Source organism: Pseudonocardia oceanicola, from assembly GCF_047200735.1.
In the GTDB taxonomy this organism is placed as follows: Bacteria; Actinomycetota; Actinomycetes; order Mycobacteriales; family Pseudonocardiaceae; genus Pseudonocardia.
Genome location: NZ_JBJZON010000016.1, coordinates 1 through 55,657 on the forward strand (window position 1 = coordinate 1; position 55,657 = coordinate 55,657).

60 protein-coding genes and 1 tRNA gene (1 of these 61 cut by a window edge) are annotated in these 55,657 nt (G+C 73.1%); 32 read left to right on the plus strand and 29 right to left on the minus strand.

Annotated elements, in window-relative coordinates; all coding sequences use genetic code 11:
• Both ACL02T_RS21360 and ACL02T_RS21365 read left to right on the plus strand, forming a co-directional pair.
• Positions 1-385, plus strand: a 385-nt coding sequence (locus tag ACL02T_RS21360; RefSeq protein WP_412832505.1) for a hypothetical protein, incomplete at its 5' end; no start/stop codon positions are given.
• A 482-nt stretch (positions 386-867) separates the two neighbouring features.
• On the plus strand, positions 868-1,299 hold the full coding sequence (locus ACL02T_RS21365) for a DUF4145 domain-containing protein (RefSeq protein WP_412832664.1): 432 nt from the start codon (positions 868-870) through the stop codon (positions 1,297-1,299).
• Positions 1,300-1,454: 155 nt separating this feature from the next.
• On the opposite strand, the gene ACL02T_RS21370 is transcribed toward ACL02T_RS21365, so the two are convergent.
• Together ACL02T_RS21370 and ACL02T_RS21375 are read right to left on the minus strand one after the other, a co-directional pair.
• Positions 1,455-2,123, minus strand: a complete 669-nt coding sequence (locus ACL02T_RS21370; RefSeq protein WP_412832506.1) for a YdcF family protein — start codon at positions 2,121-2,123, stop codon at positions 1,455-1,457.
• 3 nt (positions 2,124-2,126) lie between these two features.
• A complete protein-coding gene (locus ACL02T_RS21375) occupies positions 2,127-2,891 on the minus strand; it encodes a GntR family transcriptional regulator (protein WP_412832507.1) in 765 nt (254 codons plus the stop codon).
• A gap of 191 nt (positions 2,892-3,082) precedes the next feature.
• Here ACL02T_RS21375 and ACL02T_RS21380 point away from each other — a divergent pair, with 191 nt between their 5' ends.
• The 9 genes from ACL02T_RS21380 to ACL02T_RS21420 all read left to right on the plus strand — a co-directional run bounded on the left by ACL02T_RS21380 (position 3,083) and on the right by ACL02T_RS21420 (position 10,079).
• Entirely contained in the window at positions 3,083-3,463 is a 381-nt protein-coding gene (locus tag ACL02T_RS21380) for a hypothetical protein (protein ID WP_412832508.1), read from the plus strand.
• A gap of 352 nt (positions 3,464-3,815) precedes the next feature.
• On the plus strand, positions 3,816-4,019 hold the full coding sequence (locus ACL02T_RS21385; protein ID WP_412832509.1) for a hypothetical protein: 204 nt from the start codon (positions 3,816-3,818) through the stop codon (positions 4,017-4,019).
• 2 nt (positions 4,020-4,021) lie between these two features.
• Positions 4,022-5,443 (plus strand): FtsK/SpoIIIE domain-containing protein, encoded by a 1,422-nt coding sequence (locus ACL02T_RS21390; protein ID WP_412832510.1) that lies wholly within the window; start codon positions 4,022-4,024, stop codon positions 5,441-5,443.
• Complete coding sequence (locus ACL02T_RS21395; protein ID WP_412832511.1) at positions 5,444-5,659, plus strand: hypothetical protein; 216 nt, start codon at positions 5,444-5,446, stop codon at positions 5,657-5,659.
• Positions 5,656-6,225: a hypothetical protein gene (locus ACL02T_RS21400; protein WP_412832512.1), complete on the plus strand. Its 570-nt coding sequence runs from the start codon at positions 5,656-5,658 to the stop codon at positions 6,223-6,225. Before ACL02T_RS21395 ends, ACL02T_RS21400 begins: the two co-directional genes overlap by 4 nt.
• Positions 6,222-7,550, plus strand: a complete 1,329-nt coding sequence (locus ACL02T_RS21405) for a replication initiator (RefSeq protein ID WP_412832513.1) — start codon at positions 6,222-6,224, stop codon at positions 7,548-7,550. Before ACL02T_RS21400 ends, ACL02T_RS21405 begins: the two co-directional genes overlap by 4 nt.
• The gene (locus ACL02T_RS21410) at positions 7,547-7,729 is read left to right on the plus strand and encodes a helix-turn-helix transcriptional regulator (RefSeq protein WP_093086392.1); all 183 of its coding nucleotides are present in this window, start codon (positions 7,547-7,549) and stop codon (positions 7,727-7,729) included. Before ACL02T_RS21405 ends, ACL02T_RS21410 begins: the two co-directional genes overlap by 4 nt.
• Positions 7,729-8,895 carry a site-specific integrase gene (locus ACL02T_RS21415; protein ID WP_412832514.1) on the plus strand — a complete coding sequence of 389 codons (1,167 nt, stop codon included), beginning with the start codon at positions 7,729-7,731 and terminating at the stop codon, positions 8,893-8,895. The genes ACL02T_RS21410 and ACL02T_RS21415 overlap by 1 nt, the downstream gene beginning before the upstream one ends.
• A gap of 50 nt (positions 8,896-8,945) precedes the next feature.
• Positions 8,946-10,079 (plus strand): LAGLIDADG family homing endonuclease, encoded by a 1,134-nt coding sequence (locus tag ACL02T_RS21420; RefSeq protein WP_412832515.1) that lies wholly within the window; start codon positions 8,946-8,948, stop codon positions 10,077-10,079.
• A 12-nt stretch (positions 10,080-10,091) separates the two neighbouring features.
• Here ACL02T_RS21420 and ACL02T_RS21425 read toward each other — a convergent pair.
• A tRNA-Lys gene (locus tag ACL02T_RS21425) sits at positions 10,092-10,164 on the minus strand.
• Positions 10,165-10,369: 205 nt separating this feature from the next.
• Between ACL02T_RS21425 and dusB the strand changes: the two genes are divergently transcribed.
• The 6 genes from dusB (at position 10,370) to phoU (ACL02T_RS21455) (ending at position 17,203) form a co-directional block, all read left to right on the plus strand.
• Positions 10,370-11,530 carry a tRNA dihydrouridine synthase DusB gene (gene dusB / locus ACL02T_RS21430; RefSeq protein ID WP_412832516.1) on the plus strand — a complete coding sequence of 387 codons (1,161 nt, stop codon included), beginning with the start codon at positions 10,370-10,372 and terminating at the stop codon, positions 11,528-11,530.
• A 165-nt stretch (positions 11,531-11,695) separates the two neighbouring features.
• On the plus strand, positions 11,696-12,499 hold the full coding sequence (locus ACL02T_RS21435; protein WP_412832665.1) for a GGDEF domain-containing protein: 804 nt from the start codon (positions 11,696-11,698) through the stop codon (positions 12,497-12,499).
• A gap of 1,296 nt (positions 12,500-13,795) precedes the next feature.
• Positions 13,796-15,466 (plus strand): LCP family protein, encoded by a 1,671-nt coding sequence (locus ACL02T_RS21440; RefSeq protein ID WP_412832517.1) that lies wholly within the window; start codon positions 13,796-13,798, stop codon positions 15,464-15,466.
• A gap of 74 nt (positions 15,467-15,540) precedes the next feature.
• Positions 15,541-16,197 (plus strand): phosphate signaling complex protein PhoU, encoded by a 657-nt coding sequence (gene phoU, locus ACL02T_RS21445; protein WP_412832518.1) that lies wholly within the window; start codon positions 15,541-15,543, stop codon positions 16,195-16,197.
• A gap of 49 nt (positions 16,198-16,246) precedes the next feature.
• On the plus strand, positions 16,247-16,456 hold the full coding sequence (locus ACL02T_RS21450) for a dodecin (protein WP_412832519.1): 210 nt from the start codon (positions 16,247-16,249) through the stop codon (positions 16,454-16,456).
• Between the two features lie 87 nt (positions 16,457-16,543).
• Positions 16,544-17,203: a phosphate signaling complex protein PhoU gene (phoU, locus tag ACL02T_RS21455; RefSeq protein ID WP_412832520.1), complete on the plus strand. Its 660-nt coding sequence runs from the start codon at positions 16,544-16,546 to the stop codon at positions 17,201-17,203.
• Between the two features lie 76 nt (positions 17,204-17,279).
• Here phoU (ACL02T_RS21455) and pstB read toward each other — a convergent pair whose 3' ends face one another.
• The 6 genes from pstB to ACL02T_RS21485 all read right to left on the minus strand — a co-directional run bounded on the left by pstB (position 17,280) and on the right by ACL02T_RS21485 (position 23,343).
• Complete coding sequence (pstB, locus tag ACL02T_RS21460) at positions 17,280-18,059, minus strand: phosphate ABC transporter ATP-binding protein PstB (protein ID WP_412832521.1); 780 nt, start codon at positions 18,057-18,059, stop codon at positions 17,280-17,282.
• Positions 18,060-18,067: 8 nt separating this feature from the next.
• Positions 18,068-19,171, minus strand: a complete 1,104-nt coding sequence (pstA, locus tag ACL02T_RS21465) for a phosphate ABC transporter permease PstA (protein ID WP_412832522.1) — start codon at positions 19,169-19,171, stop codon at positions 18,068-18,070.
• Positions 19,171-20,124, minus strand: a complete 954-nt coding sequence (gene pstC, locus ACL02T_RS21470; RefSeq protein ID WP_412832523.1) for a phosphate ABC transporter permease subunit PstC — start codon at positions 20,122-20,124, stop codon at positions 19,171-19,173. Before pstC ends, pstA begins: the two co-directional genes overlap by 1 nt.
• A 104-nt stretch (positions 20,125-20,228) precedes the next feature.
• Positions 20,229-21,335 carry a phosphate ABC transporter substrate-binding protein PstS gene (gene pstS / locus ACL02T_RS21475; protein WP_412832666.1) on the minus strand — a complete coding sequence of 369 codons (1,107 nt, stop codon included), beginning with the start codon at positions 21,333-21,335 and terminating at the stop codon, positions 20,229-20,231.
• A 250-nt stretch (positions 21,336-21,585) separates the two neighbouring features.
• Positions 21,586-22,509: a mycothiol synthase gene (gene mshD, locus ACL02T_RS21480; RefSeq protein WP_412832524.1), complete on the minus strand. Its 924-nt coding sequence runs from the start codon at positions 22,507-22,509 to the stop codon at positions 21,586-21,588.
• Positions 22,510-22,572: 63 nt separating this feature from the next.
• Entirely contained in the window at positions 22,573-23,343 is a 771-nt protein-coding gene (locus ACL02T_RS21485) for a winged helix-turn-helix transcriptional regulator (protein ID WP_412832525.1), read from the minus strand.
• A 377-nt stretch (positions 23,344-23,720) separates the two neighbouring features.
• Here ACL02T_RS21485 and ACL02T_RS21490 point away from each other — a divergent pair, with 377 nt between their 5' ends.
• The 5 genes from ACL02T_RS21490 (at position 23,721) to ACL02T_RS21510 (ending at position 26,333) form a co-directional block, all read left to right on the plus strand.
• Complete coding sequence (locus tag ACL02T_RS21490; RefSeq protein WP_412832526.1) at positions 23,721-24,509, plus strand: LmeA family phospholipid-binding protein; 789 nt, start codon at positions 23,721-23,723, stop codon at positions 24,507-24,509.
• Between the two features lie 104 nt (positions 24,510-24,613).
• Positions 24,614-24,763 carry a hypothetical protein gene (locus ACL02T_RS21495; RefSeq protein ID WP_412832527.1) on the plus strand — a complete coding sequence of 50 codons (150 nt, stop codon included), beginning with the start codon at positions 24,614-24,616 and terminating at the stop codon, positions 24,761-24,763.
• 62 nt (positions 24,764-24,825) lie between these two features.
• Entirely contained in the window at positions 24,826-24,900 is a 75-nt protein-coding gene (locus tag ACL02T_RS21500; protein ID WP_412832667.1) for an Ms5788A family Cys-rich leader peptide, read from the plus strand.
• A 293-nt stretch (positions 24,901-25,193) separates the two neighbouring features.
• Positions 25,194-26,030 carry a sulfurtransferase gene (locus ACL02T_RS21505; protein WP_412832528.1) on the plus strand — a complete coding sequence of 279 codons (837 nt, stop codon included), beginning with the start codon at positions 25,194-25,196 and terminating at the stop codon, positions 26,028-26,030.
• Positions 26,031-26,033: 3 nt separating this feature from the next.
• Positions 26,034-26,333, plus strand: a complete 300-nt coding sequence (locus tag ACL02T_RS21510; protein WP_412832529.1) for a DUF1416 domain-containing protein — start codon at positions 26,034-26,036, stop codon at positions 26,331-26,333.
• A gap of 137 nt (positions 26,334-26,470) precedes the next feature.
• Here the strand turns inward: ACL02T_RS21510 and ACL02T_RS21515 are convergent, their stop codons facing one another.
• Positions 26,471-27,811, minus strand: a complete 1,341-nt coding sequence (locus ACL02T_RS21515) for a chloride channel protein (RefSeq protein ID WP_412832530.1) — start codon at positions 27,809-27,811, stop codon at positions 26,471-26,473.
• A gap of 78 nt (positions 27,812-27,889) precedes the next feature.
• On the minus strand, positions 27,890-28,342 hold the full coding sequence (locus tag ACL02T_RS21520; RefSeq protein WP_412832531.1) for a DUF1622 domain-containing protein: 453 nt from the start codon (positions 28,340-28,342) through the stop codon (positions 27,890-27,892).
• Between the two features lie 96 nt (positions 28,343-28,438).
• On the opposite strand from ACL02T_RS21520, the gene ACL02T_RS21525 reads away from it, so the two are divergent.
• Together ACL02T_RS21525 and ACL02T_RS21530 are read left to right on the plus strand one after the other, a co-directional pair.
• Positions 28,439-28,597: a hypothetical protein gene (locus ACL02T_RS21525; protein ID WP_412832532.1), complete on the plus strand. Its 159-nt coding sequence runs from the start codon at positions 28,439-28,441 to the stop codon at positions 28,595-28,597.
• Between the two features lie 29 nt (positions 28,598-28,626).
• Positions 28,627-29,223 carry a heme-binding beta-barrel domain-containing protein gene (locus ACL02T_RS21530; protein WP_412832668.1) on the plus strand — a complete coding sequence of 199 codons (597 nt, stop codon included), beginning with the start codon at positions 28,627-28,629 and terminating at the stop codon, positions 29,221-29,223.
• 122 nt (positions 29,224-29,345) lie between these two features.
• On the opposite strand, the gene ACL02T_RS21535 is transcribed toward ACL02T_RS21530, so the two are convergent.
• Complete coding sequence (locus tag ACL02T_RS21535; RefSeq protein WP_412832533.1) at positions 29,346-31,010, minus strand: hypothetical protein; 1,665 nt, start codon at positions 31,008-31,010, stop codon at positions 29,346-29,348.
• Positions 31,011-31,558: 548 nt separating this feature from the next.
• The gene (locus ACL02T_RS21540; RefSeq protein ID WP_412832534.1) at positions 31,559-32,908 is read right to left on the minus strand and encodes a hypothetical protein; all 1,350 of its coding nucleotides are present in this window, start codon (positions 32,906-32,908) and stop codon (positions 31,559-31,561) included.
• A 188-nt stretch (positions 32,909-33,096) separates the two neighbouring features.
• On the opposite strand from ACL02T_RS21540, the gene ACL02T_RS21545 reads away from it, so the two are divergent.
• Positions 33,097-33,549: a Fur family transcriptional regulator gene (locus ACL02T_RS21545; RefSeq protein WP_503129099.1), complete on the plus strand. Its 453-nt coding sequence runs from the start codon at positions 33,097-33,099 to the stop codon at positions 33,547-33,549.
• Entirely contained in the window at positions 33,546-34,631 is a 1,086-nt protein-coding gene (gene ygfZ / locus ACL02T_RS21550; RefSeq protein ID WP_412832535.1) for a CAF17-like 4Fe-4S cluster assembly/insertion protein YgfZ, read from the plus strand. The genes ACL02T_RS21545 and ygfZ overlap by 4 nt, the downstream gene beginning before the upstream one ends.
• Here the strand turns inward: ygfZ and ACL02T_RS21555 are convergent.
• Complete coding sequence (locus ACL02T_RS21555) at positions 34,628-35,464, minus strand: DUF8083 family protein (protein WP_412832536.1); 837 nt, start codon at positions 35,462-35,464, stop codon at positions 34,628-34,630. The two genes, ygfZ and ACL02T_RS21555, sit on opposite strands and share 4 nt — an antisense overlap.
• Positions 35,465-35,697: 233 nt before the next feature.
• Between ACL02T_RS21555 and ACL02T_RS21560 the strand changes: the two genes are divergently transcribed.
• On the plus strand, positions 35,698-35,895 hold the full coding sequence (locus tag ACL02T_RS21560) for a DUF3073 domain-containing protein (protein WP_412832537.1): 198 nt from the start codon (positions 35,698-35,700) through the stop codon (positions 35,893-35,895).
• A gap of 330 nt (positions 35,896-36,225) precedes the next feature.
• The gene (locus ACL02T_RS21565) at positions 36,226-36,924 is read left to right on the plus strand and encodes an NUDIX hydrolase (protein ID WP_412832538.1); all 699 of its coding nucleotides are present in this window, start codon (positions 36,226-36,228) and stop codon (positions 36,922-36,924) included.
• Positions 36,925-37,118: 194 nt separating this feature from the next.
• Here ACL02T_RS21565 and purM read toward each other — a convergent pair whose 3' ends face one another.
• The 5 genes from purM to purL form a co-directional block, all read right to left on the minus strand.
• Positions 37,119-38,222, minus strand: coding sequence for a phosphoribosylformylglycinamidine cyclo-ligase (gene purM, locus ACL02T_RS21570; RefSeq protein WP_412832539.1), 1,104 nt, complete (start codon positions 38,220-38,222; stop codon positions 37,119-37,121).
• A gap of 122 nt (positions 38,223-38,344) precedes the next feature.
• The gene (purF, locus tag ACL02T_RS21575) at positions 38,345-39,940 is read right to left on the minus strand and encodes an amidophosphoribosyltransferase (RefSeq protein WP_412832540.1); all 1,596 of its coding nucleotides are present in this window, start codon (positions 39,938-39,940) and stop codon (positions 38,345-38,347) included.
• Between the two features lie 33 nt (positions 39,941-39,973).
• Complete coding sequence (locus ACL02T_RS21580) at positions 39,974-42,184, minus strand: putative bifunctional diguanylate cyclase/phosphodiesterase (RefSeq protein ID WP_412832541.1); 2,211 nt, start codon at positions 42,182-42,184, stop codon at positions 39,974-39,976.
• A 142-nt stretch (positions 42,185-42,326) separates the two neighbouring features.
• A complete protein-coding gene (locus ACL02T_RS21585) occupies positions 42,327-42,665 on the minus strand; it encodes a sterol carrier family protein (protein WP_412832542.1) in 339 nt (112 codons plus the stop codon).
• Between the two features lie 8 nt (positions 42,666-42,673).
• Positions 42,674-45,016, minus strand: coding sequence for a phosphoribosylformylglycinamidine synthase subunit PurL (gene purL, locus ACL02T_RS21590; protein ID WP_412832543.1), 2,343 nt, complete (start codon positions 45,014-45,016; stop codon positions 42,674-42,676).
• 191 nt (positions 45,017-45,207) lie between these two features.
• On the opposite strand from purL, the gene ACL02T_RS21595 reads away from it, so the two are divergent.
• Positions 45,208-45,585, plus strand: coding sequence for a hypothetical protein (locus ACL02T_RS21595; protein WP_412832544.1), 378 nt, complete (start codon positions 45,208-45,210; stop codon positions 45,583-45,585).
• A gap of 16 nt (positions 45,586-45,601) precedes the next feature.
• On the opposite strand, the gene ACL02T_RS21600 is transcribed toward ACL02T_RS21595, so the two are convergent.
• The 6 genes from ACL02T_RS21600 to purS form a co-directional block, all read right to left on the minus strand.
• A complete protein-coding gene (locus ACL02T_RS21600) occupies positions 45,602-45,820 on the minus strand; it encodes a hypothetical protein (RefSeq protein ID WP_412832545.1) in 219 nt (72 codons plus the stop codon).
• Between the two features lie 69 nt (positions 45,821-45,889).
• On the minus strand, positions 45,890-46,339 hold the full coding sequence (locus ACL02T_RS21605) for a response regulator (RefSeq protein ID WP_412832546.1): 450 nt from the start codon (positions 46,337-46,339) through the stop codon (positions 45,890-45,892).
• The gene (locus ACL02T_RS21610; protein WP_412832547.1) at positions 46,336-47,988 is read right to left on the minus strand and encodes a sensor histidine kinase; all 1,653 of its coding nucleotides are present in this window, start codon (positions 47,986-47,988) and stop codon (positions 46,336-46,338) included. Before ACL02T_RS21610 ends, ACL02T_RS21605 begins: the two co-directional genes overlap by 4 nt.
• On the minus strand, positions 47,985-49,166 hold the full coding sequence (locus tag ACL02T_RS21615) for a PP2C family protein-serine/threonine phosphatase (protein ID WP_412832548.1): 1,182 nt from the start codon (positions 49,164-49,166) through the stop codon (positions 47,985-47,987). The genes ACL02T_RS21610 and ACL02T_RS21615 overlap by 4 nt, the downstream gene beginning before the upstream one ends.
• Positions 49,167-49,221: 55 nt before the next feature.
• Positions 49,222-49,905: a phosphoribosylformylglycinamidine synthase subunit PurQ gene (gene purQ / locus ACL02T_RS21620; protein ID WP_412832549.1), complete on the minus strand. Its 684-nt coding sequence runs from the start codon at positions 49,903-49,905 to the stop codon at positions 49,222-49,224.
• A complete protein-coding gene (gene purS, locus ACL02T_RS21625; RefSeq protein ID WP_037049488.1) occupies positions 49,902-50,132 on the minus strand; it encodes a phosphoribosylformylglycinamidine synthase subunit PurS in 231 nt (76 codons plus the stop codon). The genes purQ and purS overlap by 4 nt, the downstream gene beginning before the upstream one ends.
• A gap of 183 nt (positions 50,133-50,315) precedes the next feature.
• Between purS and ACL02T_RS21630 the strand changes: the two genes are divergently transcribed.
• The 3 genes from ACL02T_RS21630 (at position 50,316) to ACL02T_RS21640 (ending at position 52,063) form a co-directional block, all read left to right on the plus strand.
• Positions 50,316-50,954, plus strand: coding sequence for an MBL fold metallo-hydrolase (locus ACL02T_RS21630; RefSeq protein WP_412832550.1), 639 nt, complete (start codon positions 50,316-50,318; stop codon positions 50,952-50,954).
• A 34-nt stretch (positions 50,955-50,988) separates the two neighbouring features.
• The gene (locus tag ACL02T_RS21635; RefSeq protein ID WP_412832551.1) at positions 50,989-51,450 is read left to right on the plus strand and encodes a VOC family protein; all 462 of its coding nucleotides are present in this window, start codon (positions 50,989-50,991) and stop codon (positions 51,448-51,450) included.
• Positions 51,451-51,520: 70 nt separating this feature from the next.
• A complete protein-coding gene (locus ACL02T_RS21640; protein ID WP_412832552.1) occupies positions 51,521-52,063 on the plus strand; it encodes a hypothetical protein in 543 nt (180 codons plus the stop codon).
• Here the strand turns inward: ACL02T_RS21640 and ACL02T_RS21645 are convergent.
• The 4 genes from ACL02T_RS21645 to ACL02T_RS21660 all read right to left on the minus strand — a co-directional run.
• Entirely contained in the window at positions 52,018-52,767 is a 750-nt protein-coding gene (locus ACL02T_RS21645; protein ID WP_412832553.1) for a DUF2334 domain-containing protein, read from the minus strand. The two genes, ACL02T_RS21640 and ACL02T_RS21645, sit on opposite strands and share 46 nt — an antisense overlap.
• A gap of 213 nt (positions 52,768-52,980) precedes the next feature.
• A complete protein-coding gene (locus ACL02T_RS21650; protein WP_412832554.1) occupies positions 52,981-53,817 on the minus strand; it encodes a phosphoribosylaminoimidazolesuccinocarboxamide synthase in 837 nt (278 codons plus the stop codon).
• Positions 53,814-55,232, minus strand: coding sequence for an adenylosuccinate lyase (gene purB / locus ACL02T_RS21655; protein WP_412832555.1), 1,419 nt, complete (start codon positions 55,230-55,232; stop codon positions 53,814-53,816). Before purB ends, ACL02T_RS21650 begins: the two co-directional genes overlap by 4 nt.
• 19 nt (positions 55,233-55,251) lie before the next feature.
• Positions 55,252-55,657, minus strand: the 3' portion of a protein-coding gene (locus tag ACL02T_RS21660; RefSeq protein WP_412832556.1) for a TetR/AcrR family transcriptional regulator. 152 nt of this gene lie beyond the right edge of the window; 406 of the gene's 558 nt are visible here — the last part of the coding sequence; the start codon falls outside the window, past its right edge; its stop codon occupies positions 55,252-55,254.

Sequence of the window (55,657 nt, forward strand, 5' to 3'; positions counted from 1 at the left end):
GTCTGAGATGGTCGCGCTCCTTGCCGGTGGTCCTTCCGGCAGCACTGTCCCTGAGGTATTTGAAATCGAGCCCGATATCGACGACGCGCCTCGCTTCATCGTCATCCTCAAGCCCACTGCCTATGTTGAGGGCTACACGGGAGATGACATAACTGGCGAACTAAATGCATTTGGCCTCATTGAACGCGTTATCCGACCTGGCGCAACCTACTCCCTCGAGAAGCACCTGCTTCCAGGTGTTGGGCGGGCACTACGTCGGCAAATGATGAGTGGCGTCGCTAACAATATGCCGCCCAGCCTGACAACTGGTGAACGAATTGATGTAGATGACCTCCAGATCCGCGGTCCGGCCGTAATCATTGATGTTGCGTCGATTTTTACGTAGGTCGCGTTGAGTCAGGGCCGTCGCGTCTAGGCACGGCAGTGTCCGCCAGCCGACTCCGCCAGGGGTTGCGCCATGCCATTGTCATTATTCCCGAGGGCACACCCCGACCTGGCGCAGGTCTACCGCGCAGCACCTAAGCCAGTCCCCCGCTACTGGCCCCCGACGTCACCGTCTCGCGTGCCGGTATATTCGTCTCTGTGGCTGATGAAACCTGGGACGGCAGGAAGACAAGCATCCCGCCCGTGCTAAATGGTTCGAGCTTTACCTGTCCAAATTGTCAGACTATTGCGCACCAGCTTTGGGGCGAGGTCCTAGTTTCGATTCCGGGACGCGCCGTGGTCTCGATCGAGAAGAAGGCGGACCAAGCTACTCCGTCGAGGTGGCGAGGTGCGAAATGCCAACACTGCAGCCAGGGCTCAATCTGGCTGGAGGATAGCCTCATTTGGCCTCGCCAGGGGATCGTGATTAGTCCGCATCCAGACATGCCGCCTGACGTCGCAGAGCTGTTCAAAGAGGCTGCGGAAGTAGGCGCTGTATCCAGAAGAGCGAGTGCTGCACTAGCTCGCGCAACTCTGGAGCGCCTCGTTAAGCATCTCGACACAGGCGAAAGAGGAACACTAAACGACAGAATCGGCCGATTGGAGGGTCGCGTGAGTTCTGGCCTGTTCCAGATGCTTGATGTGGTTCGCTACACCGGAAACGAGGTCCTGCATGAACAGGAAGCCGGCGATCTCGCTGCGATTGCACTTGATGACAGCGACGGCCCAGCGCTCATCGAAGCTTTTCTCGACTGCGCCAACCGTCTAGTAGATGAGCTGATCACTCGACCGGCCCAAGACCAGCAGCTGTGGACAATGTTGCCGCCATCCATTGCCGAGAGCATCAGGAAACGAAGCGGACGTAACGGGAACTGAATTCGATACTCCTTCCGTACGGCCGCGCGGCGGTTGGGGACCGGCCGTAGGCCGCACGCCCCGGCCGCCGGGAAGCGGCGCGGCGGCGGGGCCGCCGCCTTGACCAAGTAGAGAAAGTCTGAACCCCGCGGCCTGGCGGCGCGCCTGACCAGCGGTTAGAGAAGGCGGTCTGTGTACCCGCGGGCGGCGAGCAGGGTCATGGCGTCCCGGATCTCGGCAGGCATGGGCTCGGGTGCTGCGTGGCCCCGGGCGGCATAGACTTCGATGCGCTGGGTGTCGCCGACGAGCATGGAGATCACGCGCTGCTCGTCGCCGATGTTGGCGACGTAGTCGCGCAGGCTCACCTGGGCGCCCGCGGTGACGGGCTCGACCTCGGGCCAGAGTTTGCGGCAGGTGGCTCGGGCTCGGCGCTGTTGGTAGGGCCGGCTGATGAGGGTCACCGTGTGCACCTGGTGGCCGGTGGCGGCGAGCAGGTCGCGAGTGAAGGTGATGTTCTCGCCGGTGTTGGTCGCTCGGTCCTCGACGAGGATGGCGTAGGAGGGGACGCCCAGCTCGATGGCGTGTTCGCGGTAGTGCACGGCCTCGCCGCGAGGGAACCGGTCGACGGTCGTCGGGGCGTTGGCGCCCGTGAACACGATCAGCGGGAACAGGCCACGGTGGTAGAGCTCGGCGGTGGTGGTGGCGACGGAAAGGTCGTGGCTGCCGAGTCCAATGCCGACGTCAGTCCGGGTGTCGGTGCCGTTGTCCAGCCGGTGGTAGTTCCACAGGGCCTCGACGGCGTGGGCGATCTCGGGATCGTCGAGGGCGGAGCGGGTGTGCGGCATGGCTCAGTCGGGGATCTGGAAGGTGTAGGTCCAGGCGAACCGGCTGGCGGCGTGGACTCCGCGGGCGAACTCGACGCAGCGGCCGTCGGCAGTGAAGGTCTGGCGTTCCAGGATCATCACCGGCTCCCCCGCGGGCAGTTCGAGGGTCTCGATCTCATCGGGGGTGGGCATGCGGGAGTGGATGGTCTCGGTCATCCGCTCGGGCTCCATGCCGTTCGAGGTGAGCACGCCGAACCCGCCGCCGCCAGGGATGGGACCGGGCGTGGGGTCGACGATCGGGGTGCCCTCGACGTCCTCGGGCCGGTAGTAGCTGGCGAGGGTGTGGGTGGGCTGCCCATCGTCTTTGACCAGGCGGGCGCGTTCGTAGACCTCGGCGCCGGGCTCGACGTCGAGGGCTTTGGCGATGGCGTCGTCGGCGTGGACCTTGGCGACGGTCTGAGTCTGGTCGCCGGGCTTCCACGGCATCCCGGACGCCTCACGGTCGGCCGAGAAGCCGATGATTCCGGCCTTCCAACGGCTCTTGGCGTAGCGCTCGGTCCCGAGCCGGCGCATCGGCGGCCGCGCCCGCACCACGGTGCCGCGACGGCGGATCGGGGTCACCAGGCCTTCGGCTTCGAGCTGAGCGACGGCCTTGCGCACGGTGTGGATGTTGACCTCGTGGCGCGCGGCGATCTCGTCCTGCTTGGGCAGGGTCGAGCCCGGCGGGTACTCCCCCGCCTCGATCGCCGCCCGCAGAGCGTCGGCGACGTCCCGGTAGCCGCTTGCCATGTCACCTCCATCTCGCGTGCCCGCTGACCGGCGGAAACCATTGGCGCTCGCCAAAAGCCTGCCTGTCGCTTGTCAAGGCTATCTCTATGCCATCCGGGCGATAGAGCTATCTCTGTTTGACAGGCACCGCCGCGCGTGCTCCACTGGGTGAGCCCGTTAGAGATAGCTCAATCTGACTCGGAGGTCCACCCATGCGAGACATTCCCGTCAACCTCGGCGGCTACAAGCTGACCGTGGTTGAGCCACCTGCCCCGAAGATGCGTGAGGACGCCAACGGCGCCCACGTCCCGGTGACCGATCGGGACGGGGCCACGCAGTTCACGGTGTCGTTGTTCGCGAAGCTGCGGGTCAAGCCCGGGGAGAAGGCACCGAAGGGCGAGGAGATCAAGGTGACGCTGGGGACCGATCCCGGCCCCGACTTCGGGGAGGACGCCCGGGTGGAGCTGATCGACGCCCGGGTCACCCCATACCAGATGGAGACCGCGGGCCGGGTGAACGCCGGGCTGGCCTGGCGGGCGATGGGCCTCAAGCACGCCCCCGCCCCCGCGCCGCGTCCGCAGGGCGACAAGTAGCACCACCCCGGGCCATCAGGCCTGGCATCCCGACGGGCCTGACCGGCCGGTTTCGGGCACGGGGCAGCCGACCCCTTCTCTCGGCGAAACCAGCAGCAATTCCGCAGTGGCTGCCCCCTGCCCGAAAACAGCCCGCCCACCACCAGGAGAACCACGTGAGCACCACGAACTTCTGCCCGGACTGCACCGGATCTGGGGCCTGTGACACCTGCGACGGCTACGGCACCACCCCCGACACCCACCCCGCCGCGGACGACAGCCGCGACTGTCCGGCCTGCCCTGGTGACGGTGTCTGCCCCGGCTGTCACGGCACCGGGATCCCCTGCACCGCAACCACTCTCACGGAGACGTCATGCCACTGACCAGCACCGGCCCTCGCGCTCAGCACGGCCGCCGCCCCACCCACGGCGTCGGGCGACTCGTGCGCCGCCTCGAACGCGAACGCAGCCGGTTCCTGCACCCCACGACCGCCGAGATCCCCACCGAGCAGGCGTGGCGGGCCGGGGTCGCCGAAGGACTGCGCCTGGCGCAGCTCGCCATCCGGAAGGGAGTCTGACCATGCACCGCCCCAGCAACCGCCCGTCCCTGCGCCACCGTCACCGCCAGGGTGTGCGGCACTCGTCCCGGCCCGTGGGTGGGGAGTTCCGCGGCCTGGCCTGGCTGGTCCGGCACCCACTGTTCGCGCTCGTACCCACCGCCCTGATCGCCGTATCGGTGATGATCGGGGCGATGCCCACCGCGGCCGCGCTCGGGCTCCTCGCATTCACCGCGGTGGTGTGGGGGCGGCTGCACCCGCCCTCCTTCGACCGGTGGGCCGCACCGACCCTGCGGGCGTTCTGGCGGCGCTGGACCACCTACCGAGGACGGCGCTGGGCGTCGGTTCTGGCCGACTGCGGGCTCGCGCGGGAGAACCCGCACACCGGGCGGATCGACGCCCCCCGGATCCTGCGGGTCCGGTCGGTCACCCGCTCGATCGACACCCTGCGCGTGCGCCTGACCCGCGGCCAGGACCTCACCTTGTGGGCCGGGCGAACCGAGACCCTCGCCGACGCCCTGCGCGCCCATCGGGTTGCCGTGACCCGCCACCGCCCCGGGGTGCTCACGGTCGTGGTCGAGCGGCAGATGCCGTTCACCCTTCCGATCCCCGCCCCGTCCATCCCCGCCGACCCCGACGCGGTCGACCTCGCCGCGCTCCCGGTCGGGCAGGACGAGTACGGCCACCCCTTCCACCTCGCAGTCCCGGGCCGTCACGTCCTGGTCGCCGGCGCCACCGGCTCCGGGAAAGGCTCGCTGATCTGGGCGCCCCTGCGCGCCATGGGACCCGCGATCCGCGACCGGCTCGTGCGCGTGCACGTCATCGACCTCAAAGGCGGCGCCGAGACCCAACGCGGCGCCCGGCTGTTCCACCGCCACGCCACCACCCCAGCCGAGGCCATCGCCCTACTCGGCGAGGTACGCGACGAGATGAAGCGGCGCCAGGCCCACATGGCCGAGCACGGCCTGCGCCGCCTCGACCTGACCTCGGACACCCCGCTCGACCTCGTGATGATCGACGAACTGGCGATGCTCACCGCCTACGGCGAACGCGCCGACGTCCGCGACGCCCTGCGCCTGCTCGCCGAAATCCTCACCCAAGGCCGCGCCTGCCTCACCAGCGTCATGGGCTACGTGCAGGAGCCCTCGAAAGACGTGGTGGACGTCCGGGAGCTGTTCCCCACCCGGATCTGCCTCGGGGTCACCGCCTCCTCGCACGTGGACATGGTGCTCGGCGACGGGGCCCGGGAACGGGGTGCGCTGGCAGACGAGATCCCCGGCGATCTCACCCACGCCGGGATCGGCTACGTCATCGACCAGGCCTCCCGGCTCCCGATCCGCTTCCGCGCCGCCCTGGTGACGGACGACGAGATCGACGAGCTCGTGCAGCGCTGCGCTCCGCCCGCCCCGCCGACGCTGCGTGCGGTGGATGGGGAGGTGGCCTGAATGTGGGCCGTCACCGGATGGGCCGCCGCGACCTGGCTACGCGTCACCCTCACCCTCGCCGCCCTGCTCGGAGCGCTCTGGCTCGTGCTCGGCACTGGCTCAGGCTGGTTCTGGGCCGCCGTCGTCGGCGCGGTCCTGGTCGAGTACCGGGCGACGAGAGCCCTGGCCGCTGAGTGGGGCGCTGAGGCCCGCTACTGGTGGTGGTGGACCCGATGAGCCGCCTCCCCAAGCAGCGGCGCGAGGTCGACGGCCAAGCCCTGCTCTTCGACGACGACACCACCGACCGCGTCCTGCGCGACGCCCACGACCCCGGCTACCTCCTCCTCGGAGTGTCGGAGGCGGTGCACACCCGCCACATCGGCACCCGGGCCGCCGAGCACGCCATCCCCGTCCGACCCGACGTCGCCACCACCGTCCACCAGCTGATCGCGGCCGGGCGGCTCGTGCACGGGTCGCGGATCTCGGTGACCGTCGACGGCCGGCCAGAGCCCGAACCCGCGGTCACCGTCGATGTCGCCCGCAGCGCCGCGGGACAGCAGCCCGGGGAGTCGGTGCGGGTGTTCGTCGATGTCGTCCGCCCCGGGCACGGCCTGGTCACCGCTGACGCCTTCTCCGGGCAGATCGTCCGCGACGGCGGCGCCTACCTGGTCGAGACCGACACCGGCCAGGTCATCGGCCGGGCCCGTTCCTTCCGCGCCGGTGCCGAGCGGCTGGCCCGCCACCACGGCCTGCGGGCGGACTCGGTCGAGATCGACCACGAACACAGGGACTACGCACGATGAGTGACCTCGACCTGTCCACCCGGCTGCGCAGCATCGACTACCCGGCCTGGCGGGCCCGCATGGAAGCCACCGGCGGGTGCGCCCACCCCGTACGGCTGCGCGGCTCCTCGACCATCACCACGAGCGGTGGCGAGGTGCTGGCGCGGCGGTCCGGGGAGGTGTGGGCCCCGTGCGGGAACCGACGCGAGACCGTCTGCCTGGCGTGCTCGGACCGCTACGCCGCCGACGCCTTCCACCTCATCCGCGCCGGACTCGCCGGACAAGAACGCGGCATCCCCGCCTCCGTGACCGACCGGCCTCGGGCGTTCCTCACCCTCACCGCACCCTCGTTCGGTCCGGTCCACACTCGACGGCTCACCACCCGCGGCAAGGTCATTCCCTGCGCGTGCGGGGACTACCACCGCGAGCCTGACCCGCGCCTCGGGGGCGCGATCGATCACGACACCTACGACTACACCGGCGCCGTCCTGTGGCAGGCCCACGCGGGCAAGCTCTGGCACCGCTTCGCCATCGCCCTCCGTCGGGCCCTGGCCGGGCGGCTCGGGGTCTCCGGACGGCGCTTCGGGAAGGTCGCCCGCCTGTCCTACGCCAAGGTCGCCGAGTACCAACGCCGCGGACTCGTGCACTTCCACGCCGCCATCCGCATCGACGGCCCCGACGGTCCCGCTGATCCGCCACCGGCCGGGCTGACCGCCGAGGCCCTGCACGACGCCGTCCGGGAGGCAGCGGCCGCGACTGTCCTGGACGTCGCCCGGCCCGACGGGACCACGCTCACGCTGGGCTGGGGCGCCCAGCTCGACCTACGCGAGATCACCCCCACCGCCCACGACGCCGTCACCGACGAACACGGCGAGATCACCGACTCCCGCCTCGCCGGCTACATCGCCAAGTACGCCACCAAGGGCACCGGCAAGACCGACGGGCATCCCGACCGACCGATCCGCTCGCTGGCCCACCTCGAGCAACTGGACCTGGCCGAGCACCACCGCCGGCTCATCGAGACCGCCTGGCACCTCGGCGGCCTCGACGGCTACCGGGAGCTGAACCTGCGCAAGTGGGCGCACATGCTCGGGTTCCGCGGCCACTTCCTCACCAAGAGCCGCGCCTACTCCACGACCTTCCGCGTCATCCGCGGCGAACGGCGGGCGTGGCGGCTGACCGAACAGCTCGCCGAGCTGGGCCACCCCGTCGACGATCCCGTGATCATCGTCAACAACTGGGTCCTGGTCGGGATCGGCCACCACACCGACGCCGATCGCGAACTCGCCATTGCCCACGCCGAACGCATCCGAGACGACCGACGCGCCACCAGGAGGACGACATGAACGAGCGGCTGTGGGGCGTCAAGGACGTCGCGGAGTACCTCGGCATCCCGGTCCAGACGATCTACCAGTGGCGGACCAAGAACTACGGCCCGCCCGGCCGTCGGATGGGCAAGCACGTGCGCTTCGTGCCCGAGGAGGTCCGCGCTTGGGTCGCGAGCCTGAGCCGAGAGGTCGCCTGATGAGTCGGCCGCCTCTCCCGCTCGGGACGCACGGTCGCATCCGGATCTACAAGCTCGGGCCCAAGCGGTACCGGGCCCGCACCCAGATCCGGGACTACGACGGCGTCGTGCGGGACGTCGAGCGCACCGGACAGAGTGGTGCGGCGGCCGAGATCGCGTTGAAGGCGGCGCTGCGGGACCGGGGACGAGCCGCCCGCGATGGTGAGATCAACAGTGAGTCGACCGTCCGGCAGCTCGGCGAGCTGTGGCTGGCCGAGATCGACCGGGCCGTCCGCCTCGGCAAGCGCTCGCCGTCGACGGCTCAGGCGTACCACTACCGCTTCGGGCGCCACATCCGCGACGGCATCGGGGCCCTGCGGCTGCGGGAGCTGTCGGTGTCCCGCCTCGACCGGCTCGTGATCGAGGTGCACGACCGCTTCGGCACGTCGGCGGCCAAGACGACCCGCACCGTCCTCAGCGGAATGATCGGCCTGGCCGTCCGGCACGACGTGCTCGATCGCAACCTCGTCCGTGACGTCGGCCGGATCGAGAGCGACACCTCCTCGGCCCGCGCCCTCACCGTCGACGAGGCGCGTGACCTGCGGGCGAAGCTGCACGCCGATCAGCGCTGCCGGGACTGGGACCTGGTCGACTTCACCGACTTCATGCTCGCGACGGGTCTGCGGATCGGCGAGGCGTCCGCGATGACGTGGGCTGCGCTCGACCTCGACGCGGGCACGGCGGAGGTGCGGGGCACGGTCGTCCGGATCACCGGTGAGGGCCTGGTCATCAAGCGGCGTCCGAAGAGCAAGAGCGGCTTCCGGAAGCTGGAGCTGCCGACGTGGGCGGTGGGGATGCTCCTCCGCCGCCGTGCTGCCGTCGCTCCGAACCAGTGGGACGTCGTCTTCACCTCGCCGAACGGCGGGCTCCGCGACCCGTCGAACACCCAGGCCGATCTCCGGAAGGTCTTCACGGCCGCCGGCTACGACTGGGTGACCTCACACGTCTACCGCAAGACCGTCGCGACGCTGATGGACCAAGCCGGCCTCACCGCCCGCCAGGCGGCCGACCAGCTCGGCCACTCCAAGGTGTCGATGACGCAGGACAACTACTTCGGCAGACGAGTTGCTGCGACTGGTGCCGCCGCAGTGCTCGAAGCTCTGAAGGACACGCGGCTCGACAGATGAGGCTTTCCTGGTTGCGAATAGACAGTCGACAATCTGGCTAAGATCAGCGGGTGACCATCGGCCCCTCAGGCTCATTCGACTCCGCCACACCTGTGCCAACGCCGCACGGCTGGACCCCTCACGGTGAACTGACCGTCGGCTCTGAGGTCTACGCCCGCGATGGCTCGATTACTACAATCACCGCGACGCTCCCTGGTCGCGTCGAACCTTTGTTTGAAGTAGAGTTCCGTAACGGCGAGACCATCAGCTGCACCAGCGATCAGAGATGGCCGATGGGCGAATTCAGAGGCATCGGCCGTGTCTCGCGAATCTCCACCATCGCCGAGATGCTCAAGGTTGGACTTATTTATGAGCGGCGCCTAACGTCCGGCCGGACCAAAGCGACTCGAGGAGGGGTCGCCAGATGGAGAGGCGAACCGAGTCCCGCGGTGTTCGGCCATCATGTGGACGCCGGGCTGCCTCCGTACGTGCTTGGGTACTGGCTGGGAGACGGCGACAGGGACGGCCCCCGGATCACGGCTCACCAAGCTGACCTGCCCTCCCTGCGCTATCAGTTCGCCGTAGAGGGAGTCCCGCTCGGAGAGCCCAAGAGAACCCACGGCGAAACGATCAGGGTTCGCTTCGGCTCGCGGGGGATTGCAATGAAGGCGTTGCGTGATGGGAACCTGTACATGAACAAGCACGTCCCATCCGAGATGCTTAGAGCTTCACTTCCTCAGCGATGGGACCTACTTCAAGGTCTCGTAGATTCAGACGGTTCAGTAGGTCAGAATGGTGTCGTTGAGGTGAGTCTGAGCGATCCAGGACTCGCAGGGGGCGTGATCGAGTTAGCGAAGAGCCTTGGATTAATGCCAACCGCAAGCGTAAACAGGTCTTACCTGAATGGCGAAGAGTACCGCATGCGGACGCGTATAAAGTTCACGCCTAGATTGGACGAAGCAGTATGCAGGCTCCCGCGGAAGCTTGAGAGGACCCGACGACCCCGTCGTCACACGAACCCATTCTCGCGTTCACGCACTGTCGTAGCGGTTGAACCTGTCGGACCGTCGTCCACCAGCTCGGTGGTCGTGGAGGACGGGTCGCACCAGTACCTCGTTGGCCGTGACTTCTTGGTCGCTTGCGATGCGAATCCTGGGGGTATTCCGGGGGCCGATCATGGTCGAGAGTCGGGGCCGACGTCCTGACCTGCTGCTGAGTGGGCCCCCAGGGGATCGAACCCTGAACCCGCGGATTAAAAGTCCGCTGCTCTGCCGATTGAGCTAGAGGCCCCGGCCGTGGCCGGGCGGGGTGCCCGGGTCCGACCGTGGCCGAGCCTACTGGACCGTGGAGCCCCGTCGGCCGGGCCACACAGCGGCGCCGACCCGCCGGCCGGGCGGTGGCCCACGACCGGGGCGCCCGGTCGCGGAGCGGGCGAGGTCCCGCAATCGCACACCGTCCCGGCACGCCGCCGCACGCGCATGGACAATGGGGTCCCGTGACACTGCTGGACGCCCCCGAGAGCACCGCGCGCCCGGTGCTGCCGCCGCTGCGCATCGGCCGCCACGAGGTCGCGACGCCGGTCGTGCTGGCGCCCATGGCGGGCATCACGAACCCGGGGTTCCGGCGACTGTGCCGCGAGCAGGGGGCGGGCTTCTACGTCTGCGAGATGATCACTTCGCGCGGGCTGGTGGAGAAGAACCCGCTGACCTTCCGCATGATCGCGTTCGACCCCGACGAGCAGCCGCGGTCCATGCAGCTCTACGGCGTGGACCCAGCGGCGATGGGCCAGGCCGTACGGATGATCGTCCAGCGGGACCTCGCCGATCACATCGACATGAACTTCGGCTGTCCCGTCCCGAAGGTGACGCGCCGGGGCGGCGGTGCCGCGCTGCCGTTCAAGCGGCGACTGTTCGAGCGGATCGTGCAGGCGGCCGTCGACAACGCCGGGGACCTGCCGGTCACGGTCAAGATGCGGATCGGCATCGACGACGGGCACCACACCTTTCTCGAAGCGGGCCGGATCGCGGCCGACTCGGGGGTCGCCGCGGTGGCACTGCACGCGCGGACGGCGGCGCAGCGGTACTCGGGTCAGGCCGACTGGTCCGCGATCGCCCGGCTGCGCGACCATCTGCCCGCCGCGCTCCCGGTGCTGGGCAACGGCGACATCTTCAGCGCCGCCGACGCGCTCGCCATGGTCCGCGAGACGGGGTGCGACGGCGTCGTCGTCGGGCGGGGGTGCCTGGGCCGGCCGTGGCTGTTCGGCGACCTCGAGGCCGCCTTCGCCGGCCGCCCGCAGCCGACCCCGCCGAACCTACGGCAGGTGGCGGCCACGCTGCGCCGCCACGCCGTGCTCCTGTGCGAGCACATGGGCGACCACAAGGGCATCCGCGACGTCCGCAAGCACATCGCCTGGTACCTCAAGGGCTTCGCGGTCGGCGGCGACCTCCGGCGCAGCCTCGGCATGGTCGAGAGCATCGACCAGCTCGACGAGCTCCTCGCCCGGCTCGACCTCGACCAGGAGTTCCCCGCCGACGCCGAGGGCCCGCGCGGGCGGCAGGGCTCGCCGGGCAAGGTCGTCCTCCCGGAGCGTTGGCTCGACGACCCCGACGACCCCGCCGTGCCGTTCGGTGCCGAGGTCGAGCACTCCGGCGGGTGAAGCCGGGACCGACGGCCCGTGGATTCCCGCTCGCTCGGTCGGGTGGAGTAGGACGCGAACGGGTAGGAACGTCCCGTCCGCCTCAAGAACCACACGCGTCACGACGACGATAGGGGCAGCAGGGGGGTGATCGCGATGGACGTCAGGGCTACGGTACGGACCTTGGTGCACGACGTGCCCACGGTCACGGACACCCCGCCGGCCTCCCCGCGCAACCGCGCCGCCCTGCACACCGCCGCGGCCGAGCGCCTGGCCGCCGAGGGCTGCTGGGAGCAGGCCTACGGCCACCTCCACGCGGCGCTGCGCCTGCTGCACGGCGAGGAGCCCCTGCGCGACGCGCACGACGAGCTCGACCGCCTCCGCCGCGAACACGCGGAGGCCCGCGAGCAGAGCCGCCGGGACAGCCTCACCGCCAGCTACAACCGTCGGTACCTCGACGAGCGGCTCGCCGCCCTGCTGGCCGATCTCGACGGCACCCCCTTCCGGACCACCGGACTGTGCCTGGCGCTGGTCGACATCGACCATTTCAAGCTGGTCAACGACACCTACGGGCACCTGTTCGGCGACCGGGTCCTGCAACGCATGGTGACCGAGCTCGACGCCGCGCTGCCGGAGGGCGGGTTCTGCGCGCGCTACGGCGGCGAGGAGTTCGCGCTTGTCCTTCCCGGTCGCGACCTGGCGCAGGCCGTCGAGATCAGCGAGCAGGCGCGGGACCGGATCGCCCGGCACGACTGGTCCGACCTGCACTCCGACCTGCGGGTCACCGTGAGCATCGGAGTGGCCCACGCGGCGGGTCGGATCGCCGAGGTCGAGCGTCTGATCGGCGAGGCGGACCTGCTGCTCTACACGGCCAAGGAGGCCGGCCGCAACGCCGTGGCCTACCGGGCCGCGCGCGGGGGCCGGGTGCGCCTCGCCGGGCCGGCCGGCGCACGCCGGTCGATCCCTCAGCCGGTTCGCACGACCGGCTGACCCTCCGCCGGACGGAGCATTGCCGCTCCGTAAACTCGACGGCGGGGCGGACACGGCCGGTGACGGCTTCTCCGCCCTTCCCGCTGTCGGTGGGCCGGAGGTGACGTGCAGGACGAGGACGACCGGCGGTCGCGGGGTTCCCGCGCGGGCCGGCGGGCCCGGGGGGACGGGCCTCCCCCCGCGGACGACGTCCTCGCCCGTCTCGGCATCCGTGCGGCCGAGCACGGCCCCGGCTCCGGGGTGGAGCAGGAGCGCCCCGCGGGGCGCGAGCGACGGAACCCTGGCGGCGCGGCCGCCCCCGCCGTGACGGGACTCGACGGGCACGGCACCACACCGGCGCCGAACGGCCGCGCGACCCCCGACCCTCGGACGGCGGGCGCCCCGATCCCGGGCAGCGTCCCGCCCCGTTCCGCCGCGCCGCCCGCCCCGTCCGGCCACACGGGCGGGAGCCGTGGCGACCGGCGCTCGCCGTCCTCGGGCCGGCGTGAGCAGTCGGGTTGGCGACGGTCGCCGGCGCGCGGACACGACTGGTCCGACGCTGCGGCGACGACGGGCCTCCGGTCGAACGCAGCCCGCCCGCCGCAGGGCCCGTCCGCCCGCGCGACGCGCACGGTCGGCCTCCCGACCGGCGGCACGGACGCGGCGACCCGCAACGGCGGGACGGCCGGACGGTTCCGCCCCGATCCGCCGGCCGACAGCCCCGCCCGCCCATCCGCTCCCGGCCCCGCCGCCCCGAACGGCTCGTCCGGCTCGTCCGGCTCCGCCGCCCAGAACGGCTCGCTCGGTTCCCTGAACGGCGCACCCCACGACGGCAGCCGAATCCCGGACGCACTCCGCGACAGCGGCCGCCCCGCCGCAGCGCCACCCGACAGCGGCCGCCCCGCCGCAGCGCGGCACGACAGCGGCCGCCCCGCCGCAGCGCGGCACGACAGCGACCGCCCCGCCGCAGCGCGGCACGACAGCGACCGGCTGCCGGCCCCGCCCTCCGAGCGCAGCCGGCCGACCGCTCCGCCTCGCGACAGCAGCCGTCGAGCCGCGGCGCCATCCGACGGCGGTCGACACGCGACGCCGGCCCACGGCGGTCCACGTCCCGGCCACCCGACCGACGGCCACCGACCGTCGGTTGCGCCCTCCGACGCCGTCCGACCACCCTCCGACGCCGGTCGCCCGCCCGCCACACCCCGCGGGTCGGGCCCGGGACAGCCGACTCCCCATGACGCCGGCCCGAGCGTCCGGACCGGAGAAGGCCGGACCGGAGCGGGTCGGGCCGGAGCGGGTCGGGCCGAGGCGGACCCCGTGACCGCCTCCTCCACCACCCGGCTGCGCGCACGCCCGGGTGCGCCGGACATCGCCGGCTACCCCGTGCGCACTCCCCGTGGGGAGGACACCGCCCTGGTCACGCCCGTCGTCGACGAGCCCGACGGGAGCGACGCGCTCGCCGACCGCACCCGCGCGATCGACGCGAGCCTCACCCGGTTGACCGCCGCGCACGCCGGGGTCGCGCTCGGCCACGACGGGGGCGGGGACGACGGCAGCGACGGCACCGATCCCGACGGAGCCGACGGACCCCGAGCACGCCGCGCCGACCGCCGAGCGGCGCCGCCCACCCGCCTGGCCGTGGCCGGCCGGGTCATCGCGGCAGCCCTGGCGGTACTGATCTTCCTCGGCGTCGCGCTCAGCTGGGGCGCCACCCGCTGGATGGACTCGACGATCCGCACGGTGGCCGCGCTCGACCCCGAGGTCGGGGTGATCGACGCCGAGGGCCAGGCCGGCGACGAGAACGTGCTGGTGCTGGGCACCGCTTCCGGCAGCTCGGGCACCCCGGCGACGACCGGCGAACGGACGGACTCGCTGATGCTGGCGCACGTCGCGGCGGGCGGGGAACGGGTCGTGGGCGTCTCCCTCCCGATGGGCCTGGAGATCAACCGGCCGCCGTGCCCGCGCTGGGACGCCGCGGCCGCGACCTACCTCGACGAGACCGTCCCGGCCGAGACCCGGACCGCGCTGTCCTCGGCCTACGCGGTGGGCGGGCCGCGGTGCCTCGTCCGCACGGTGCAGCAGCTGACCGGGATGTCCGTGACCCGGTTCGTCGCGCTGGACCTGCCCGGCATCGCCGGCATGGTCGACGCGGTCGGCGGCGTCGACGTCTGCGTCGTGCAGCCCGTCGAGGACCGCACCCTGGGCCCGGTCGTCGCGCAGGCGGGCACCTCCCGGCTCGACGGCGCCCGGGCCGTCCGCTTCGCCGAGGCGGCGGCCGTGCCGTCGGATCCGTCGCCCGCGCTGGGCCGGCTGCAACGCCAGCAGCAGTTGCTCGCGGCCACCTTCCGCGAGGCCCTCTCCGCCTCGACCCTGCTCTCCCCCACCACGACCCGGGACTTCGCCGCCGCACTGGGCCGGAGCATGCTGTCCGACGAGGTCGGGGTGCACGAGATGGTCCGGCTGACCTCGACCCTCGACCGGACGGGAACCGGGGGCGCCACCTTCCTGGCGCTGCCCGCCTCCGCCGTGCCGAACACCCGTGGCAATCTCGAGCTGCGCGACACCGAGGCCTCCCGGCTGTTCTCCGCGCTGCGCAAGGACCAGCCCCTGCCCACCGCCACGACGCCGGTGGCGTCCGCGACCGGCCCCGAGCCCGGCAGCGTCACGGTCGGCGTGGTCAACGGCGCCGGGCGGGACGGGCTCGGCCGTCAGGTCGGCGACTCGTTGCGCGCGCTCGGCTTCGGCGTCGGCGAGGTCGACAACGCACCGCAGCCCTCCGCCGAGACCCTGCTGCGCTTCTCCCCCGACCGCGCCGACGCCGCGGAGCTGCTCGGCGAGGTCGTTCCCCGTGCGCGCCTGGTCCAGGACCTGGGCAGCACCGGCACCCTGCAGCTGGTGCTCGGGAACTCCTTCGACGGCACCATCCGGGCACCGGTGACGGAGGCGCCGACCCCTGCCGCACAGGTCCCGCCCGGCACCTGCGGCTGACCACCGACCGAGCGTTCATCGCCGGTTCACGTCCTGCTGCTGTACGGCCGATCGACCCCCTCTACCCTCGGACCATGCGTGACGCCTACACCGAACAGCTCGACGAGCTCGCCGACGCCCTGGCGGGAATGTGCGACGGCGTCGCACTGGCCATGGAGAAGGCGACGCGCGCACTCCTCGACGCCGACCTCCGGCTCGCCGAGCAGGTCATCGACGAGGACGTCCGGATCGACGAGATCCGGCACTCGGCCGAGGAGAAAGCGTTCGCCCTCCTGGTGCTGCAGGCCCCGGTGGCGACCGACCTGCGGATCGTGGTCTCCGCGATCCACGGCGCCGGCGACATCGAGCGGATGGGCGATCTGGCCCTGCACGTCGCACAGGCGGCGCGGCGTCGGCACCCGCAGCCCGTGCTGCCCGAGCAGATCGCGCCGTACTTCGCGGAGATGGGGCGGGTGGGCGTCGCGCTGGCGCGGAAGGCCGGTGCGGTCATCCGCAGCCGCGACCTCGCCGCCGCCGCCGAGCTCGAGACGGACGACGACGCGATGGACGACCTGCACAAGCACATGTTCACGGTGCTCATGGACCGCAACTGGACCCACGGCGTCGAGGCGGCCGTGGACGTCACGCTCCTCGCGCGGTTCTACGAGCGCTACGCCGATCATGCCGTGGCCGTCGCGCGGCGGATCGTCTACGTGGTCACCGGGCAGATGCCGGGGCCGCTCGCGGTATGAGATCCGCTCCGGCGTTTGGCCGGCCCCGTGTTCGGGGCACTAACGCTGCATGTCCAACCATGTGTACCGGGTCACCGAGATCGTCGGCACCTCTCCTGACAGCGTCGACGACGCCATCCGCAACGGCGTGAGCCGCGCCAACGAGACGCTCCGCCAGCTGGACTGGTTCGAGGTCACCGAGATCCGTGGCCACCTGCAGGAGGGCACGGTCGAGTACTTCCAGGTCGGGCTCAAGGTGGGCTTCCGGCTCGAGCCCTGACCCCGGACGGCTGACGACGACCGCCGTTCATCGATCGTTCACACCGCTCGCGCGGTGGGAGATCGTCCGGTTTCCTAGGCTGATCCCGTGCGCAGGGAGACGTTCGACGAGAACGCCGTGCGGCTGCAGACGCTGCTCGGCGAGATGGGCGAGGTCGTCGTCGCCGCCGTGCGCGCCGCGTCCGCCGCTCTGTTGGAGCGGCATCCGCGGCTCGCCGAGCGGGTCATCGAGGGCGACCCGGCGATCGACGACCGACGCGCGCGGATCGAGGCCCTCGCGACCGAGACGATCACGATCTTCGCGCCCGTCGGCCCCGACATGCGCGCGGTCGTCTCGGCGATCCAGTCGGCGCACGAGCTCGAGCGGGTCGGCGATCTCGCCCAGCACATCGCCGAGGCGGCCCACCGACGGCACCCGGACCCGTGCGTGCCCGAGCAGGCCCGCGAGATCCTCCTGGAACTCAGTACCCAGGTCGGCGCCATGATGAGCAAGACGGTCACGGTGCTGCGGACCCGCAACGTCATCCTCGCCCTCGAACTGGAGAGCGACGACGACCGGGTGGACGCCCTGCACCGCGACCTGTTCGCCCTGATGTTCGGGGACACCTGGACCTGCGGCATCCCGGCCGCCGTCGACCTGACCCTGCTCGCCCGCTTCTACGAGCGCATCGCCGACCACGCCGTGGCCCTGGCCGAGCGGACCGTCTACGTGGTGACCGGCCGGCACCCCGAGGCCCTGCAGCTCTGATCCGACGGTGCCGGGAACGGCAGACGCCGGCGGTGTCGTGCACCGCCGGCGTCCGTCCGCAGGTCCCCGGCTCGCCTCAGCCGAACCGGCCGGAGACGTAGTCCTCGGTCGCCTTCTGCTTCGGCTGGGAGAAGATCGTCTTGGTGTCGTCCATCTCGACGAGCTTGCCGGGCTTGCCGGTGCCCTCGATGTTGAAGAAGCCCGTGAAGTCGCTGACCCGCGCCGCCTGCTGCATGTTGTGGGTCACGATGACGATCGTGTAGTCCGTCTTCAGCTCGTTGATCAGGTCCTCGATCGCGAGCGTCGAGATCGGGTCGAGCGCCGAGCACGGCTCGTCCATGAGCAGCACGTCGGGCTGCACCGCGATCGCGCGGGCGATGCAGAGCCGCTGCTGCTGGCCGCCGGACAGGCCGGAGCCGGGCTTCTCGAGCCGGTCCTTGACCTCGTTCCACAGGTTGGCACCGCGCAGCGAGCGCTCCACGGTGTCGTCCAGGTCCGCCTTCCTGGACTTCTTGTTGTTCAGCTTCATGCCCGCGATCACGTTGTCGTAGATCGACATCGTGGGGAACGGGTTGGGTCGCTGGAAGACCATGCCGATCTGCCGCCGCACGCCCACGGGGTCGATGCCCGGGCCGTAGAGGTCCTGGCCGTCGAGCTCGAGCCTGCCCTCGACGTGGGCGCCCGGGATGACCTCGTGCATCCGATTGATCGAGCGGAGGAACGTCGACTTGCCGCAGCCGGACGGCCCGATCAGGGCGGTGACCGTCTGCTTCTTGATCTTCATGTCGACGCCCTCGACGGCGAGGAACGACCCGTAGTAGATGTTCAGGCTCTTGGCCTCGATGTTCTTGCTCATGGCGTGTCCTATCGGGTCTTCGGGGCGAACGCGCGGGAGATGATCCGGGCGACGATGTTGAGCACCATGACGATCACCATCAGCACGAGGGCGGCCGTCCAGGCCCGGTCGATGAACGGCTCGCGCGGGATGCCCGGCGCCACGTACGAGTAGTACGAGAAGACCGGGAGCGTGGCCATCCGGTTGTCGAACGGGTTGAGGTTCACGCCCGTCGTGATGCCGACGGCCACCAGCAGGGGCGCCGTCTCGCCGATGACGCGGGCGATGGCCAGCGTGATGCCGGTGGCGATGCCGCCCGCCGTCGTCGGGATGACGACCTTGAGGATCGTGCGCCACTTCGGCACGCCCAGGGCGTACGCGGCCTCGCGCAGCTCGTTCGGGACGATCTTGAGCATCTCCTCGGTGGAGCGCACCACGATCGGGATCATCAGCACGGTCAGCGCGACGGCACCGGCGAAGCCCATCCGCACGCCCGGGCCGAACACCAGGGCGAACAGGGCGTACGCGAAGAGACCGGCGACGATCGACGGGATGCCCGTCATGACGTCGACGAAGAAGGTGATGGCCCGCGACAGCCGCCCGTGTCCGTACTCGACCAGGTAGACCGCCGTCATCACGCCGATCGGGATCGACATGACCGCGGCGAGCCCGGTGATGATCAGCGTGCCGATGATGGCGTGGTAGGCGCCGCCGCCCTCGCCGATGACCCCGCGCATGGAGTTGGTGAAGAAGGCCGGGTCGAAGCGGGCGATGCCGTTGCCGACCACGGTGACGATCACCGAGGCCAGCGGGACCATCGCGAGCAGGAAGGCCGCGGACACGATCACGGTGACGAGCCGGTCGGCCGCCCGCCGCGCTCCCTCCACGAAGCGGGAGGTGGCGTAGGTGGCGACGGCGTACAGCACGGCCGTGAGGAAGACCCAGAGGCCGACGCTGAAGCCGGTGACGGCGAGGAGCGCGCCCACGACGACGGCCGCCCCCACCAGGATCCCCCACGGCGCCCACCGCGGGAGCGTGCCCTGCACGCGGGGGACGTCGGACGGGGTGATGGCGGGGGCGTCGAGCCCGCGCTCCGCCGTGTCGAGGTCGTTGCGCTCGGTTCCGGTGGACATCAGTTCGCTCCGGAGAACTCGCGGCGGCGGTTGACGATGTAGCGGGCCAGCATGTTCACCGCCAGGGTGACGACGAACAGCACCAGGCCCGAGGCGATCAGCGTGTTGACCGCGAGCCCGGAGGACTCGGGGAACTGCAGCGCGATGTTGGCCGCGATGGTCGACGGGTTGGTCGAGCTGATCAGGTTGAACGTGATGACACCCGACACCGACAGCACGATCGCGACCGCCATGGTCTCGCCGAGCGCGCGGCCGAGGCCCAGCATCGCACCCGAGATGACGCCGGAGCGGCCGAACGGGATCACGGCCATTCTGATCATCTCCCAGCGGGTGGCCCCGAGCGCGAGCGCCGCCTCCTCGTGCAGCTTCGGGGTCTGCAGGAAGACCTCGCGGGCGACGGCGGTGATGATCGGCAGGATCATGACCGCGAGGACGAGGCCGGCCACCAGCATGGTGCGGCCGGTGGTCGAGACGGGGCCGGCGAACAGCGGGATCCAGCCCAGGTAGTCGTCGAACCAGGTGGCGAGCCCGACGGACGCGGGCGCGAGCGTCCACGCGCCCCAGAGCCCGTAGACGATCGACGGCACCGCGGCGAGCAGGTCGACGAGATAGCCCAGCCCCTGCGCCAGCCGGCGCGGCGCGTAGTGGCTGATGAACAGGGCGACGCAGACGGCCAGCGGCGTGGCCACCAGCAACGCGAGGAACGCGCTGAGCAGCGTGCCGAACAGCAGCGGCCAGACGTAGACGAGCAGGTTCTGCTCGCCCGGGAGCTCCTCGGCCGGCGCGACGAGGGCCGGGAAGGCCTCGATCAGCAGGAACGCGGCGACCCCGGCCAGCACGACGAGGATCAAGATCCCGGCGCCCTTCGCCGATCCGGCGAAGATCCGGTCACCCAGCTGGCTGACCGGCTTGGCGGTCTTCGGCGGCGTGGGCGTGACTTCCGTTGTGGTCACGGCATTCCCTCAGCAGACGAGGTGGTGGGACGAGGGCGCGGCCGAGGGCCCCGGCCCGCACGATGGCACGGACCGGGACCCTCGACCGTCGGCAGGCACCGGACTCAGCCGGCGGCCGAGATGGAGTCGATCACCGGGGTGATCTGGTTGCGCAGGGTGTCCGTCATCGGTGCCGAGCCCGCCGCCTGGGCCGCGGCCTGCTGCCCCTCCGGGCTGACGATGTAGGAGAAGAAGGCCTTGACCAGGTTCGCCGTGTTGGCGTCCTGGTACTGCGGACAGCCGATCAGGTAGGAGACCAACACGATCGGGTAGGTGCCCGAGGCAGTGGTGTCGCGTTTGAGGTCGAAGGCGAAGGAGGTGTCGCCCTGGCCCTCCACGCGCTGCGAGTCCTCGAGGATCTTGGCCGCCGCCTCGGGCGTCGGGCTGACGTACTCGTTGCCCACCTTGACCTGGGCGACCTTGAGGTCACCGGCCTGGCTGGCGTCGGCGTAGCCGATGGTGCCGTTGCCCGCCTTCACCGCGCCGATCACACCGGAGGTGCCCTGGGCGGCCTCGCCGCCCTGGACCGGCCAGTTCCCGTCCGCCTCGTTCGTCCACACGTCCGGGGCGGCCGCGTGCAGGTACTCGGTGAAGTTCTCGGTCGTGCCCGACTCGTCGGAGCGGTGCACCGGGGCGATCCGCTGGTCCGGCAGGGTCACGCCGGGGTTGTCCGCAGCGATCTCCGGCGCGTTCCAGGTCGTGATCGAGCCGTTGAAGATGCCCGCGACCGTCGCCGGGGACAACTTCAGCTGGTCGACGCCCTCCAGGTTGTAGACCAGCGCGATCGGGGAGATGTAGTCCGGGATCTCGATGACCGAGCCGCCGCAGCGGCTGCGGGCCTGCTCGAGCTGGTCGCCCTCGAGGTAGGCGTCCGACCCGGCGAAGGCCGTGCCCCCCTCGACGAACTGGGTGCGGCCGCCGCCCGAGCCGACCGGGTCGTAGTTCACCGTGGCGTCGGGGTTGGCCCCGGTGAAGTTGGCGATCCAGGCCTGCATCGCGGCCTGCTGCGCGCTGGAGCCCGCACCGGCGATCGTGCCGGACACGTTCGACGACGGGGCGCTCGACTCGCCACCGGCCGAGGAGCCTTCGTTGGCCGCACCGCAGCCGGCGAGCACGATGGCGCCGCCGGCCGCCAGGCCGACGGCGGCGATCCGCGCGCGCTTCGGGCGCATGGTCTTCACTGCTGGTTCCTCCGTGTGTCGGGGAGCCGGTCGGAACCGGCCGCACACGCGGCCCGTTCCGAGCCGCTCGGCCACGAACGCTAAGTGCGCTCGGTGGACGCTCGACCCACTACGGATGAACGAAGGGTGAACAGGTAGCCCGAACGGCACGGGATTCATCACCCGCCCGACGGCGCGTGATCGGCCCGTGACCTCGGACGTGGGCCGCGACACGGAGCGGTGACGGGCGGCCCGTGGAGTCTCACGTGGAGTACATGACGTCCGTGGCGTGGACCGCGAAGCCGAGCTTCTCGTAGACGCGCACCGCCGGCGCGTTGTCCGCCTCGACGTAGAGGAGCACGGTGTCGAGGCCCCGCGCGGCCAGGTGGTGCAGACCGGCGAGGGTGAGCACGCGGCCCAGCCCGCGCCCGTGCGCCGCCGGGTCCACCCCGAGGACGTACACCTCACCCATCGCGGGCTCGGCCGCCGTCGGCGAGTGCACCTTGGTCCAGTGGTAGCCGAGCAGGGTGCCGTCGGCGTCCACGGCCAGCAGGAAGCCCTCGGGATCGAACCAGTCCTCGGCCTCGCGTTCCCGGACCTGCTCGAGGGCCCAGCCACCCTGCTCGGGGTGCCAGTGGAAGGCGGCGTTGTTGACGCGGAGGAAGTCGGCCTCGTCCTCGCCCACGACGAAGGGCCGGATCGTGACGCCGTCGGGCACGGTCGGGGCGGGCAGCGCACCGGCCTCCGGGGTGCGGCGCATCTGCCACAGCACGCGGGCGCGCTCCAGTCCGCGGGACGCGGCGAGGGCCGCCGCGGCCGGCAGGTCACCGTGGGCCCAGACGTCGAGCTCCGGGGCGCGGGCGGTCAGCTCGGCGAGCAGCGCGCCACCGATCCCGCGGCGGCGGTGGTCGGGGTGGACGGCCAGCTCGGCCGAGGTGCCGTCCAGCTGCGCGTAGCCGGCGAGCGCGTCCCCGGCCCCCACGAGCCCGCCGCCGGTCCGGTCCGCGGCCTCGGCGGTACCGACGACGAGGTGCGTGACGCCCGCCCGTGCGCCGCCGCGGAGGTTGATCAGGAACTGCTCGGAGAAGGGTTCCCGCCCGTCCGCGCGTCCGGCCGCCACGGCCAGGTCGCGGACCGCCGCCGTGGTGGCGGGGTCGAGCTCGGACAGGACCCGGACGGCACTCACCGGGACGACCCTACCCGCGGGCCGTCCCGGCGCGCCGGGATCGTACTGTCGCCGCCTCCGGGATCAGCGCATCGTGTGCAGACCGCGGAGGGTGGCTCGGTCGCCGTCGTCGTCCGTGTCGGCGTCGTTGTCCTCCGGGACGCCCCCGGCCGGCACGCCCAGCCCGGCGCGGCCGGGGCGCACGAACTTGTAGCCGACGTTGCGCACCGTCCCGATCATCTGCTCGTGCTCGGGGCCGAGCTTCGCGCGCAGCCGCCGGACGTGCACGTCGACGGTGCGCGTGCCCCCGAAGAAGTCGTAGCCCCAGACCTCCTGCAGCAGCTGGGCACGGGTGAACACCCGACCGGCGTGTTGCGCGAGGTACTTGAGCAGCTCGAACTCCTTGTAGGTCAGCTCCAGCAGACGCCCGCGCAGCCGCGCCGCGTAGGTCGCCTCGTCGATCACCAGCTCGCCCAGTACCAGGGCGCCGCCCGCACTCGCGGAGTCCGCGCCGGGGCGGGACTTGAGCAGCCGCAGCCGCGCGTCGACCTCCGCGGGACCCGCGGACGGCAGCAGGATCTCGTCGACCACCCACTCACCGGAGACGGCCACGAGTCCGCCTTCGTTGAGCACGGCGATGACGGGCACGTCCGTCCCGGTGCTGCCGAGCAGCCGGCACAGGCTCCGGGCGGCGACCAGGTCGGACCGGGCATCGACGAGGACCGCGTCGTGGGGACCGGCGTCGAGCAGCGCGGCCACCTCCGGCGCCGCGGTCCGGACGCCGTGCGGGAGCAGGGTCAGCGCGGGGAGCACCGAACCGGGATCCGTGTCCGCTGTCAGCAGTAGCAGTTCCACCGCTGCCTCCTCTCCACCGGGGAATCGACGGCGGACGCCACGCCCGGCGTCCGCCGTTCCGGTCACGGTGGGCGACGCCGACCTCCGTTCCACACCGCGTGACCCGGCGGGTCCGTCACGCGGATCGGTCAAGAATAGACAAGCGGTCGCCACGGACACGAGTTCCGCGAGCCAGCTCACCCCGTTCGACGAGCCCGTGCGCTGCAGGAATGCCCGTGCGCGACGATTTCCCTCGCCCGGAGCCCGCTGTGGTTTCGCGCGAGTTACGCGCCCGTGAGGGCACTGTGACAAGTGACGGGCGCCGGGGCCGCCGCACGGGTCGGCGTCGGGGGTCTCTAGGTTGGGCCCGCGCGACGTGTGGGAGCCGGAGGTCGAGAGTGAAACGCCTGATCGTCGCGGTGCTGGTGCTCGCCGGGGTACTGGTCGCCGCGGACTATGCCGCCGCCGCGGCCGCCGAGTCGGTGGTGTCCCGCGAGCTGCGGGACCGCCTCGGTCTGGCGGACGACCCGTCGGTGCGGATCAACGGCTTCCCGTTCCTCACCCAGGCGGTCGCGGGCGAGTACGGCTCGGTGGAGCTGCGGGCGGACCGGATCCGGGTCGGCGACCTGCACAACGTCCAGCTGCGCGCCGACCTGCGCGACGTCGAGGCGCCGCTCTCCGGCCTGCTCGGCTCCGGCACTCCCTCGCTGCGCGTCACCACGGCCGAGGGCGCGGCCCGGGTCGGGGCCGACGACCTGCAGCGGATGCTGCCGGGCGTCGAGCGCTTCAGCATCGGCAACGTCGACGCCAACGCCATCGCCGCCGTCGTGGACGAGGGCGGCGACCCGACGATGCGCCGGCTCGACCCGGACTCCGTCGCGCGGATCTCCGGCACCGTGACCGTCGCCGGGCAGGAGTACCAGCCGGTCGTGCTCGCCGAGCTGCAGGTGGCGGACGGGGTGATGCGGGTGGTCCCGCGGGACGTCCGCAACAGTGACGGCGATCCCCTGCCGGCCCCGATCACCGATCTCGTGCGGCAGGCCTTCGCGCTGCGCATCGACCCGGGCGGCCTGCCCTTCGGAGTCGTGCCCACGAAGCTCCAGGCGCGCGACGGGACACTGGAGATCTCCGGCGAGGCGCACGACGTCGTCATCGGGGCCGCCCCCGAGTCCGACACCGCCGGCTGAGCGCGGAACATCGCCGCGGCCCGCCGGGTTTCGTCGGGACGTGCGCAGCACGGGTCTCGTCGTCCTGCTCGCGGCACTGGTACTCGGCGACCGCGCGGTGTCTGGTGCTGGCCCGGGCGCTGTCGGTGCTGCGGACGCCGACCACGGTCGGCTCCGACCGCACGGGCCGCGGGCTGCTGCGCGTCCCCGGCGTGCTCCGCCGGGCCGAGCTGGATACGCCCCTCGCTCCCGAGCTGCGCGGACATCCGGCGTGACGGGCATCCATCTTCCGGGTCGCCGCTCCCGCCGACCGGGCGTTTCGGTTACCCTCGCTGCCGTGAACTGGCCGCTGACCCGACGCCGCGCAGTGGACCTGTGCCGTCTTGCCGGCTGCCTCTGTCGGTCCTCCTGATCCGACCTTCTCTCGTCGAGCACCTCAGGAGTTCCCCCATGCCCGCACCGGACGGGTCCGGCGCGCCCGCGCGCACGGCCGCGCCGTGGGCGGGACCGTGCTCGGGCTCGTCGCGACGGCGTTCGCGCTGGTGGCGGCCTTCCTCACCGCGCCTTCCTCACCGCGCCTTCCTCACCGCGGCCTTCGGCTTCTGCCTGGGCGGCGAGGCGTACGGCCTGCTCGCCCGGGCGCGCACCGCGCGCGCCCGACCCCATCGTTTCACCACGACACCGACACACAGGAGTGACATCAGCATGAGTCGCGAGGACGTCCTGGTCGACGCCGACTGGGCGGAGAAGAACCTGGGCACCGAGGGCGTCGTGTTCCTCGAGGTCGACGAGGACACCACCGCCTACGACGGCGGCCACCTCCCGGGGGCCGTGAAGATCAACTGGACGACCGAGCTGCAGGACCCGGTCCGCCGCGACATCGTGTCGCAGGAGCAGTTCGGCGAGCTGCTCTCACGCAAGGGCGTCTCGAACGACGACCTGGTGATCCTCTACGGCGGCAACAACAACTGGTTCGCGGCGTACGCGTACTGGGAGTTCAAGCTCTACGGGCACGACAAGGTCAAGCTGCTCGACGGCGGCCGCAAGAAGTGGGAGCTCGACGGCCGCACGCTGACCACGGACGTCCCCGAGCGGGCCGCCACCAGCTACACCGCCAAGCCGGCGGACGGCTCGATCCGCGCGCTGCGCGACGAGGTCGTCGACGCCATCGGGACCAAGAACCTGGTCGACGTCCGCTCGCCCGACGAGTTCTCCGGCAAGATCCTGGCCCCGGCCCACCTGCCGCAGGAGCAGTCGCAGCGGCCGGGCCACATCCCGTCGGCCATCAACATCCCGTGGTCCAAGGCGGCCAACGAGGACGGCACCTTCAAGTCCGACGACGACCTCACCGCCCTCTACGGCGAGGCGGGCTTCGACGCGGGCAAGCCGACCATCGCCTACTGCCGCATCGGCGAGCGCTCCAGCCACACCTGGTTCGTGCTGCGCGAGCTGCTGGGGCACTCGGACGTGAAGAACTACGACGGCAGCTGGACCGAGTACGGCTCGCTCATCGGCGTGCCGATCGAGCTGGGGAGCAAGTAGGACATGTGTGGAGCACCTGACCAGGCGGCGCTGCTGCCCGCCGGGACCGACCTGACCAAGGAGACCGTGCTGGCCGGCCGTGTCGTGGCCGACGGCAAGCCGGTCGGCGGCGCGTTCGTCCGGCTGCTCGACGGCACCGGCGAGTTCACGGCCGAGGTCGTGTCGTCGGCGTCCGGCGACTTCCGGTTCTTCGCCGCCCCGGGCACCTGGACCGTGCGGGCCCTGTCCCGCAGCGGCAACGGCGAGGCCACGCTCTCGCCGGACGCGCCGGGCCTGCACCGTACGGAGATCGCCGTCGCCTGAGGGCCGCGGAGCCCGCACCGCCCCGGTCACCCTCGTGGCGGCCGGAGCGGTGCGCTGTCCGCGAGTCGCGCCCTGAGCCCCCGCGAGTCGGGCCCTGAGCCCCCGCGAGTCGCGCCCTGGGCCCCCGCGAGTCGGGGTCAGACCGTCGCGGGCGCCGGGGCCAGGCGTGCGGCCGTCACGTGGGCGACGACGACGGCGACGATGACGAGCGGCATCACGGCCAGACCGTCGGTGCCGAGCAGCAAGGTCGCCAGCAGCACCGAGGTGAGGGGCAGGCGCAGCATCACCACGGACATCGCGCCGAGCCCGATCGCGGCCCCGGCCACGAGTGGCAGCCCGGGCAGGTGCGAGAGCAGGATGCCCCCCGCCGCGCCCACGAACAGGGCCGGGAAGATCGGGCCGCCGCGGAAGGCGGCGAGGCACAGCGCATAGGCCAGCACCTTGGCGACGAGCACGATCGTCAGCGCCGGAACGGTCCAGGAGGCGCTGCCGAGCAGCAGCGGCCCGACGGAGTCCTGGCCGGAGAACAACACGAACGAGACGTCGCGCCCGGTCAGGACCGCCGCGAGCACGGCCAGCCCGGCCACGACCACCCCGATCACGGGCCCGGCCACCATGATGCGGCTCTCGGCGTGCCGCCGCACGACGCCCGTGAGCGTGCGGATGACGAGGCCGACGAGCGCCGCGAGCAGACCCGCGAGCACCGCCCACCCGAACTGGACGACGTCGGTCCGGCCGAAGGGGGGGAGCCCGGGCAAGGTCAGCGACGCCGTGCCGAACCCGGTGAGCGAGTCGAGCCCGAGGAACACCAGTGAGCCGATCCCGGCCGCGAGCAGGCCGGGCAGCAGCACTACGCCGAGCGCCGCCCCCGCGGCCAGCGAGGCCTCCATCAGCAGGAACGCGCCCAAAATCGGCGAGCCCAGCAGGGCACTGATCGCGGCGAAGCTGCCGGTCGCGGCCAGCACCGCCGCCGTCCGGCCGTCGGCGCCCCGGCGGACGGCGTGCAGGGCCAGGACGCCGAGCCCGCCGCCCAGGGCGATCAGCGGGGCCTCCGGTCCCAGAACGACCCCGAGCCCCAGGCCGGCGAGCGCGGCCAGCAGGATCCCGGGCAGCTCGTTCGGGACGGGCACCTGGCCGGCGTGGAAGCCGTCGGCCGGCGAATGCCCCCCGTGCCCGGGCAGGTAACGGATGACGGCGGCCACCGCCAGACCGCCCACGGCGAGGACGGGTAGCGGCCACCACACCGGCGCGACGGCGAAGCCCAGCGCACGCGGGAGATCGGTGTAGGTCCAGTCCTGGAGCCCCGCGACCAACTGCAGGAAGAAGTACGCGGCCGCCGAGATCGGGGCGCCCACGAGAGCCGCGAGGACCAACAGCCGGGCGTAGCCGCCGGAGCGGAGGATGTCCTCGGGGGTCGGTGGAGCCGCCGGCGTCGTGCCCGCCGCACCGGCCCTCGCGGCCTCGTCCGCCTGCGCCATCACCGCTCTCCCGTCCGTCGCGCCGGTGCTCCACCCTCGCGGCCGGGCGCTCCCCAGGCACCGCCCGGAGTGGGTGACTCAGCGGCCGGCGCCCGTCACCTCGGCCCGGTCACGGGCCCGGACCGCCGCGGCGGCCACGCGCTCCGGCCCGCTCGTCATCGCCCTCCGCCAGGGCGGGACCCCCTCGATCTCGATCTCCAGCGAGAAGCTGAGGAAGGTGCGGATCACGACGATCAGTCCGAGGATCGCGATGTTCTGCAGGGTCGGCTCGACCGCGATCGTGCGGAGCAGGTCCGCGGCGACCAGGACCTCGATCGCCAGCAGCAACGTGCCGCCGAACGTCTCGCGGAGGGTCTGGTAGCCGTCGCGGCCGCGCCGGGTCGATCGCCAGACCCGCGCCGAGAGCACCACCGACCAGAGGATGCCGACCACGAGCACCGCTGCGCCGAGCACCTCGAAGATCACGGCGGCGCCCTCCATGAGCCGGAAGACCGTCGTCGACGGCTCCTCCGCGGCGCTCAACACGTCCATCCCGGGCCTCCCGCCGGGAGCCTGCTCCGTACGGGGGCGCGCCGTCCTCACCCGGGTCGGGCGACCGGGGGTGGGGCGGGACTATGCTCGCCCGCCGTGCACTGGTTCTTCACCGTGCTGCTGATCGCGGCGAGCGCCGGGACGGTCGCCTTCACCGGCTTCCTGCTGCGGCGGCTGTTCACGACGGCACCCGACGCCACCGCCGCGCTCGCGGCCCGGCCGACCGAGGAAGTCCCGGAGGAGCCCTCCGTATGACGCAGCCCGACGGCAACGACGTCCCCACCATGATCACCGGCCCCGCCAACGCCGCGCCGGACTCGCCGCAGCGCAACCGGCCGCAGTGGGACGACCTGCCGGTCCCGGACGACACCGCCAACCTCAGGCAAGGCCCGGACCTGCACGAGCAGTGCCTCGGCCTGCTCCCGTTGATCGGCGTGTGGCGCGGCACCGGCGAGGTCGTCTACCCGACGATCGACGGGCCCTTCCACTTCGGCCAGCAGCTCGTCTTCGCGCACGACGGCCGCCCGTTCGTCTCGTACGAGGCGCGGGCGTGGCTGCTCGACGAGGACGGAAAGGTCATCCGGCCGGCCGCCCGGGAGACCGGGTTCTGGCGCCCGCAACCCGACGGCTCGCTCGAGGTCCTCATCGCCCATGCCACCGGCATCATCGAGGTCTGGTTCGGCGAGAAGGGGGACCTGCGCTCCTGGCAGATCGAGACCGACGCCGTGATGCGCACCCCGTCGGCGAAGGAGGTCGTCGGGGCGAAGCGGCTGTACGGCCTGGTCAACCAGGGCGACCTCGCCTACGTCGACGAGCGGGCGATGCAGGGGCAGCCGATGCAGCCGCACATGTCGGCACTGTTGCAGCGGGTGGCGGGCTGAGCGGCGACCCGCTCGGTCACCCGTGCCGTCCTGATCCTTCCGGAAGGCGCAGCTGGGCTGCCGCCGATCTCTCGCGCTGACGGGCGAACGAACGCAGTGGACCGCGTCGGCGGGGGAGCGCGTCAGGGACGACGGTTCTGGCCCAGCATGCGGTCGACCTCGGCACGGTCGAGGCCCGCGAGCTCGGCGACCTGGTTCGGACCGAGACCTGCGTCGGCCAGTTTCCGGACGACGCCGCCGAGCTCGTCCCGCCGGGTGCGCATCTCCTCCGCCAGCCTGCTCAGCTCCTCCTGCTGGCTCTGCAGCTCGACCGTCGCGCCGACCGCGCGCACCGGGTCGTCCAGGAGCACCGCGAGGAGCCGGTCCCGGGCGTCGCCGCGACGCGGGTCCACCAGGGCGTTCGACGGCTGCGCGGCGCGGGCGCGTGCGGCCAGGGCCTGCCGGACGGCCGCGGCGACGGTGCGGCTCGACCCCGCCTCCCCCGGCCCCGGCTGCTCGACCGCAGCCTGGTCGCCGCCCGCCTGCTCGGCTGCCGACTGCTCGGCTGCCGGCTGCTCGAGCTCCGGCTGCTGGAAGCCCGAGTGTTCACGGCCCGTCTGTTCGGGCCCAGGCTGCTCGAGGCCCGAGTCTTCACGGTCCCTCTGCTCGGGCCCGGGCTGCTCGAGCCCCGAAGTGGACCCCGTACCTCCCGCAGCGACAGGTACGCCGCGCGAGGTGGTGTCGGCCGGACGGGCACCAGTCGGGCCGGCCGCGTCCGGTTCGACCGTCGGGCCGCCGGCGCCGGCAGCACCCCCGGCCGGGTCGGAGGGGTCACCCTCGCTCCGCGTCTGCCGGCCGAGGGCCGCGGCGAGCCCCACCGCCCCGAGGGCCGAGAGCTGGGCCGCGCTGGGCCGCTCGTCGGCGGGAGCCACGGCATCGGCGGCGGTGGGACGGTCCGCGCGGTCGGTCACGTCGGAGGAGACGGGCGCCTCCGCGCGAGGCACCGCGGCGGCGGGAGCGGCGGCGCCGGGCGAGGTCCTGGCGTCGGCCGGTCCGGTCGAGGCTGCAGCGGGCGCAGCGGCGCTCTCCCGTCCCTTCCCCTGCTCCGCTGCACGGACCCGGGCGTACGGGGTCGGGGCGCCCTGGGCCGCGGCCATCAGCCGGGCCGCGCGGGCCGCCGGGGTCAGCTCGGATGGTTCGCCCGGCGGGGCCGCCCCGCCCCGGAGGGGGGTGTCTTCCGCGGAGCCGTCGGCCAGGGAGTCGGCCTCGACCTTCGCCGTGCTCCGGTCCGCGGGCGAGCCGGTCGCAGCCGGCGCGGGCTGCGCAGCGGGGGCCCCGCGGCTGCCCGCGTGTGCCGCGCCGTCCGCGACGTCCGTGTCGGGTGCGCCCGCCGCGACCTCCGTGTCCGCCCCGTCGGCCGCGACCTCGCCGTCCAATCCGCCGGCAGCCCCCTCGGTGTCCGGTCGGCCGGCCGCGACCTCGGGGGCCGGTCCGCCGGCAGCCACCTCGGGGGCCGGCCCGCCGGCAGCCCCCTCGGGGGCCGGCCCGCCGGCAGCCACCTCCGTGTCCTGCCGGTCGGCCGCGGCCTCCGTGTCCTGCCGGTCGGCCGCGGCCTCGGGGGCCGGCGCGCCGGAGCGGGACTCCTCCTGCGTCACGGAGTCACCCGTCGCAGCGCGGCGGGCCTCGGCCTGGATCGCAGCGGCCTGCTCGGCGGCCGCGCGATGAGCACGGGCGCGGGCGAGGAGCACGTCGGACTGCACGGGCAACGGCGCGGTGTCCGCCTCGCGGACCGCCACGGCCTCGGCCACGGTCCGCGGGCGCGCCTGCGTTGACCCGGCAGACCCCACCGCCGCGGCAATGGCCCGTGCGCCGCCGGCCCCGTCGCCGCCGGCCCCCTCACCGGTAGCCCCAGCGCCTCCGGTCCCACCGCTTCTCGTCCGTGCGCTGCTCACACCCTCACCGGCGCCGCCGGCATCGGCACCGGCAGTGCCTGCGGCTCCAGCGCTTCCGGTCCCACCGCTTCCGGACGCGCCCGCCGCGGAACCTCCGGCACGTCCGGCGTCAGCGCCACCCGCCTCAACACCACCGCCCGCCGCAGCCGCGGCGACACCCGCCGGCTCGGGCTCGGGCCGGGGGGACGGCATCTCGCCGACGGACTCGCCGGTCCAGTCCGCATGCGTCGGCTCGGCGCCGGGCTGTGTCCTCGCCCTGCCGCGCACCGCGCGCACGACGACGATCACGACCGCGATCACCAGTGCCGCGGCCCCGACCCCGAGCGGCACGAGGACGTCGGCCGAGAACGCCTGCTCCATGGACGCGCACGGTACGCCGATCTACGTCACGGTGCGCAACGGTTCTATCCGGAGCGTGACCCCGAGGTCGATCGGTTCGAACGGGTGGCGTCCTTGCCCCCGGACGGCCGCCCGGCGCCGGCCGACGACCCTTCCGACCCGTTGCACTCACCGCTCGACTGACCACCCCGCGGCTCGTCGGACGTTTCTGACCTGCCGTTACGCGGCTTCACCGCGTCGCGGCCCGGTGCGGGCTTCGGCCGGACCGCGCCGACCTTGACCGTCTCGGACACCTCGTCGGGCGCGGCCGTCGCGTCCGGCTCGACCTTCTCCGCAGGCGTGTCGTCCGGCGCGTCCGACGCGGACGAGGCCGCGGCGGCGGCCGACTTTTCAGCCGATCCGGTGTCGCCGGATCGCTTCACCGGGGACAGCGCGGAGACCGCAGACACCGCAACCGTGCGGTCCGGTTCCACTGGCCGCGCAGGTGTCCCGGGCTTCTCGACGTCCTCATCGGACTTCGCCACGGGCACCATCGCGGTGGCGGGCTCGGCCTCCTCGCGGCTCGCCCCGCGGTCCTCACCCCGGGCCTCGGAGGCGGGCCGGAACAGGTCGCCCGCCGAGCCGGGCCCACCGGAGTCCGGCCGGCGGACCGCCGTGGTCTCCTCCACCTCCGCCGCGGGCGACGCCGACGGTCGGGCCGACGACGGTGAGGACGGCCGGGACGGCGCGGCCCCCGGCAGCGGCTGGGCGGCGGCCGACGCGGCCGGCCCGTCGGCCGGCGCCGGCTTGGGCCGGGGGCTCGGCCGCACGGGCCGCTCGGTCCGCGACTCCTCCTTGTCCGGCGACGCCGTGGGCGGGGTGACGGCGAAGCGGGCGGTCGGGGCGCCGAGCAGGCCCTCGAGCTGGCCCCGGAGCCGGGTCAGCTCGGCCACGACGGCGTCGCGCTGCCGGCTCAGCTCGGCGAGCTCGGCCCGCGCACCCTCCTGCTCCTTGCGCACCGACTCGCTCTCCGCCTTGGCCTCGCGACGGGCGGCGGCGCGGATCTCCTCGGCCTCCTCCTCCGCGGCCTGCAGGATGCTCTGCATGCGGTCGGTGAAGGAGCCGATCATGTCCGGCGACTCGGGCCCGCCCGGGCGCGGCCGTGGCGTGGGACGCGGGCGGGCGCCGGGCGGCGGCCCGGGCGGCGGCCCCATCGGCCCCACGGGTCCCATCGGGCGCTGCCCCGGCCCCATGCCCGGCGGCGGCCCCACGGCCGGGAAGGGCTGGCTGCGCGCGGCGTCGAGGTCCGCGCGCATGCGGGCCAGGACCCGCTGCAGGCGCGCCACGTGCTCGTCGACCTGCCTGCGGTCGTAGCCGCGGAGCACGACGTCGAACCGCGGGGCACCGGGCGAGCGCTCACCCCCGTCAGCCGTCATGTCCCGACCCTTTCCGTCGCCGCCCCACCACTCACTTCGCCGAGGGTAGGGAGATCCGTACTCGCGTTCAGAAGCGTTCACCCTAACGGAGCACGACTCCACCCGGCCAGTCGACTTGCGACAGCAGCCCGTGGAGCACTCACCCTGGCCACGGTCCCACGCCTGCCGACGCGCCTACCATCGGGGCCGTGGACACCTCGCTCAAGTCGACGCTGCACCGGCGCGGCCTGCGGATGACGCCCCAGCGCCAACTGGTCCTCGACGCGGTCCGCGAGCTGGGCCACGCCACCCCCGAGCAGATCTGCACCCAGGTGCAGCGCGCGGCGCCGGCGGTGAACATCACGACCGTCTACCGCACGCTCGACCTGCTCGAGGAGCTGCGGCTCGTCCGGCACACCCATCTCGGGCACGGGGCGCCGACCTACTCGGAGCGGGAGCACGAGCACGTCCACCTCGTGTGCCACCACTGCGGCGCGGTGAGCGAGGCGCCCACGGCTCTGATGGACGGGCTGGTCGACCGGTTGCGCGAGCGGGAGGACTTCGAGCTCGACGTCACGCACGTGGCGCTGTCGGGACGGTGTGCGACCTGCCGCGAGGACGGGAAGGCCGGGCAACTCGAGGAGAAGGAGACACGGGCGTGACCGAGGTTCCCGAGGGCGGCGCCGAGCAGCCCGACCCCGACACCGCCGTTGCCGCGCACCGCGGCGACCCGCTCGCCGAGCAACGCGCGATGGCCCGCTCGGCGGCGGTCGTCGACCGCTCCCACCGCGGCGTGATCGCGGTCCCCGGCGAGGACCGGTTGAGCTGGCTGCACCTGCTGCTCAGCCAGCACGTCAGCGAGCTGGCCGAGGGCGCGGGCACCGAAGCGCTGATCCTGGACGCACAGGGCCGGGTGCTGCACCACGCCCTCGTGTCCCACGTCGGCGACACGGTCTGGCTCGACACCGAGCAGGCCGACCTGGGCGAGCTGCTGGGTTACCTGCAGAAGATGGTGTTCTGGTCCAAGGTCGAGCCGCGGGACGCGACCGGTGAACTGGCCGTGTTGTCGCTGGTGGGACCGGACACCGCCGCCGTGCTCGCGGCCGCCGGTCTGCCGGCGCCGGCGGGCGGGTACGCGAGCGCCGCCCTGCCCGGCGGCACGGGGTTCGTCCGCCGCATGCCGTGGCCCGGCCCCGACGCCGCCGACGTCCTGATCCCCCGCGCCGAGCGGGACGACTGGTGGGCCCGGCTCACCGCCGCCGGTGCGCGCCCGGCCGGGACGATGGCCTTCGAGGCGCTCCGGGTGGAGTCGCGGCGCGCCCGCGTGCACCTCGACACGGACGACCGGACCATCCCGCACGAGGTCGACTGGATCCCCTCGGCCGTGCACCTCACCAAGGGCTGCTATCGCGGGCAGGAGACGGTCGCGCGCGTCGCCAACCTCGGTCGTCCACCGCGCCGGCTGGTGCTGCTGCACCTCGACGCCGGCGACGAGGAGCTGCCGGTGACCGGCGACCCGGTCCTCCGGGACGGCCGGAAGGTCGGTCGCGTGGGGAGCGTCACACAGCACCACGAACTGGGCTCGGTCGCCCTGGCGCTGCTCAAGCGCTCGGTGCCGGCGGACGCCGAGCTGGTCGCCGGGTCCGACGAGCGGGCCTCGCCCGCGGCCGTCGACCCGGACTCCTACCGGGACGACGACGGAGCCCCGCCGCCCGGGCGCGCGGCCCAGCTGCGCGTGCGTTAACCGGCCCGCTGTCGGGCGGCGACCCGCCCCCAGAACTCGCGCAGCCGCCCGTAGCACTCGGCCGCCTCGTCGAGTTCCCCCGCGCGCAGCATCCGCAGCGCGCGGCGGACCTCACCCGCCGAGTCGTCGGTCCGCAGCGCGTCGTCGTCGAGGAGGTCGACCAGGCCGCCGTAGTCGAGCTCGACGATCGAGGTGCGGTCGAACCGCTCCAGCCAGCCGCGGGTCTCGGCGAGGACCTCCGCCGGTCCCTCCTCGCCGACCGACGCCTGCACCACCCGCTCGGCCTGCCCGGCCCGGCCGAGGGCCTTGGCGATCGGCACGCGCCACCAGACCCGGCGCTGCGCGTCCAGCCTGACCTGCCGTTCCTCGGGGTCGACCAGGGCGAACCAGGGCAGTGGGACCGTCCACGCCGCCGTGACGACGTGGGCGGCGGAATCGCCGAGCTCGGCCACCGCGCGCTCCGCCCGCCGCCGGGCCGCGGCCTCCGGCACCACCAGGGCGGAGGTCCGCAGCACCGGGCTCTCCTCGGCCAGGAAACCCAGCACGGCCGCCGCGGCCCGCGGCCGGGTGTCGAGCGGGCACACGAACGGTTCGCCGCCTTCCCCGCCCAGGACCAGCACGTCGACCGGAGCACCCGCCCCGCCCCCGGCGTCACCGGGCAGGAGCCGACCGTGCAGCATCGCCTGCAGACACAGCTCGCGCTCCCGGCGTCCCGCCCGGTCCGGCCGGACGGCCCCGCGCGCCAGCCCGGCCCGCACCGCGACGCCCGACGGGCCGTCGAACGCGCGCAGCGGCTCGTACACCCGCAGGTAGGAGAGGAACGGCGACGGCACGGTCGGAGATCCTTCCGCACCCGCCCCGCCCTCGGACACGGCCTCCGCCGGATCGGGCCGCCGGATCGGGCCGCCGGTGCGGTCCGAGCCGCGCGCCGGACTCGGTCACACCATCGATGCCACGTCGCACGCTCGCGGTGTCGCACGGTACTGTGGAGCCCAGGACAGTGATGACACAGACGGGGCCGCCGAGACATCCGGCCGCCCCTTCCCTGTTGTAAGGGGGACCAGCCATGGGGCGCGGACGAGCCAAGGCCAAGCAGACGAAGGTGGCCCGAGCGCTCAAGTACAGCTCCCCCACCATGGATCTCGATGCATTGCAGCGGGAGATCGGCAGTGGGACGGCGGTAACCGACGACGACGAGCAGTACGACGAGTACGCCGACCGCTACTCGTCGTACGACTCCGACGAGGACGACGAGCGCCGCTAGTCGGTCCCTCCGCCCACGCCGCGGCGGGCTGTTCAGCACCACCGGACGTCACGGACTCGCGCCTCCCACCCGTCGCGGGACGGGTGGGAGGCGTCCGTGCCGCGGACGGCCTTTCTCGTGCTCCTGCGGGAACGTGAGCCTTCCCACGGTCCCCGCGCCGCGCCCGCCCGGGGCACGGGTTCGGGCCCCGTCACGCTCTGCCGTCACCGGTCGTCGTCGCAGGTCAGCGGCCGTTCAGTCCTGAGCACGAGCTCTGGGCGGGCGGTGCGCCCACCGCGCGCCGACCGATCTTCACCCGATAGCCTCACGCCGACGAGAAGGCGGTGAGTGATGCGCGGGAACCTGTTCGCGGTGGCGGTCGACCTGGTCGTGCTGACCGTGCGTCACGACCAGCTCAACGTGCTGCTCGTCCGGCGCGCGGAGCGGCCCTACGAGAGCCACTGGGCGCTACCCGGCGGTTTCGTGCAAGCCGACGAGGACCTCGGGGACACCGCGGCCCGCGAGCTGGCCGCGCAGACCGGCGCGGCCACCCAGGGCGCGGTGCAGGGGCACCTGGAACAGCTGGGCGGGTACGCGGCACCCGGCCGCGACCCGCGCGGGCGGGTGCTCAGTATGGGCTATCTGGCGCTGCTGCCGAACATCCCCGACCCGGAGCCGACGGGCGGCCCGACGGCGGCGTTCCTGCCCGTCGAGGACGTCTACGGGCTGGCCTTCGACCACGACGCGATCCTTGCCGACGGCGTGGAGCGGGCGCGAGCGAAGCTCGAGTACACGACGCTCGCCGCGGCCTTCTGCCCGCCGGAATTCACCGTGACGGACCTGCGGCGGGTGTACGAGGCCGTGTGGCGCACCGAGATCGACCCGCGCAACTTCCAGCGGAAGGTCACCTCCACGCCGGGCTTCCTCATTCCCACGGCCACCCGGGTCACCGGGGGCCGCGGCCGTCCGCCGCAGCTCTTCCGCCGCGGCCCGGCCACCGCGCTGCACCCGCCGATGCTCCGCGAGCCCGTCGCCGTCGCCCACGCCTGACGACGTCATGGCGCCAGAACACGCAGATCGGGCCCGAAGGCGCACTGTGGTTCCACAACGCGCGCCAGACCGGGCCTGAGAGCACTGTGGATCCACAACGCGCGCCAGACCGGGCCTGAGAGCGCACTATGGATCCACAACGCGCGCCGGGCCCGGCTCGAGAGCGCTCTCCGGCACGAGCAGGCGGGGTCAGGTCAGAAGCGGGGGTGCTCGCCCACCAGTTGCACCCGGGACCCGACCTCGCCGGAGGTCTCGCCCTCGGCGCGCCTGACGTCGCCGAGCACCCAGGCCGGGACGTGCCGGGCGGTGAGGACGGCGAGGGCGCGGTCGACGTCGTCGGGCGGGAGGACCGCCACCATGCCGACGCCCATGTTGAAGGTCTTCTCCATCTCGGCGCGCTCGACCCGGCCGCGGCCCTGGATCAGCTTGAAGACCTGGTCCGGCGTCCAGGACCCGCGGTCGGCGACGGCCACGAGCCCCTTGGGCAGCACACGCTCGAGGTTGCGGGCCAGCCCGCCGCCGGTGACGTGCGCGAAGGTCCGTACCCCGGTCTCGGCGGCCAGGGCCAGGCACTCCCGCGCGTAGATGCGGGTGGGGACCAGCAACTCCTCGCCGAGGGTGTGGCCGAACTCCTCGACGTGCCCGTCGAGCGGCATCCGCGCGATGTCGAGCAGCACGTGCCGGGCCAGCGAGTAGCCGTTGGAGTGCAGGCCGGAGGACTCCATCGCGACCAGCACGTCGCCGGGGCGGACCCGCTCGGGCCGTAGCATGCCCTCGGCCTCGACGATCCCGATCCCGGTCGCCGACAGGTCGTACCCGCCGGCCTCCATCAGGCCGGGGTGCTCGGCCGTCTCGCCGCCGAGCAGCGCGCACCCGGCCTGCTGGCACCCCTCGGCGATGCCCTTGACGATCGTGGCGACCTGGGTGGGCACGAGCTTGCCGACGGCGATGTAGTCCTGCAGGAACAGCGGCTCGGCGCCGCAGACCACCAGGTCGTCGACCACCATCGCGACCAGGTCGAGGCCGATGGTGTCGTGCTTGTCCATCGCCTGCGCGATCGCGACCTTGGTGCCGACGCCGTCCGTCGAGGCGGCCAGCACCGGCTCGGTGTACTTGCCGAGCTTCGGGGCGAACAGCCCGGCGAACCCGCCGATCCCGCCCAGCACCTCCGGGCGGGTGGCCTTCTCGGCGTACGGCCGAAGTTGCTCGACGGCCTCCTCACCCGCCTCGATGTCCACGCCCGCGGCGGCGTAGCTGGCGTGCGGGTCCTGTCCGGGGGTCGACGGGGGGGTCGGCATGGGTCGGGCTCTCGTTCCTGGAGGGAGGTCTCGGACACGGGGGCACCCGCGTCCGCCGGGTCGGCGGGTGTGCGCCGCCCCGGCCGCCCGGTCCGCGGTGGCGGACCGGGCCGGCCCAGGCATCAGGGCCTGTTCAGGGCTTCCGCAGCACCGTAGCCGACGGACAGCGGCGCCGGGGTGTCCCGGGCCGTCTCCCGCAGCGGACCGGGGTCGCCGGACGCGGCACCCGCGGCGTCGAGCGCCGGAGCCTCGAGGAGGTGCTTGCCCAGCCGGGCCTCCTCGGGCAGCGGGATCGGGTACTCCCCGTCGAAGCAGGCGCAGCACAGCCGGCTGCGGGGCTGCTCGCTGGCGGCGACCATGTTGTCCACCGACACGTACGCGAGGCTGTCGGCCCCGATCGAGCGCCGCACGCCCTCGGTGTCCAACCCGCTCGCGACGAGTTCGGCGCGGCTGGCGAAGTCGATGCCGTAGAAGCAGGGCCAGCGCACCGGCGGCGAGGCGATCCGCACGTGCACCTCGAGCGCGCCGGCCTCGCGGAGCATCCGCACGAGCGCCCGCTGCGTGTTGCCGCGGACGATCGAGTCGTCCACCACGACCAGGCGCTTGCCACGGATGACGTCCCGCAGCGGGTTCAGCTTGAGCCGGATGCCGAGTTGGCGGATGGTCTGCGAGGGCTGGATGAAGGTCCGGCCCACGTACGCGTTCTTGACCAGGCCCTGCCCGTAGGGGATGCCCGAGCCCTGGGCGTAGCCGATCGCGGCGGGGGTGCCGGACTCCGGCACCGGGATCACCAGGTCCGCCTCGACCGGGCTCTCCAGGGCGAGCCGCCGGCCGATCTCGACCCGCGCGGCGTGCACCGAGCGGCCGGAGATCGAGGTGTCCGGGCGGGCCAGGTAGACGTACTCGAAGACGCAGCCCTTCGGCTCCGGGGCGGCGAAGCGCGAGCTGCGCATCCCGTCGGAGTCGATCGCGAGCAGCTCGCCCGGCTCGACCTCCCGGACCATCGAGGCGCCGACGATGTCCAGCGCCGCGGTCTCGCTGGCGACGACCCAGCCCCGCTCGAGCCGGCCGAGCACCAGCGGGCGGACGCCGTGCGGGTCCCGGGCGGCGTAGAGGGTGTTCTCGTCCGCGAAGACGAAGGAGAAGGCGCCGCGCACCTGCGGCAGCAGCCGCATCGCGGCCTCCTCCACGCCGGTGTCCGCCGCGGAGGCGGCGAGCAGCTCGGCGACCAGGTCCGAATCCGTGGTGGCCTGCACCCCGGAGTCGCGGCCCCGCTCCTGGAGCGTGCCGACCTCGTCGCGCAGCTCCGCGGTGTTCACCAGGTTGCCGTTGTGCCCCAGAGCCAGCCCGCTCCCGGTGGCGGTGGTGCGGAACACCGGCTGGGCGTTCTCCCAGGTGGTGGACCCGGTGGTGGAGTAGCGGCAGTGACCGACGGCCAGGTGGCCGCGCAGCGACGAGAGCGTCTGCTCGTCGAAGACCTGGCTGACCAGGCCCAGGTCCTTGAAGACGACCATCCGGCGGCCGTCCGAGACGGCGATGCCGGCGGCCTCCTGCCCGCGGTGCTGCAGGGCGTAGAGGCCGTAGTACGTCAGCTTGGCGACGTCCTCACCCGGAGCCCAGACGCCGAAGACGCCGCACTCCTCCTTCGGGGAGTCGTCGAGCTGACGAGGGGTGGGTTCGTCGGAGTGGACGGGGGTCTCGTTCCGGCTGGAACTCAACGCACTCGCTCCTCGGGGCACTCGGTGTCGCGGCTACTCGATGGTACGCCGCCGCAGGCCCCGAACCCATCCGGCGGGACCGGCGTCACCGAACCACCGGCCCTGCCCCAGGTCGCACCCGAGCCGCCGGAGCCGCTCCGCCTGCACGTCCGTCTCCACCCACTCGGCGGTGACCTCGAGGCCCAGCGCGTGGGCCATCGCGACCAGCGAGCTCACGATGCTCTCGTCGACCGGGTCCGGCCGCTCGTGCCGGAGCCCGTCGATGAACGAGCCGTCGATCTTCAGGGCGTGCACCGGCAGCCGGCGCAGCCAGGCGAGGCTGGAGTAGCCGGTGCCGAAGTCGTCGAGCGCGAGCCGCACGCCCGCGGCGCGCAGCGCGGACAGCGCGTCCATGGTGGCGGGCTCGTCACCCAGCACGGCCTGCTCGGTGATCTCGAGCTGCAGCCGGTCCGGGGCGAGCCCGGTCTCGGCGAGCAGGGTCACCACGTCCTCGACGAAGCTCTGCTCCGGCAGCTGCACCGGGGAGACGTTGACGCTGACGTAAGGTGCGTCGACGCCGAGCTCCGCCTGCCACGACGCCGCCTCCCGGCAGGCCGCTTCGAGGACCCAGCGGCCCAGGGGGACGATGGCCCCGCTGCTCTCGGCCAGCTCGATGAAGCGGCCCGGACCGAGCAGGCCCTGCTCGGGGTGCTCCCAGCGCACCAGCGCCTCGACGCCGCGCACCGAGCGGTCCGTCAGCCGCACCAGGGGCTGGTAGGCCAGCCGGAACTGGTCCCGCTCGACCGCGCTGCGCAGGTTCGCGAGCAGCGCGAACCGGGCCGCCTCGCCGGCGTCGCGCTCCGGGTCGAACACCGCCCTGGTCCCGCCGCCCTGGCCCTTGGCCCAGGACAGCGCCACGCCCGCCGCCCGCTCCAGTTCGGCCGGGCACTCCGAGTCGGTGCCGCCCTCGGCGATCCCGATGCTCGCGGTCACGCCGATCCAGCGGCCCGAGACGTGGAACGGCGCGGCGAGGGCCTCCAGGAGCCGGTCCGCCACCCCGCAGACCTCGCCGACGCCGGCGGGGTCGGTGAGCAGCACCGCGAACTCGTCGCCGCCGGTGCGGGTCACCAGGTGGGGGCCGGCCGCGGTGCGCAGCCGGTCGGCCAGCGCGGCGAGCAGCTCGTCCCCCACCGCGTGGCCGTGGATCTCGTTCACCCGGCGGAAGTCGTCGACGTCGAGCGCGCACAGTCCCACCCGGGTCACCGTGCCGTCGAACGCCTGCCGCACGGCCTCCTCGGTGATGTCCCGGTTCGGCAGGCGGGTGAGCCGGTCCCGCGAGGCCGCCTCGACCAGCCGGGTGCGCAGGCGGTACCGCTCGGAGACGTCCTCGATGACCCCGATCAGGTGGCTCGGCCGGCCGGTGTCGTCCCGGATCAGGGAGCCGGTGACGTGCCCCCAGACGTACATCGGGGTCGGGCCGGCGAACCGGACGTCGATGCTGACGGTCTCCGGGGTGCCGTCGACCAGGCGGCGGTAGGCGGCGTCGAAGGCCTCGTAGTCGTCCGGGTGCACGAAGTCGGAGACCGGGCGCGGCAGGGTCGGGCGCTCCAGCATGCCCATCATCCGGCAGGCGGCCGGGTTGAGGTCGACGACCTGGCCGTCGAGGGTCGCGATGGCGATGCCGACCGGGCCCTGGGTGTAGATGGTGCGGTAGTGCGCCTCGCTCTCGGCGAGCGCCTTCTCGACGTCCCGGCGAGCCCGCAACGTGGCCCGCATGAGGTCCTCCTGCGCCTGGTGGGCGCGGAAGCGCAGGGCTCCGGCGAACCCGGCGGCCAGCTCGTCGAGCCCGAGGGCCAGCCGCTGCCGGTCCTTCGCCGAGATCAGGCCCAGCGCACCGGGCCCGGCCTCGCGCAGCAGCCGGACGGTGCCGGGCAGGACGTCCTCCGGCGCGGCCCCGACCAGGCCCGCCCGGTCGCCGCAGAAGCCCGACGCGGCCAGGTCGGCCCCGATTCCCCGGACGGTCAACGGCCAGAAGGGCTCGGCCCGAAGCGCCGCGCGCAACCGGACGAGCAGGGTCGCGAGCACGCTCGCATCCTCGATCCCCGCGTGCGGCAGCAGTTCGGCCCAGCGTTCCGCGAGCGAGCGGACCTCGGGCCCGGGCTGCTCGCCCAGGATCCCGCCGAGCCCGCCGACCGCCCCGGCCGCGGCCGTGCGCAGGAGCCCGGGCGGCAGACCGTCGGGACCCGGGAGGTTACCCGCTGCCACTACGCAGCCACCTCCCGTCGCCTGTCGGGTTCGTCCGTGTGCCGATCGGGGCAATCTTGGGCCTCGTGACGTTGTTTCGCCACCAGTACGGCGCAGGCATCCCCCGTTCCGGGGACCCGACGCGGGCCCCGGTCGGCGGTTCTCAGCGCAACGGGAGCAGCGCGCCGACCTCCGGGGCGCGTGAACCCGACGCGCTCACCGTGCCCGATCCGACCGCATCCGTCCAGTTCAGACGCCCTGTGGCGAGCGCCAGCCAGGTCCGGGCGTCCGTCTCGACGATGTTCGGCGGAGTGCCCCGCGTGTGCCGCGGCCCCTCGATGCACTGGATCGCCGCGTAGGGCGGGATCCGCACCTCGACGCTGCGGCCGGGCGCGCGCTCGGCCAGGGCCGCCAGGGACTCCTTGACGGCCTCCTTGACCACGCTCCGTGGTGGAGCGGTGCCCCCGGCCAGCCATGCGTCGAGCAGATCGGTCTCGGTCACCGCGTCCGTCACAGCGTCTCGGCGCCCGCCCGGACCTCGAAGCCGGCCTCGAACAGCGCGGGCAGCGTGCCCTCCCAGGCCGTGCGCAGCTCCACGAGCGGCAGCGCGGCCACCCCGTCGATGGCGAGCTCGGCGCCCGCCGGCTCCGCCGCACCGACTGTGCCGAGCCGCTCGGCCGGGACTCCCGCCTCGGCGGCCGCGGCCAGCAGCTGGTCGGCTGCCTCGGGCGCCGTCGTGACCAGCACCCGCCCGGCGGTCTCGGAGAACAGGGCCACGAACGGGTCGGTCGCGAGCGCCGCCGGCAGCGCGACGGCGGCGCCGTGCCCGCCGACCAGGCTCGCCTCGACCAGGGCCTGGGCCAGACCGCCGTCGGACAGGTCGTGGCTGCCGGTCAGCACGCCGGCCTGTGCGACGAGCAGTTGCGCCAGCCGCTGCTCGTGCGCCAGGTCGACGGCCGGGGGCTCGCCGCCCAGGTGGCCGTGCGCGACGTGCGCCCACTCGCTGCCGCCCAGCTCGTCGGCCGTCTCGCCGAGCAGCACGACGACGTCCGCCGGGCGGCGGAAGCCGGCCGGAACGCGGGCGGCCACGTCGGCGATCACGCCGAGCACGCCGACGACCGGGGTCGGCAGGATCGCCTGCGAGCCGGTCTGGTTGTAGAAGCTCACGTTCCCGCCGGTGACCGGGATGCCGAGCTGTGCGCAGCCGTCGGCCAGCCCGCGGACGGCCTCGGAGAACTGCCACATGACGTGCGGGTCCTCGGGCGAACCGAAGTTCAGGCAGTTGGTGACCGCCAGCGGCACGGCGCCGGAGGTCGCGACGTTGCGGTAGGCCTCGGCCAGCGCGAGCTGCGCCCCGGCGTACGGGTCGAGTGCCGCGAACCGCGCGTTGCAGTCGGTGGCGACGGCGATGCCGCGACCGGTGGACTCGTCGACGCGGACCACCCCGGCGTCGGCGGGCTGTGCGGCGGCGGTGTTGCCCCGGACGTACCGGTCGTACTGGTCGGTGACCCAGGCGCGGCTGCACAGGTTCGGCGAGGCGGCCAGGCGCAGGATCTCCGCACGCAGCTCGGACGGCGCCGACGGCCGGGGCAGGGTGGCCGGGGAGTTCGCGACGAGCTCGTCCTGGCCCTTGCCCCGCACGACCGGTCGCTCGTACACCGGGCCGTCGTGCGCGACCGTCCGCGGCGGCACGTCGACCACCGTCTCGCCCCGGAAGTCGATGACCAGCCGGTCCCCCTCGGTGACCTCGCCGATCACCGTCGCGATCGTGTCCCACCTGCGGCACACGGCCATGAACGCGTCGACGTTCTCCGGGGCGACGACCGCGCACATCCGCTCCTGCGACTCGCTGGAGAGGATCTCGGCGGCGGTCATGCCGGCCGCCCGCAGCGGGACGGCGTCGAGGTCGATGTGCATGCCGCCGTCGCCGGCACTGGCGAGCTCGGAGGTCGCGCAGGACAGCCCGGCGCCGCCGAGGTCCTGGATGCCGACGACCAGCCCGGCGTGGAACAGCTCCAGACAGCACTCGATGAGGACCTTCTCCGTGAACGGGTCCCCGACCTGTACGGAAGGCAGCTTCTTGCGCCCGGTGCCCTCGCCGAAGGTCTCACTGGCCAGGACGGAGACACCGCCGATGCCGTCCAGCCCGGTGCGCGCACCGAACAGGATGATCTTGTTACCGGTACCCGAGGCGAAGGCCAGGTGCAGGTCCTCGGTGCGCATGGCGCCCACACACAGGGCGTTGACCAGCGGGTTCCCGGCATAGCTGGCGTCGAACACGACCTCGCCGCCGACATTCGGCAGGCCCAGGCAGTTGCCGTAGCCGCCGACCCCGGCGACGACACCGGGGAGCACCCGCACGGTGTCCGGGGCGTCGGCCGGGCCGAAGCGGAGCGGGTCGCCGACCGCGATCGGCCGCGCGCCCATCGCCATGATGTCGCGGACGATGCCGCCCACCCCGGTCGCGGCGCCCTGGTAGGGCTCGACGTAGGACGGGTGGTTGTGCGACTCCACCTTGAACGTGACGGCCCAGCCGTCGCCGATGTCGACGACGCCGGCGTTCTCGCCGATGCCCGCGAGCATCCGCTCCCGCATCGCCTCGGTGGTGGTCTCGCCGAAGTAGCGCAGGTGGACCTTGGAGGACTTGTAGGAGCAGTGCTCGCTCCACATCACCGAGTACATGGCGAGCTCGGCGTCCGTGGGACGGCGGCCGAGGATGTCCCGGATGCGGGCGTACTCGTCGTCCTTCAGGCCGAGCTCGCGGAAGGGCTGCGGCTGGTCCGGCGTCGCCGCGGCGGTCGCGACGGTGTCGATCGGGATGTCGGTACCGGTGCGGGCGTCGAGCTCGGTCACGGGTACCAGCGTAAACGCCGTGGAGGACCGCTTCCGCGAGCCGTCCGTCACCCTGGGCGGTCGCCTCGGGCGCGGATCGACCGCACCGGGATCGACCCGCCGACCCACCGCACCGGCCGTTCGGCCCGGTCCACGCGCGCCCGGATCCCGGTACCGTCGCTGACGGGGTCGGGTGCGGGAGGAGGCCGGTCGTGTCGAAGGTCGTGCTGCGGGTCGCGCAGATCGTCGGGGTGCTGGTGCTGGCGGGAATCGCGATCAGCGTGGCGGTGGGGCTGGTCCAGTGGCTGCTGGGGGTCGCGGTGATCGTGGCGATCCCGCTCGGCGGGTACTGGATCTACAAGCAGGTCAAGGCGCGCAGGCAGCCGCCGGCGCCGGCCACCGGGGCACCGACCGGGGTGCCCGCGCGCGCCGGCGGCTCGGACCGGCGCGTGGAGCTGGAGGGACGCGCGGTGCTCGACGCCTCCGGCCGCTGCGGATGGTGCGGCTCGCCGACCCTGCACAAGGACGAGTTCGGCTTCCCCACCACGCCGCTCAAGTACCACCGCGCCGAGATCGAGGCGATGCTCTGAGGCGCCGAGCCGTCGGTCAGTCGTCGGTGAACGTGCCCAGCGTGCGGAAGTCGAGGTAGTCCCCGAGGGTCAGCGCGACGTCGCCGAAGTTCAGGACGTCGCCTTCCGCCATCGAGAACGGCTCGGTGTTGGCCAGCCGGACGGTGCCGTCCCCGGCGGGGACGGTCTCGAAGCGGAGCTCGCGGACCCCGTCCGGGGTGAGCAGGTGCGCAGTGCGCTCAGGAACGGATGACATCCCCGGGACGTACCCGCGTCGTCCGAGGTCACTCCGCTCACGCGACCACGAACGCAGGACCGCCCTCCTTCAGGCGCCGGGCAGCTTGACCACGCTGACGAAGAAGTGGTCGATCTGCTTGATGGCCTCGATGAAGCCGTCGAAGTCCACCGGCTTGGTCACGTAGGCGTTGGCGTGCAGCTGGTAGCTGCGCAGCACGTCCTCCTCGGCCTGCGAGGTGGTGAGCACGATGACCGGGATGGAGCGCAGCGCCTCGTCCGCCTTGACCTCGGCGAGCACCTCCCGACCGTCGCGACGCGGGAGGTTCAGGTCGAGCAGGATCAGGTCCGGCCGGGGGCTGTCCCGGTACGGCTCCTCGTTGCGCAGGTAGGCCAGCGCGGCGGCCCCGTCGGTGACGACGTCGAGCCGGTTGTGCAGGTGCTCCTCGAACGCCTCGCGGGTCATCAGGACGTCGCCCGGGTCGTCCTCGACGAGCAGGACGTTGACGACGCGGGCGGGATCGGTGAGGGCTTCGCTCACGACGGGAACTCCTTGCTCGGTGCGGCGCCGGCGAGTGCCGGGTCGGCGGGGGGCGGGGTGGCCGGGGAGACGGGCAGGGTCAGGCGGAAGGTGGTGCCGGGCTCGTCGGGCTCGCCGTGGTCGACCCAGATGCGGCCGCCGTGGAACTCGACGATCTTCTTGGCCAGCGCCAGCCCGATCCCGGTCCCGGCGTAGACCTCCCGGCCGTGCAGCCGCTGGAAGATCACGAAAATCTTGTCGGCGAACTCGGGCTCGATGCCGATGCCGTTGTCGGACACCGAGATCTCCCACTCGTCGCCACGCAGCACGGCGCCGATGCGGACCACCGGCGGCACGTCCGGGCGGTGGAACTTCAGCCCGTTGCCGATCAGGTTCATCAGCATCTGCTGGATGAGCGAGGGATCGCCGGGCACGGTCGGCAGGCCCTCGGGGATCACGACCTCGCCGCCGGCCTCCTCCGCGGCGGACGCCAGTTGCGCCGCGGCGGCCTGGGCGACCTTGCCGAGGTCGACGGGCTCGAAGCCCGTCGTGGTGCGGCCGACCCGGGAGAAGGTCAGCAGGTCGTTGATGAGCCGCTGCATGCGCTGTGCACCGTCGACCGCGAACTCGATGTACTGGTCGGCGCGCTCGTCGAGCTTGCCGCCGTAGCGCCGCTGCAGCAGCTGGCAGAAGCTCGAGACCTTGCGCAGCGGTTCCTGCAGGTCGTGGCTGGCGACGTAGGCGAACTGCTCGAGGTCGCGGTTGGACCGCTCGAGGTCGCGGGTGCGGTCGTCGAGCTGGGAGTTGGCCTCCTGGAGCTCGTCGACCTCGCGCTGGATGTGGGCGCGCATGGCCTCGACGTCCGTGCCGAGGGCCACGAGCTCGCGGGGGCCGCTGCCGAGCACGTGCGTACCGACCTGGCCCTCGACGACCTGGCGGGTCTGCTCGGCCAGCCGGCGGATCGGCATCAGGATGACCTTGCGCAGCCCGAGCGCGGCCAGCAGCAGGGCCGTCGCCGCCACGGCGGTGATCGCGACACCGACGACCGACAGGAAGGTGATGGCCGAGTCCAGCTGCTGCCGGGCGGTGGCCCGTGCGGCCTGCACCTGGTCGATCACCTCGATGCTGGCGCCGCGCACCTGGTCGAACAGCAGGCGGCCCTGCCGCGCGTCGGGGGTGGGGGCGCCGGCCCGGGCCGCGGCGATCGCGGGCTCGGCGTACTCGCTCCGCCAGGTGTCCGCGGCCCGCTCGACCGCCTGCACCGCCGTGTCCAGCTCGCTGCCGGGCAGTCCCGCGATCAGCGGCTGCAGCGAGGCGACGGCGTCCGCCTCGGCCGCCCGGCCCGCGACGTAGGGGCTCAGGAACTCGGCGTCGGGCAGGACGGTGAAGCCCCGCACGCCGGTCTCCTGGTTGAGCAGCCCGGCCTGGAGGTTCTGGCTCGCGGTCATGCCCGGGCCGATCTGGTCGAAGAGCACGCTGCGGGCGTCGGCGATCCGGACCACGGCCCAGGTGCCGAGCGCGACGGCGAGCAGCGACAGCAGGGCGATGACCGTGGCGCCCACGCTGAACCAGCGGCGCAGCGTCCAGCGCTGCCGGGCCTCCTCCAGGGCGGCGGGGTCCAGGCGCAGCCGGGTGCGCGCGCGTCGGCGCGGCGGAGCGGGCGTGCTCACGCCTCGTCCGCGAGATCGGACAGCAGGAGCATGGCGACGTCGTCCGCGAGCGGGCCACCGTTGATCCGCTCGACGTGTTCGACGAGCCTCCCCGGAAGCCGGGTCATCGGCGTGTCCCGCTCCTTCCCGAGCACCTCGATCAGACCTTCCTGCCAGAGCAGCTCGTCCGGGCGGGCGCCCCGACCCTCGATGAGCCCGTCGGTGAACAGCAGCAGTGCCCACCCGGGCGGCAGCTCGAGGACCTCGGGCTCCCACTTCGCCTCGCGCAGCACCCCGAGCGGCACGCCGACCCGGGGCCGCAGCGACACCGGGTCGGGCCGCAGCGAGACGGGCGGCGGGTGGCCCGCCGTCCGGAGCAGCATGCGGGCGCCCCCGTCGCGGGCCGGGTCGATCGTGAGAGTGCAGACGGTGGTGAACAGGGTGCGCTCGTGCCGCTCGCTGACCAGCACCTCCTGCAGCTTCGGCAGGACCTGCGGCTCGTCCACCCCGGCCAGCACCAACGCCCGCCAGGACACCCGCAGCAGGGCGCCGAGCGCGGCCTCGTCCGGGCCGTGGCCCGCGACGTCGCCGATGATGGCGTGCACCGTGCCCGACGGGCCGCGGACGGCGTCGAAGAAGTCCCCGCCGATCACCGCGCGGGTCCGCCCGGAACGGTAGAAGGACCGGCCGTGCACGGTGCTGCCGTCGAGCAGCAGGGAGGGCAGCAGGCCGCGCTCGAGACGCACCGACTCGGCGGCCACCAACTGCTCCTCGCGCAGCCGGACCATGCTGGCCTCGGCGCGCCGGCGCTCGACGGCGTAGCGGATCGCCCGGATCAGCACCGCGCCGTCGGCCTTGTTCTTGACCAGGTAGTCCTGGGCGCCGACCCCGACCGCGGCGATGCCGAGGTGCTCGTCGTCGAGCCCGGTGAGCACGCAGACCGCCGCCGACGGGTCCGCCTGCAGCACCTCGCGCAACCCGTCGAGGCCGCTGACCCCGGGCAGGTTCAGGTCCAGCAGCACGCAGTCCGCGGCCGGCAGCAGGTTGCGCTCCACCACCGCGCGTACCGACTCGGCGACGGTCACCCGCACGGACGGGTCGACCTCGGCGAGCAGTTCCTGCACGAGGAAGACGTCGCCCGGGTCGTCCTCGACCAGCAGAACCCGGTGGCTGGCCGCACCGGGCAGGGGTCGGGTCACGAACGGCCTCTCGGTCGGTGGAGCGGACCGCCAGCCTAATGGGACGCGGGCGGCCTCAGGCTGCGGGAGCACCCGCGAGCGTGCCCAGGACCGAGGTGAACAAAACCAGTCCCTGCTCCGAGGGCCCGGTGAGCAGGTCGATGGCGTGCTCCGGATGCGGCATCAGACCCACGACCCGGCCGTTCTCCGACGCGACCCCCGCGATGTCGGCGACCGAGCCGTTGGGGTTGCCGCCGACGTAGCGGAACACCACCCGACCCTCGGCCTCCAGCGCCGCCAGCGTGTCCGGCGCCGCGACGAAGCGGCCCTCGGCGTTCTTCACCGGCACCACGATCTCCTCGCCGGGGGTGAAGCCGGCGGTCCAGGCGGTGTCGGCGTTGTCGATGCGGAGCCGCTGGTCCCGGCAGACGAAGTGCAGCTTCTCGTTGCGGGTCAGCGCGCCCGGCAGCAGACCGGCCTCGCACAGGATCTGGAAGCCGTTGCAGATGCCGAGGACGGGCAGGCCCTCGGCCGCGCCCTCGACGACCTCGCGCATGATCGGCGCGAGACTCGCGATGGCCCCGGCGCGCAGGTAGTCGCCGTAGGAGAAACCGCCCGGCACCACGACCGCGTCGACCCCGCGCAGGTCGTGGTCGCCGTGCCAGAGGGCGACGGGCTCGGCGCCGGCGTAGCGGACCGCGCGCGAGGCGTCGACGTCGTCGAGCGTGCCGGGGAAGGTGATGACGCCGATGCGGCTCATACCCGGGTCACCGTCCAGTCCTCGATGACCGGGTTGGCCAGCAGGTCGCCGGCGATGCGGTGCAGGGTCTCGTCGTCGACCGAGTCGTCGACCTCGAGCTCGAAGTGCTTGCCCTGCCGCACCTCGATCCCGGACACACCGATCCGGGTGAGGGCCCGCGAGACCGCCTGGCCCTGCACGTCCAGGATCTCGGGCTTGGGCATCACGTCCACGACCACTCTCGCCACCCCTCAAGACTACGGTGAACAGGGACGACGCCGCCGCCCCCGCCGGGTGAGGCTGGTGACATGCGGCTGCCGGTGTCCGGCGGGACCTCCCGCGGTGGGTGGCGGAGGCGGCGTCCGGATCCGACGTGCGGGACCCCGGGGCCCGCGTGTGCCCCGCCGCACGGCCCGGAGCAGGGTGGGGGCATGCAGCTCACGCACTACGGCCACGCCTGCGTGCTGGTCGACACCGGCGCCGCCCGCCTGCTGTTCGACCCCGGTGCCTTCGCCACCGGCTTCGAGTCGCTGACCGGGCTCGACGCGGTCCTGGTGACCCATCAGCACTTCGACCACCTCGACACCGACCGGCTCACCGCGCTGCTGCGGGCCAACCCGGACGCCCGGCTGATCGTCGACGACGGCACCGCCGGGCAGCTCGACGGGCCCGAGTACGAGATCACCGCCCCGGGCGCGGCGCTGCAGGTCGCCGGTGCGTGGATCGAGGTCGTCGGCGACGGCGACCATGCGGTGATCCACGCGGACATCCCCGTCATCCGCAACAACGGCTACCTGGTCGACGGCGCCCTGCTGCACCCGGGCGACGCCTACGTCCGGCTGCCCGAGGGCCACGACCCCGTGGACACCCTGCTGCTGCCGACGGGCGCGCCGTGGCTGAAGGCCGGCGACGCGGTGGACTACCTGCGCGCGATGAGCCCCCGCACCGCCGTCCCGATCCACGAGGCGGTGCTGGCCAACCCGGCCACGCACTACGGCCTCCTCACCGATCTCGCCCCCGCGGAGACCACCGTCTCGGTGCTCGACCGGGAGCGGCCGACCGCCCTCTGATCTGATCTGAGGCCCGACGAACTGGAGCAGCACCATGAGCCGCCACGTCCAGATCACCGTCGACGCCCGCGACCCGCGGGCGCTGTCCTCCTTCTGGCGCGACGTGCTGGGCTACGTCCACCCCGGCCCGCCCGGCGTGGACCTGACCGCCGGCGCCGACCCGCTGGCCGCGTGGGACGACTTCCTCGCGCGGATCGGCGTGCCCGAGGAGCAGCGGAACTCGCGCTCGGCGATCGAGGACCCGGACGGGCGGGGGCCTCGGCTGTTCTTCCAGCAGGTGCCGGAGGAGAAGGTCGGCAAGAACCGCCTCCACCTCGACGTCCGCGCCGCTCCCGGGCTGCAGGGGAAGGAGCGGATGGCCGCGCTGGAGGCCGAGTGCGAGCGGCTCGTCGCGCTGGGTGGTGCCCGGCTGCGCCGCTGCGAGCCCGCTCCCCCGATGAGCGCCGGCTTCATCGTGATGGCCGATCCGGAGGGGAACGAGTTCTGCCTCGACTGACGGCGCCCGGCTCGCCCCGGATCGGGCTCGGGTGTCATCGAGCGGCCCGGACCGGGTACCGCGACGCGACATGGCACCCCGCCGCTCTCCCGCCTCGTCCCCGCTGTCCGGAACCCCGCTCGCCGGCAGGTACCCGGCCTCGGTCGCCATGGCGTTGCTCGCCCTGGCGCCGTTCATCGTGCTGTCGACCGCGACCACGCTGCTCGACGACGACCTCGCGACCGACCTGGACGCGAGCCGCTACGGGTTGCCGCTCGCCGGGGCGCTGTCCAACGCCACCTACGCCTTCGGTGCGGTCGCCGCGGCCGCCACCCTGCTGCCGTTCGCGGGCGTGGCCTGGCTCAACCGCGGCTCGTTCACCTCGCCCGGCTTCCTCGTCCCGCTCGTCCTCGGGCTCGCCGCGCTGGTCACCCTCGTGGTGCGGCAGTACCGCAAGCGGGAGGCCCTGATGCCGGTCACGGTCATCGCGCACACCCTGCCGGGGACCGGATCGGGCTGGCGATGGTCGTGGGCACCGCCTTCACCACGCCGGTCGAGGTGGCCACGGTCCATCTCGGGCCCGGTCCCTCAGGCGGTGCGGGCGGCCGGGGCGGTGGCGGACAGTGCCGCGTAGGTCGTGGGCCAGGCGCCCGCGGCGAGGACGGCGTCGACCGTCCCCAGCACCGTGCGGATCCGGTCGGGACGGTGGAGGTCCTTGGCGCGCACCCCGATCCGCACCAGGCCGGAGCGCCGGGCGATCCGCAGCGCCTCGCCGTGCAGGACCCGGCAGCGCCACGCCTCGGCCCGCGTGCGGTCCTCGCGGGACACCACGGCCTCCAACCGGAAGCCGAGGGGGCGGGCCCGCAGCAGCACCCCGTCGCCGAACAGGTGGACGCCGGCCTCGTCGAGGCACATCCGGAAGCCCTGCGCACGCACGGCCTCGACGGTGCCGGGCGAGGCGAGCCAGCGCGGGGCGGCGAACAGCGCGGTGGCCAGGCCGAGCCCGGTGACCGCACGGCGGGCGGCGGTGAGCCGGAGCCCGGCCTCGTGCCGGGGCAGGGCGGCGAACTCGCCCTTGCGCCCGACGCCGCCGCGGCGGGCCGGGTCCGGGGTGTGGTCGTACCCGTGCAGGGCGAGTACGTCGGCGCCGCGGGTGCGGTCGCGCAGCCAGGACAGCAGCTGCGGCGACGGCGGCCCCTCCGGCGAGGCGGGCTGCACGAGGTGGGTCAGCGGGACGCCGCGCCGGTCGAGGTCGGCGGCCAGCGCGCGGGCGCGGGGCAGGGCGTCGCCCCGGGCGTCGGTGAGCCCGGAGAGCGAGACGACCAGTCGGGCAGGCATGCCCCGAAGGGAACGCGCCCGATGTGAACGCCCGACGACCCCGCTGTGAGAACCGCGTGATGCTTGCCCGACGCCCGCACACCGCGTCCGGAGCAGCGTTGTGGAACCACACTGCGCCAGAAACCGGTCCGAGATCGCGTCATGGAACCATACTGCGCCAGAAACCGGTCCGGAGATCGCGTTGTGGAACCATACTGCGGCTCCTCGCCGGGGCTACTCCCAGGCGCTGCCGGTGATCCGCTCGTAGACCTCGGCGTAGCGGGCCCGCACCGCCGCGACGACCTCCGGCGGGACCTCGGGACCCGGCTCGGTCTTGTCCCAGCCCGTGGACAGGGCCCACTCCCGCGCGTACTGCTTGTCGAAGCTGTACTGCGGGCGGCCGGGCTCCCACTGGTCGGCCGGCCAGAACCGCGACGAGTCCGGGGTGAGCACCTCGTCGCCCAGCACGATCTCGCCCGTAGCCGGGTCCCGGCCGAACTCCAGCTTCGTGTCGGCGAGCAGGATCCCGTTCTTCTCGGTGATCGCCGCGCCCATCCGGTAGACCTCGAGCGTGAGGTCCCGGATCCGCGCCGCGGTCTCGGCGCCCACCAACCGCTCGACGTCCGCGAACGTGATCGCCTCGTCGTGCTGCCCCTTCGGCGCCTTGCTCGACGGCGTGAAGATCGGCTCCGGGAACCGCGACCCGTCCTCCAGCCCGGGCGGCAGCGCGATCCCGGACACGGTCCCGGTCTCGCGGTACTCCGTGAGCCCACCGCCGGTGAGGTAGCCGCGGGCCACGCACTCGACGGGCAGCATCTCCAGCCGCCGGCACCGCACGGCGCGGCCCGCGAACTCCTCGGGGACGTCCGTGGAGCTCAGGACGTGGTGCGGCACCAGGTCCGCGACCTTGTCGAACCACCAGAGGGAGAGCGAGGTGAGGATCTTGCCCTTGTCCGGCACCGGCGTCGGGAGGATGACGTCGAACACCGAGAGCCGGTCCGACGCGACCAGGACGATGTCGCCCCGATCGGAGTAGATGTCCCGGACCTTGCCCGAGTGCAGCAGCTTCACAGGATCGCCCCGGGCGTGTAGGCGGCGGCCTCGGGCAGCGCGTCGGTGATCTCCGCGACCTGCGTGACGACCGCGGCGACCTGCGCGGTCGCGGCGCCGGTGAAGGACAGCGGGTCGGCGAGCAGCCCGTCGAGCAGGCCGGCCGGGAGCCCGAGCCGCTCGTCCGCCTGCAGGCGCTCGACCAGGTCGTTGTCCTGCTGGCCCTTCTCGCGCATGGCGAGCGCGACGCCGACCGCGTGCTCCTTGATCACCTCGTGGGCGGTCTCCCGGCCGACCCCGGCCCGCACCGCCGCCATCAGCACCTTCGTGGTGGCCAGGAAGGGCAGGTACCGGTCCAGCTCGCGGGCGATCACGGCCGGGTAGGCCCCGAACTCGTCGAGCACGGTCAGGGTGGTCTCGTACAGCCCGTCGAGGGCGAAGAAGGCGTCGGGCAGCGCGACCCGGCGGACGACGGAGCAGAACACGTCGCCCTCGTTCCACTGCGCGCCGGCCAGCTCGGCCGCCATCGACGCGGTGCCGCGCAGCACGACCATCAGCCCGTTGATCCGCTCGGCGGACCGGGTGTTCATCTTGTGCGGCATCGCGCTCGACCCGACCTGGCCGGGCTTGAAACCCTCGGTCGCGAGCTCCTGGCCGGCCATCAGCCGGATCGTGGTGGCGAGCGACGACGGCGCCGCGCCCAGTTGCACGAGCAGCGAGCAGACGTCGTGGTCGAGCGAGCGCGGGTACACCTGCCCGACGCTGGTGAACACGCCCGCGAAGCCGAGGTGCCCGGCCACCCGGCTCTCCAGCTCGGCGAGCTTGGCCGCGTCGCCGTCGAGCAGGTCGAGCATGTCCTGGGCGGTGCCGACCGGGCCCTTGATCCCGCGCAGCGGGTAGCGCGCCCGCAACTCCTCCAGGCGCCGGTACGCCACGAGCAGCTCGTCGGCGGCGGAGGCGAAGCGCTTGCCGAGCGTGGTGGCCTGCGCGGCGACATTGTGGCTGCGGCCGGCCATGACCAGCTCGGCGTACTCCGACGCCCGGCGCGCCAGCCGGGCCAGCACCGCCACCGTCCGGTCCCGGACCAGCTCCAACGACAGCCGCATCTGCAGCTGCTCGACGTTCTCGGTGAGGTCGCGGCTGGTCAGGCCCTTGTGCACGTGCTCGTGGCCGGCGAGGGCGTTGAACTCCTCGATGCGGGCCTTCACGTCGTGGCGCGTCACGCGCTCGCGCTCGGCGATCGAGGCCAGGTCGACCTGCTCGAGCACGCGCTCGTAGTCGGCGATCGTCTGCTCCGGCACGTCGACACCCAGATCGCGCTGCGCCTTCAGCACCGCGATCCACAGCCGGCGCTCCAGCACGATCTTGTACTCGGGCGACCAGATCTCGACCAGCTCGGGGCTCGCGTACCGCGCGGCCAGCACGTTGGGGATCACGTCTGACCAGGGTACGTGGCTACAGAACGCGCAGGAGCGCCGCCCGCGCGGTGGCCCTCGGGTCCGGGTCGGCCTCGATCAGCGCGGACAGCACCGCCCCGTCGACGACCTCGACCACCCGCCGCAGTCCGCCCGGGTCGAGCCGGTGTCCCCCGCGGGCCAGCGCCTCGGTGAGCAGGCCGTCGAGCTCCACGCGCAGGGTGCGCATCAACGGCGCCAGATAGGGCCGGCGCCCGGCCCCGACGAGCTGCTCGTAGCGCAGCAGCACGGCGTCCAGCCCGCCCTTGCGCGAGTCCCGCCCCAGCAGCTGGTCGAGGACCAGCTCGAGCGGGTCGGCCTCGGTGCCCGCCTCGAGCTCGGCGCGGCCCGCGGCGAGGTCCTGCCGGCTGGTGAGCTCGACCGCCGCCGTGACCAGCTCCTCCAGC

What these genes read in the sequence shown, in the direction of transcription:
- ACL02T_RS21375 (WP_412832507.1), bottom strand. Translation starts at nt 2,891, where the DNA reads ATGGCAAGCGGCTACCGGGACGTCGCCGACGCTCTGCGGGCGGCGATC.
- ACL02T_RS21630 (WP_412832550.1), top strand. Translation starts at nt 50,316, where the DNA reads ATGCAGCTCACGCACTACGGCCACGCCTGCGTGCTGGTCGACACCGGC.
- ACL02T_RS21410 (WP_093086392.1), top strand. Translation starts at nt 7,547, where the DNA reads ATGAACGAGCGGCTGTGGGGCGTCAAGGACGTCGCGGAGTACCTCGGC.
- pstB (WP_412832521.1), bottom strand. Translation starts at nt 18,059, where the DNA reads ATGAGCAAGAACATCGAGGCCAAGAGCCTGAACATCTACTACGGGTCG.
- purM (WP_412832539.1), bottom strand. Translation starts at nt 38,222, where the DNA reads ATGCCGACCCCCCCGTCGACCCCCGGACAGGACCCGCACGCCAGCTAC.
- ACL02T_RS21600 (WP_412832545.1), bottom strand. Translation starts at nt 45,820, where the DNA reads ATGTCATCCGTTCCTGAGCGCACTGCGCACCTGCTCACCCCGGACGGG.
- purQ (WP_412832549.1), bottom strand. Translation starts at nt 49,905, where the DNA reads ATGAGCCGCATCGGCGTCATCACCTTCCCCGGCACGCTCGACGACGTC.
- ACL02T_RS21560 (WP_412832537.1), top strand. Translation starts at nt 35,698, where the DNA reads ATGGGGCGCGGACGAGCCAAGGCCAAGCAGACGAAGGTGGCCCGAGCG.
- ACL02T_RS21515 (WP_412832530.1), bottom strand. Translation starts at nt 27,811, where the DNA reads ATGGCGCAGGCGGACGAGGCCGCGAGGGCCGGTGCGGCGGGCACGACG.
- ACL02T_RS21400 (WP_412832512.1), top strand. Translation starts at nt 5,656, where the DNA reads ATGAGCCGCCTCCCCAAGCAGCGGCGCGAGGTCGACGGCCAAGCCCTG.
- ACL02T_RS21645 (WP_412832553.1), bottom strand. Translation starts at nt 52,767, where the DNA reads ATGCCTGCCCGACTGGTCGTCTCGCTCTCCGGGCTCACCGACGCCCGG.
- ACL02T_RS21390 (WP_412832510.1), top strand. Translation starts at nt 4,022, where the DNA reads ATGCACCGCCCCAGCAACCGCCCGTCCCTGCGCCACCGTCACCGCCAG.
- ACL02T_RS21565 (WP_412832538.1), top strand. Translation starts at nt 36,226, where the DNA reads ATGCGCGGGAACCTGTTCGCGGTGGCGGTCGACCTGGTCGTGCTGACC.
- phoU (WP_412832518.1), top strand. Translation starts at nt 15,541, where the DNA reads ATGCGTGACGCCTACACCGAACAGCTCGACGAGCTCGCCGACGCCCTG.
- ACL02T_RS21405 (WP_412832513.1), top strand. Translation starts at nt 6,222, where the DNA reads ATGAGTGACCTCGACCTGTCCACCCGGCTGCGCAGCATCGACTACCCG.
- ACL02T_RS21380 (WP_412832508.1), top strand. Translation starts at nt 3,083, where the DNA reads ATGCGAGACATTCCCGTCAACCTCGGCGGCTACAAGCTGACCGTGGTT.
- ACL02T_RS21385 (WP_412832509.1), top strand. Translation starts at nt 3,816, where the DNA reads ATGCCACTGACCAGCACCGGCCCTCGCGCTCAGCACGGCCGCCGCCCC.
- ACL02T_RS21540 (WP_412832534.1), bottom strand. Translation starts at nt 32,908, where the DNA reads ATGACGGCTGACGGGGGTGAGCGCTCGCCCGGTGCCCCGCGGTTCGAC.
- ACL02T_RS21640 (WP_412832552.1), top strand. Translation starts at nt 51,521, where the DNA reads ATGGCACCCCGCCGCTCTCCCGCCTCGTCCCCGCTGTCCGGAACCCCG.
- ACL02T_RS21415 (WP_412832514.1), top strand. Translation starts at nt 7,729, where the DNA reads ATGAGTCGGCCGCCTCTCCCGCTCGGGACGCACGGTCGCATCCGGATC.
- pstA (WP_412832522.1), bottom strand. Translation starts at nt 19,171, where the DNA reads ATGTCCACCGGAACCGAGCGCAACGACCTCGACACGGCGGAGCGCGGG.
- ACL02T_RS21520 (WP_412832531.1), bottom strand. Translation starts at nt 28,342, where the DNA reads ATGGACGTGTTGAGCGCCGCGGAGGAGCCGTCGACGACGGTCTTCCGG.
- ACL02T_RS21505 (WP_412832528.1), top strand. Translation starts at nt 25,194, where the DNA reads ATGAGTCGCGAGGACGTCCTGGTCGACGCCGACTGGGCGGAGAAGAAC.
- ACL02T_RS21370 (WP_412832506.1), bottom strand. Translation starts at nt 2,123, where the DNA reads ATGCCGCACACCCGCTCCGCCCTCGACGATCCCGAGATCGCCCACGCC.
- ACL02T_RS21530 (WP_412832668.1), top strand. Translation starts at nt 28,627, where the DNA reads ATGATCACCGGCCCCGCCAACGCCGCGCCGGACTCGCCGCAGCGCAAC.
- pstS (WP_412832666.1), bottom strand. Translation starts at nt 21,335, where the DNA reads ATGCGCCCGAAGCGCGCGCGGATCGCCGCCGTCGGCCTGGCGGCCGGC.
- ACL02T_RS21450 (WP_412832519.1), top strand. Translation starts at nt 16,247, where the DNA reads ATGTCCAACCATGTGTACCGGGTCACCGAGATCGTCGGCACCTCTCCT.
- ACL02T_RS21395 (WP_412832511.1), top strand. Translation starts at nt 5,444, where the DNA reads ATGTGGGCCGTCACCGGATGGGCCGCCGCGACCTGGCTACGCGTCACC.
- ACL02T_RS21365 (WP_412832664.1), top strand. Translation starts at nt 868, where the DNA reads ATGCCGCCTGACGTCGCAGAGCTGTTCAAAGAGGCTGCGGAAGTAGGC.
- ACL02T_RS21635 (WP_412832551.1), top strand. Translation starts at nt 50,989, where the DNA reads ATGAGCCGCCACGTCCAGATCACCGTCGACGCCCGCGACCCGCGGGCG.
- ACL02T_RS21510 (WP_412832529.1), top strand. Translation starts at nt 26,034, where the DNA reads ATGTGTGGAGCACCTGACCAGGCGGCGCTGCTGCCCGCCGGGACCGAC.